Source organism: Dehalogenimonas sp. NIT-SK1 (assembly GCF_055384165.1).
On sequence record NZ_AP042352.1, the window covers coordinates 1,651,814 to 1,708,184 of the forward strand.

Annotated in this window: 59 protein-coding genes, 2 tRNA genes, 1 other RNA gene and 4 pseudogenes (2 of these 66 cut by a window edge); 44 read left to right on the forward strand and 22 right to left on the reverse strand. The window is 49.5% G+C overall.

The annotated features are described in order from the left end of the window. Positions 1–730 carry the 5' portion of a reductive dehalogenase domain-containing protein gene (locus ACZ48S_RS08600; RefSeq protein ID WP_464212650.1) on the reverse strand. Its footprint begins 869 nt before the window's first position, so only the first 730 of its 1,599 coding nucleotides appear in the window; the start codon lies at positions 728–730; its stop codon lies beyond the left edge, outside the window. A gap of 371 nt (positions 731–1,101) precedes the next feature. Between ACZ48S_RS08600 and ACZ48S_RS08605 the strand changes: the two genes are divergently transcribed. Both ACZ48S_RS08605 and ACZ48S_RS08610 read left to right on the forward strand, forming a co-directional pair. Beyond that, a complete protein-coding gene (locus tag ACZ48S_RS08605; RefSeq protein WP_464212652.1) occupies positions 1,102–1,962 on the forward strand; it encodes a hypothetical protein in 861 nt (286 codons plus the stop codon). A gap of 238 nt (positions 1,963–2,200) precedes the next feature. Further along, complete coding sequence (locus tag ACZ48S_RS08610; protein ID WP_464212654.1) at positions 2,201–4,399, forward strand: PAS domain S-box protein; 2,199 nt, start codon at positions 2,201–2,203, stop codon at positions 4,397–4,399. 171 nt (positions 4,400–4,570) lie between these two features. On the opposite strand, the gene ACZ48S_RS08615 is transcribed toward ACZ48S_RS08610, so the two are convergent. The 4 genes from ACZ48S_RS08615 to ACZ48S_RS08630 form a co-directional block, all read right to left on the reverse strand. Continuing rightward, positions 4,571–6,355: a BCCT family transporter gene (locus ACZ48S_RS08615; RefSeq protein ID WP_464212656.1), complete on the reverse strand. Its 1,785-nt coding sequence runs from the start codon at positions 6,353–6,355 to the stop codon at positions 4,571–4,573. A gap of 103 nt (positions 6,356–6,458) precedes the next feature. Further along, complete coding sequence (locus ACZ48S_RS08620) at positions 6,459–7,235, reverse strand: ABC transporter permease (RefSeq protein WP_464212658.1); 777 nt, start codon at positions 7,233–7,235, stop codon at positions 6,459–6,461. After that, positions 7,232–7,873: an ABC transporter ATP-binding protein gene (locus ACZ48S_RS08625; RefSeq protein ID WP_464212660.1), complete on the reverse strand. Its 642-nt coding sequence runs from the start codon at positions 7,871–7,873 to the stop codon at positions 7,232–7,234. Before ACZ48S_RS08625 ends, ACZ48S_RS08620 begins: the two co-directional genes overlap by 4 nt. Before the next feature lie 44 nt (positions 7,874–7,917). After that, complete coding sequence (locus tag ACZ48S_RS08630) at positions 7,918–8,448, reverse strand: ribonuclease H-like domain-containing protein (RefSeq protein WP_464212662.1); 531 nt, start codon at positions 8,446–8,448, stop codon at positions 7,918–7,920. 187 nt (positions 8,449–8,635) lie between these two features. On the opposite strand from ACZ48S_RS08630, the gene ACZ48S_RS08635 reads away from it, so the two are divergent. Then, entirely contained in the window at positions 8,636–10,609 is a 1,974-nt protein-coding gene (locus tag ACZ48S_RS08635; protein WP_464212664.1) for an ABC-F family ATP-binding cassette domain-containing protein, read from the forward strand. Positions 10,610–10,815: 206 nt separating this feature from the next. Continuing rightward, positions 10,816–12,378: a hydroxylamine reductase gene (gene hcp / locus ACZ48S_RS08640; protein WP_464212666.1), complete on the forward strand. Its 1,563-nt coding sequence runs from the start codon at positions 10,816–10,818 to the stop codon at positions 12,376–12,378. Between the two features lie 62 nt (positions 12,379–12,440). Here hcp and ACZ48S_RS08645 read toward each other — a convergent pair whose 3' ends face one another. Continuing rightward, positions 12,441–13,430, reverse strand: coding sequence for a universal stress protein (locus tag ACZ48S_RS08645; protein ID WP_464212668.1), 990 nt, complete (start codon positions 13,428–13,430; stop codon positions 12,441–12,443). 165 nt (positions 13,431–13,595) lie between these two features. Here ACZ48S_RS08645 and ACZ48S_RS08650 point away from each other — a divergent pair, with 165 nt between their 5' ends. From ACZ48S_RS08650 to ssrA, 3 genes are all read left to right on the forward strand, one after another. Continuing rightward, positions 13,596–14,174, forward strand: coding sequence for a DsbA family oxidoreductase (locus ACZ48S_RS08650; RefSeq protein ID WP_464214596.1), 579 nt, complete (start codon positions 13,596–13,598; stop codon positions 14,172–14,174). An 86-nt stretch (positions 14,175–14,260) separates the two neighbouring features. Continuing rightward, on the forward strand, positions 14,261–14,719 hold the full coding sequence (gene smpB / locus ACZ48S_RS08655) for an SsrA-binding protein SmpB (protein WP_464212670.1): 459 nt from the start codon (positions 14,261–14,263) through the stop codon (positions 14,717–14,719). A gap of 6 nt (positions 14,720–14,725) precedes the next feature. After that, positions 14,726–15,080, forward strand: a transfer-messenger RNA (tmRNA) gene (ssrA, locus tag ACZ48S_RS08660). Between the two features lie 505 nt (positions 15,081–15,585). Here ssrA and ACZ48S_RS08665 read toward each other — a convergent pair. Then, a pseudogene (locus tag ACZ48S_RS08665) lies at positions 15,586–16,137 on the reverse strand (recombinase family protein); the annotation flags it as partial. On the opposite strand from ACZ48S_RS08665, the gene ACZ48S_RS08670 reads away from it, so the two are divergent. Then, positions 16,114–16,257, forward strand: coding sequence for a hypothetical protein (locus tag ACZ48S_RS08670; RefSeq protein ID WP_464212672.1), 144 nt, complete (start codon positions 16,114–16,116; stop codon positions 16,255–16,257). The pseudogene ACZ48S_RS08665 and the gene ACZ48S_RS08670 sit on opposite strands and share 24 nt — an antisense overlap. On the opposite strand, the pseudogene ACZ48S_RS08675 reads toward ACZ48S_RS08670, so the two are convergent. The 11 genes and pseudogenes from ACZ48S_RS08675 to ACZ48S_RS08725 form a co-directional block, all read right to left on the reverse strand. Further along, a pseudogene (locus ACZ48S_RS08675) lies at positions 16,258–16,668 on the reverse strand (recombinase family protein); the annotation flags it as partial. It lies immediately after the preceding gene. Then, positions 16,661–16,840, reverse strand: a complete 180-nt coding sequence (locus tag ACZ48S_RS08680) for a hypothetical protein (RefSeq protein ID WP_464212674.1) — start codon at positions 16,838–16,840, stop codon at positions 16,661–16,663. The pseudogene ACZ48S_RS08675 and the gene ACZ48S_RS08680, both read right to left, overlap by 8 nt. Then, the gene (locus ACZ48S_RS08685) at positions 16,840–17,463 is read right to left on the reverse strand and encodes a recombinase family protein (protein ID WP_464212676.1); all 624 of its coding nucleotides are present in this window, start codon (positions 17,461–17,463) and stop codon (positions 16,840–16,842) included. The genes ACZ48S_RS08680 and ACZ48S_RS08685 overlap by 1 nt, the downstream gene beginning before the upstream one ends. Continuing rightward, complete coding sequence (locus ACZ48S_RS08690; RefSeq protein WP_464212678.1) at positions 17,460–17,924, reverse strand: hypothetical protein; 465 nt, start codon at positions 17,922–17,924, stop codon at positions 17,460–17,462. Before ACZ48S_RS08690 ends, ACZ48S_RS08685 begins: the two co-directional genes overlap by 4 nt. After that, positions 17,921–18,169, reverse strand: a complete 249-nt coding sequence (locus ACZ48S_RS08695) for a hypothetical protein (RefSeq protein ID WP_464212680.1) — start codon at positions 18,167–18,169, stop codon at positions 17,921–17,923. The genes ACZ48S_RS08690 and ACZ48S_RS08695 overlap by 4 nt, the downstream gene beginning before the upstream one ends. Further along, positions 18,166–18,798, reverse strand: a complete 633-nt coding sequence (locus ACZ48S_RS08700) for a ParB N-terminal domain-containing protein (protein ID WP_464212682.1) — start codon at positions 18,796–18,798, stop codon at positions 18,166–18,168. Before ACZ48S_RS08700 ends, ACZ48S_RS08695 begins: the two co-directional genes overlap by 4 nt. Then, positions 18,785–19,447: a Mom family adenine methylcarbamoylation protein gene (locus ACZ48S_RS08705; RefSeq protein ID WP_464214598.1), complete on the reverse strand. Its 663-nt coding sequence runs from the start codon at positions 19,445–19,447 to the stop codon at positions 18,785–18,787. Before ACZ48S_RS08705 ends, ACZ48S_RS08700 begins: the two co-directional genes overlap by 14 nt. Next, positions 19,410–19,485: transfer RNA gene (locus tag ACZ48S_RS08710), tRNA-Gly, on the reverse strand. The genes ACZ48S_RS08705 and ACZ48S_RS08710 overlap by 38 nt, the downstream gene beginning before the upstream one ends. 33 nt (positions 19,486–19,518) lie before the next feature. Then, positions 19,519–20,145, reverse strand: coding sequence for a replication protein (locus tag ACZ48S_RS08715; RefSeq protein WP_464212684.1), 627 nt, complete (start codon positions 20,143–20,145; stop codon positions 19,519–19,521). 263 nt (positions 20,146–20,408) lie between these two features. Further along, a complete protein-coding gene (locus ACZ48S_RS08720) occupies positions 20,409–21,194 on the reverse strand; it encodes a hypothetical protein (protein WP_464212686.1) in 786 nt (261 codons plus the stop codon). A 97-nt stretch (positions 21,195–21,291) separates the two neighbouring features. Continuing rightward, positions 21,292–21,978, reverse strand: a complete 687-nt coding sequence (locus tag ACZ48S_RS08725) for a hypothetical protein (RefSeq protein ID WP_464212688.1) — start codon at positions 21,976–21,978, stop codon at positions 21,292–21,294. Between the two features lie 187 nt (positions 21,979–22,165). Between ACZ48S_RS08725 and ACZ48S_RS08730 the strand changes: the two genes are divergently transcribed. From ACZ48S_RS08730 to ACZ48S_RS08740, 3 genes are all read left to right on the forward strand, one after another. Next, positions 22,166–24,343 (forward strand): PAS domain S-box protein, encoded by a 2,178-nt coding sequence (locus ACZ48S_RS08730; protein ID WP_464212690.1) that lies wholly within the window; start codon positions 22,166–22,168, stop codon positions 24,341–24,343. After that, positions 24,343–25,017, forward strand: a complete 675-nt coding sequence (locus tag ACZ48S_RS08735; RefSeq protein ID WP_464212692.1) for a response regulator — start codon at positions 24,343–24,345, stop codon at positions 25,015–25,017. Before ACZ48S_RS08730 ends, ACZ48S_RS08735 begins: the two co-directional genes overlap by 1 nt. Positions 25,018–25,321: 304 nt before the next feature. Further along, positions 25,322–26,797 carry a reductive dehalogenase gene (locus ACZ48S_RS08740; RefSeq protein WP_464212694.1) on the forward strand — a complete coding sequence of 492 codons (1,476 nt, stop codon included), beginning with the start codon at positions 25,322–25,324 and terminating at the stop codon, positions 26,795–26,797. A gap of 635 nt (positions 26,798–27,432) precedes the next feature. Here ACZ48S_RS08740 and ACZ48S_RS08745 read toward each other — a convergent pair. After that, positions 27,433–27,714, reverse strand: a complete 282-nt coding sequence (locus ACZ48S_RS08745; RefSeq protein WP_464212696.1) for a YtxH domain-containing protein — start codon at positions 27,712–27,714, stop codon at positions 27,433–27,435. Positions 27,715–28,178: 464 nt separating this feature from the next. Between ACZ48S_RS08745 and ACZ48S_RS08750 the strand changes: the two genes are divergently transcribed. The 5 genes from ACZ48S_RS08750 (at position 28,179) to ACZ48S_RS08770 (ending at position 30,766) form a co-directional block, all read left to right on the forward strand. Continuing rightward, positions 28,179–28,484 (forward strand): hypothetical protein, encoded by a 306-nt coding sequence (locus ACZ48S_RS08750; RefSeq protein WP_464212698.1) that lies wholly within the window; start codon positions 28,179–28,181, stop codon positions 28,482–28,484. A 26-nt stretch (positions 28,485–28,510) separates the two neighbouring features. After that, complete coding sequence (locus ACZ48S_RS08755; RefSeq protein WP_464212700.1) at positions 28,511–28,681, forward strand: hypothetical protein; 171 nt, start codon at positions 28,511–28,513, stop codon at positions 28,679–28,681. Positions 28,682–28,791: 110 nt separating this feature from the next. Next, complete coding sequence (locus tag ACZ48S_RS08760; protein WP_464212702.1) at positions 28,792–29,565, forward strand: Nmad3 family putative nucleotide modification protein; 774 nt, start codon at positions 28,792–28,794, stop codon at positions 29,563–29,565. Positions 29,566–29,665: 100 nt separating this feature from the next. Further along, entirely contained in the window at positions 29,666–29,854 is a 189-nt protein-coding gene (locus ACZ48S_RS08765; protein ID WP_464212704.1) for a hypothetical protein, read from the forward strand. 54 nt (positions 29,855–29,908) lie between these two features. Then, positions 29,909–30,766 carry a DNA-3-methyladenine glycosylase I gene (locus ACZ48S_RS08770; RefSeq protein ID WP_464212707.1) on the forward strand — a complete coding sequence of 286 codons (858 nt, stop codon included), beginning with the start codon at positions 29,909–29,911 and terminating at the stop codon, positions 30,764–30,766. A gap of 191 nt (positions 30,767–30,957) precedes the next feature. On the opposite strand, the gene ACZ48S_RS08775 is transcribed toward ACZ48S_RS08770, so the two are convergent. After that, complete coding sequence (locus ACZ48S_RS08775) at positions 30,958–31,305, reverse strand: helix-turn-helix domain-containing protein (RefSeq protein WP_464212709.1); 348 nt, start codon at positions 31,303–31,305, stop codon at positions 30,958–30,960. A 45-nt stretch (positions 31,306–31,350) separates the two neighbouring features. On the opposite strand from ACZ48S_RS08775, the gene ACZ48S_RS08780 reads away from it, so the two are divergent. From ACZ48S_RS08780 to ACZ48S_RS08880, 21 genes and pseudogenes are all read left to right on the forward strand, one after another. Next, positions 31,351–31,812 carry a RusA family crossover junction endodeoxyribonuclease gene (locus tag ACZ48S_RS08780; RefSeq protein WP_464212711.1) on the forward strand — a complete coding sequence of 154 codons (462 nt, stop codon included), beginning with the start codon at positions 31,351–31,353 and terminating at the stop codon, positions 31,810–31,812. 55 nt (positions 31,813–31,867) lie between these two features. Further along, positions 31,868–32,164, forward strand: coding sequence for a hypothetical protein (locus ACZ48S_RS08785; RefSeq protein ID WP_464212713.1), 297 nt, complete (start codon positions 31,868–31,870; stop codon positions 32,162–32,164). A gap of 256 nt (positions 32,165–32,420) precedes the next feature. Further along, positions 32,421–33,344 (forward strand): hypothetical protein, encoded by a 924-nt coding sequence (locus ACZ48S_RS08790; protein WP_464212715.1) that lies wholly within the window; start codon positions 32,421–32,423, stop codon positions 33,342–33,344. Between the two features lie 287 nt (positions 33,345–33,631). Continuing rightward, on the forward strand, positions 33,632–33,988 hold the full coding sequence (locus ACZ48S_RS08795) for a DUF1801 domain-containing protein (protein ID WP_464212717.1): 357 nt from the start codon (positions 33,632–33,634) through the stop codon (positions 33,986–33,988). 143 nt (positions 33,989–34,131) lie between these two features. Continuing rightward, a pseudogene (locus ACZ48S_RS08800) lies at positions 34,132–34,296 on the forward strand (transposase); the annotation flags it as partial. Positions 34,297–34,422: 126 nt separating this feature from the next. Further along, positions 34,423–34,719, forward strand: a complete 297-nt coding sequence (locus tag ACZ48S_RS08805) for a type II toxin-antitoxin system RelE/ParE family toxin (RefSeq protein ID WP_464212719.1) — start codon at positions 34,423–34,425, stop codon at positions 34,717–34,719. After that, on the forward strand, positions 34,709–34,993 hold the full coding sequence (locus tag ACZ48S_RS08810; protein WP_464212721.1) for a HigA family addiction module antitoxin: 285 nt from the start codon (positions 34,709–34,711) through the stop codon (positions 34,991–34,993). Before ACZ48S_RS08805 ends, ACZ48S_RS08810 begins: the two co-directional genes overlap by 11 nt. Before the next feature lie 301 nt (positions 34,994–35,294). Next, positions 35,295–35,867: pseudogene (locus tag ACZ48S_RS08815) on the forward strand (peptide-methionine (S)-S-oxide reductase MsrA); the annotation flags it as partial. Between the two features lie 67 nt (positions 35,868–35,934). Further along, a complete protein-coding gene (locus ACZ48S_RS08820) occupies positions 35,935–36,813 on the forward strand; it encodes an alpha/beta hydrolase (protein ID WP_464212723.1) in 879 nt (292 codons plus the stop codon). Between the two features lie 23 nt (positions 36,814–36,836). Further along, positions 36,837–37,316, forward strand: coding sequence for a carboxymuconolactone decarboxylase family protein (locus ACZ48S_RS08825; RefSeq protein WP_464212725.1), 480 nt, complete (start codon positions 36,837–36,839; stop codon positions 37,314–37,316). A 167-nt stretch (positions 37,317–37,483) separates the two neighbouring features. Then, a complete protein-coding gene (gene heR / locus ACZ48S_RS08830; RefSeq protein WP_464212727.1) occupies positions 37,484–38,263 on the forward strand; it encodes a heliorhodopsin HeR in 780 nt (259 codons plus the stop codon). Positions 38,264–38,461: 198 nt separating this feature from the next. Beyond that, the gene (locus ACZ48S_RS08835; RefSeq protein ID WP_464212729.1) at positions 38,462–38,728 is read left to right on the forward strand and encodes a DUF5320 domain-containing protein; all 267 of its coding nucleotides are present in this window, start codon (positions 38,462–38,464) and stop codon (positions 38,726–38,728) included. A gap of 32 nt (positions 38,729–38,760) precedes the next feature. Beyond that, positions 38,761–39,159 carry a NifB/NifX family molybdenum-iron cluster-binding protein gene (locus tag ACZ48S_RS08840; protein ID WP_464212731.1) on the forward strand — a complete coding sequence of 133 codons (399 nt, stop codon included), beginning with the start codon at positions 38,761–38,763 and terminating at the stop codon, positions 39,157–39,159. A 16-nt stretch (positions 39,160–39,175) separates the two neighbouring features. Beyond that, positions 39,176–39,373 (forward strand): hypothetical protein, encoded by a 198-nt coding sequence (locus ACZ48S_RS08845; protein ID WP_464212733.1) that lies wholly within the window; start codon positions 39,176–39,178, stop codon positions 39,371–39,373. Between the two features lie 31 nt (positions 39,374–39,404). Then, a complete protein-coding gene (locus ACZ48S_RS08850; protein ID WP_464212735.1) occupies positions 39,405–40,247 on the forward strand; it encodes an ATP-binding protein in 843 nt (280 codons plus the stop codon). Continuing rightward, a complete protein-coding gene (locus ACZ48S_RS08855; protein WP_464212737.1) occupies positions 40,244–41,119 on the forward strand; it encodes an ATP-binding protein in 876 nt (291 codons plus the stop codon). Before ACZ48S_RS08850 ends, ACZ48S_RS08855 begins: the two co-directional genes overlap by 4 nt. Before the next feature lie 87 nt (positions 41,120–41,206). Then, positions 41,207–41,941: a ZIP family metal transporter gene (locus tag ACZ48S_RS08860; protein ID WP_464212739.1), complete on the forward strand. Its 735-nt coding sequence runs from the start codon at positions 41,207–41,209 to the stop codon at positions 41,939–41,941. A 53-nt stretch (positions 41,942–41,994) separates the two neighbouring features. After that, a complete protein-coding gene (locus ACZ48S_RS08865; RefSeq protein WP_464212741.1) occupies positions 41,995–43,005 on the forward strand; it encodes an Mrp/NBP35 family ATP-binding protein in 1,011 nt (336 codons plus the stop codon). A 5-nt stretch (positions 43,006–43,010) separates the two neighbouring features. Continuing rightward, positions 43,011–43,841 carry an MBL fold metallo-hydrolase gene (locus ACZ48S_RS08870; protein WP_464212743.1) on the forward strand — a complete coding sequence of 277 codons (831 nt, stop codon included), beginning with the start codon at positions 43,011–43,013 and terminating at the stop codon, positions 43,839–43,841. Positions 43,842–43,979: 138 nt separating this feature from the next. Further along, entirely contained in the window at positions 43,980–44,447 is a 468-nt protein-coding gene (locus ACZ48S_RS08875; protein WP_464212745.1) for a CBS domain-containing protein, read from the forward strand. 74 nt (positions 44,448–44,521) lie between these two features. Continuing rightward, positions 44,522–45,301, forward strand: coding sequence for a class I SAM-dependent methyltransferase (locus ACZ48S_RS08880; protein WP_464212747.1), 780 nt, complete (start codon positions 44,522–44,524; stop codon positions 45,299–45,301). 58 nt (positions 45,302–45,359) lie between these two features. Here the strand turns inward: ACZ48S_RS08880 and ACZ48S_RS08885 are convergent, their stop codons facing one another. Continuing rightward, positions 45,360–46,313 (reverse strand): helix-turn-helix transcriptional regulator, encoded by a 954-nt coding sequence (locus ACZ48S_RS08885; protein WP_464212749.1) that lies wholly within the window; start codon positions 46,311–46,313, stop codon positions 45,360–45,362. A 303-nt stretch (positions 46,314–46,616) separates the two neighbouring features. Here ACZ48S_RS08885 and ACZ48S_RS08890 point away from each other — a divergent pair, with 303 nt between their 5' ends. Both ACZ48S_RS08890 and ACZ48S_RS08895 read left to right on the forward strand, forming a co-directional pair. Beyond that, complete coding sequence (locus ACZ48S_RS08890; RefSeq protein WP_464212751.1) at positions 46,617–48,119, forward strand: glutamine synthetase family protein; 1,503 nt, start codon at positions 46,617–46,619, stop codon at positions 48,117–48,119. A 171-nt stretch (positions 48,120–48,290) separates the two neighbouring features. Continuing rightward, positions 48,291–48,461 carry a hypothetical protein gene (locus ACZ48S_RS08895; protein WP_464212753.1) on the forward strand — a complete coding sequence of 57 codons (171 nt, stop codon included), beginning with the start codon at positions 48,291–48,293 and terminating at the stop codon, positions 48,459–48,461. A gap of 72 nt (positions 48,462–48,533) precedes the next feature. Here ACZ48S_RS08895 and pheA read toward each other — a convergent pair whose 3' ends face one another. After that, a complete protein-coding gene (gene pheA / locus ACZ48S_RS08900; RefSeq protein ID WP_464212755.1) occupies positions 48,534–49,373 on the reverse strand; it encodes a prephenate dehydratase in 840 nt (279 codons plus the stop codon). Positions 49,374–49,548: 175 nt separating this feature from the next. Between pheA and ACZ48S_RS08905 the strand changes: the two genes are divergently transcribed. From ACZ48S_RS08905 to ACZ48S_RS08925, 5 genes are all read left to right on the forward strand, one after another. Then, positions 49,549–49,643: transfer RNA gene (locus ACZ48S_RS08905), tRNA-Sec, on the forward strand. A gap of 35 nt (positions 49,644–49,678) precedes the next feature. Further along, on the forward strand, positions 49,679–50,725 hold the full coding sequence (selD, locus tag ACZ48S_RS08910) for a selenide, water dikinase SelD (protein ID WP_464212757.1): 1,047 nt from the start codon (positions 49,679–49,681) through the stop codon (positions 50,723–50,725). Between the two features lie 9 nt (positions 50,726–50,734). Next, positions 50,735–52,114: an L-seryl-tRNA(Sec) selenium transferase gene (gene selA, locus ACZ48S_RS08915; protein ID WP_464212759.1), complete on the forward strand. Its 1,380-nt coding sequence runs from the start codon at positions 50,735–50,737 to the stop codon at positions 52,112–52,114. 2 nt (positions 52,115–52,116) lie between these two features. Further along, positions 52,117–54,000, forward strand: coding sequence for a selenocysteine-specific translation elongation factor (selB, locus tag ACZ48S_RS08920; RefSeq protein ID WP_464212761.1), 1,884 nt, complete (start codon positions 52,117–52,119; stop codon positions 53,998–54,000). 93 nt (positions 54,001–54,093) lie between these two features. Beyond that, a protein-coding gene (locus tag ACZ48S_RS08925; protein ID WP_464212763.1) for a DNA polymerase III subunit alpha crosses the window boundary here: on the forward strand, positions 54,094–56,371 show its 5' portion. The gene runs 1,382 nt beyond the window's last position; 2,278 of the gene's 3,660 nt are visible here — the first part of the coding sequence; the start codon lies at positions 54,094–54,096; its stop codon lies off the right edge, out of view.

Genomic DNA, 56,371 nt, shown 5'->3' on the forward strand with positions numbered 1-56,371 from the left:
TAGCGCTGTTGGCCAAAACCCGTTTGCCAGCCCGGGGTCCTTTGCTGGGTTTCATTTCACCGGTTTCATAACCCACGGGCACATCTTCCCAGACATAAGGCTTGCCATCATGGAAGTCATGGGTGAAGACGAAATTGCGGGTTTTATCATCAAGTTCCAGGAAGGTGACATCACAAGCGCCGAAAACTTCAAGACCAGCCTTGATCATCCTGGCATTTTCTTCAGGGGTTCCTTGCCATTTAGGTATGTTTTGTTCTTCAGGGGTTTTAACTTTAGGCGGCATAAAGCCATAAGGGCTATCTTCTGCAGAGTTTTTGTTGATTATCGCTCTATAAGCGTTTGTGCGTACGCCTGCCCAACCCCGGGGTTGTTTCAGACCCTCCGCTGCATAAGCCTTTTTTTCCTCAGCTTGCTTAGCTGCAGAACCAGGGCCATCACGGTCATCTATCCAGGCCGCGATTTCTTTAGAACCCTGCCAGGAGCACTGATTGGTATGACGCTGGTCATGGCGAGTAACTTGACTCCAATCATGAGGACTAGTGAAATCATAGGCATCACGGCTTTTGACAAACCAAGGCATATTCCGATAGCTGCCAGCTTTAGATGAGATTAACTCATCCAGGTCATTAAATTGCGGGGCTATTGCCGAAGCCGCTCCCAGTCCGGCGCCGGCCAGACCAAGGCCCTTCATGAACTCTCTTCGGGATACTGTAGTATGAAATTTGTGCATTCTATTTTCCTTTTTTATTTTTTTGCTGTCTTCCCCGCTGCCACCCGGTCTTTCCCGGGAGCCATAATTCATAGAAGGCACCCTCCTATTTCTAATCCTTAGCTTGATGCGTAAATATTCTACGCCGTCAAGTCTTTTTTGGCATCGTACTAAAGTACATTTTTACTAAGTATTTAGACACTTTTTAGAGTATCAAATTATACTTTATACCAAGACTTTTATATTATTTTACTGTCTGTCAAACCAGTGCGCCTTCCGACCTTTACCAGATAGTTCCCTGGTATTGCTCCAACAGGGGTTTCTGCTATAATGCCTGCTTAAAATGAGCGCAACCTGTCATGGGGCGCGCAAGAAGTAACGAGGGGTCTGTGATGTCAAAACTGCCCACGAGTTTCCGTTTTCTATTCATCTCCGCGGCTTTAATCCTGGTAGCCGGTACGGCGGGCTGCGGGCCTTCCGCTGAAGAAAATACGGACCCGACCACTCCTTCACCAACCACTTCCCAACCGGCACCGAGCACGACTCCGGCACCCACAACCCAGGGACCTTACAGCAACTATCACGGCTACCTACTGGAAGGCTACCCGGAAGATACCTGGCCGCTGTATGAGAGTGCCGCGATAGAAAGCTGCACCCTGGATGTGCAGTATCCGGCTTACAACAACGGCTACAACAGCTACCGAAATATTTACTATGTGCTCTATAAGTCAGAGGCGAGCAAAGAGGACATCGCAGAATATTACGGCTCTCTCCTGACCCATCAGGATGAAAGCAGCTACTATGATGCCATGGGAATTATCGACGGTTATGAAGTAACCGTCCGTGTGGATGACAGTATTTCCCCGTCCACGGTATATATCTCGGTAACCCTGCCCACAAACCATCCCATGAACAGCAATCCGCTACTGGAAGACTTTCCAACAGACAAATTCCCGCTATATGAATTGAACGAAATATGGGCCGAAACCTTTAATGTAAACTCCAACCAGCCAAGCGGGGAACAGTTTTCCGACATTTATTTTTCCCACTCCGGGAGCCGGGATGAAGCTCTTGAATTCTACCGGGATTTGTTTGAAGACGCCGAAGGTTATAAAGAAGAAACGGTGGATTCTCTTTATGGAAAACAGACAACGCTGAGCGGCAATATGTATGATTATGAGTTTTCCATTGTGATAGGCGTCTGGGGCTATGATTATATGCTTGAAATCAGGCTTGGACAGCCGCTGGAGTAACGATAAAGAAGTAAACGGCGGTTTTCGCAAAGTGACGAAATTAGCAACAGAGACAGAGATTTCTGTCCTGAACCATTCGACACAATTGCCGCCGGATATAAAATGATACCGGGAATTCGTTAATACACCTGCCGTAAGCTGCCCCCGTCAGTTTCACCCCATTGTTGATAAATACTATTGCTTCAGTCATTTTTCTGTGCTAATAATGGAGCCAGCTTTATCAATAAGGTGGACCAGTATGAGGAAATATTCTTCCCGGCTGTCCCTCCCCCAGAACCGCAGCCCCCTGGTTATCTCCGCGATATACCTGGCGCTTTCCATCCTATGGATCATATTCTCCGACCGGATACTCTCAGCCATGGTCAGCGACCCGGACCAGGTTGCGGAACTGCAGACAGTCAAAGGGCTGCTCTTTGTTGCCGCCACCACCCTGCTGCTGTTCCTGCTCATCCGCCGCCCGATGAAAAGGCTGTACCAGAGCAACCGGCAATTACAAAGGGACGAAAGCAAAATCAACCACCTCAACCAGGTGCTGGGGCTGATACGGGATATCAACCAGCTGATTGTCAATGAAGAAAATGAAGCGGCGCTGCTGGACAAGGCCTGCCGGCGCACCACCCAAAACCCGAATTATGACCTGACATGGATTGCCCTGACCGACGAAACAGGCACTCTAAAGCCGGCAGCCTACGCCGGCGAGGAAGTGGATTTTGAGCTGTGCCTGAAAACGCTGGGGCGAGAACTGACGGAAGAAGTGCATCCAGTAGTCAAGGAAGAATGTGCCAACGGCCGCTTCGCCGCCGCCATATCTTTACCGCTGCGCTCGCATGACCAGACCATCGGCAGCTTCACTATCTGCTCCCACAACCCGAAGGCTTTTACCGATGAGGAAGAATACGGGCTGGTATTGGAACTGTCCCAGGACCTATCGCTGGGAATAGAAAAAATCCGCAAGCGCGCTGAGACCACCCGAATAATGAAAGAACTGACCCGGCGCAATGAATTCATTGAAACAGTTACCGATAACCTGCCGCTGGGCCTGGCGGTCAACGCTCCAGGTCAGCCGTTTGAATACATGAACCAGAAATTCGAGGAAATCTACGGCTGGCCGCAGAAAATAATTTCTGACGTGGACAAATTCTTTGAACACGTCTATCCTGACCCGGAGTTCCGCCGCGGCATCCGGGAGCGGGTGATGAACGACGTTGAGTCCGGTGATCCCGGGCGAATGACCTGGGAAAACGTACCGGTTACCCACCAGGACGGGACAAAGCATTTCGTCAGCGCCATCAATATTCCGCTGACTGAACAGAACCTGGTTATTTCCACGGTGTGGGACGTAACCGGCAAGCACCAGGCAGAACAGGAACTTAAGCTACGGGCCAGGCTGCTGGACGCTTCTATTGACGGTATTTACGTCATAGATGCCGCTTCCCGTGAATTTACCTATTTCAATGAGCAGGCTTATGCCGCCCTGGGCTACAGTCGAGAAGAATTCAGCGTCCTTAAGCTGGATGACATCCTGATTGAAAACACAAAGGACCGATTGCAGGGAATAATGACCACCGTCAGCAGCAAAGGCCAGGCGGTCTTTGAAACAACTCACCGTGGCAGGGACGGCGCTGAAATACCGGTGGAAGTGCACGCCCAGCTTATCCGGCTCAACGAACGGGATTATATGATGGGAATCGCCCGGGATATCACTGAACGCAAGGAAATGGAGCAGAAGCTGATAATAACCGACCGGCTGGCTTCAGTGGGCGAAATGGCCGCCGGAATCGCCCATGAGATAAACAACCCCTTGACCGGGGTTATCGGTTTTGCCGAACTGCTCAAGGATAAAGACCTGCCCTCCGTCATCCGCGAAGAAATTGACATCATTCACAGCGAGGCTCAAAGGACGGTCAAGGTAGTGCGCAATATGCTGACCTTTGCCCGGCGCCACGACCCTTCCAGCAGCCGGGTGCATCTTAACGACATAATCAGCGAAACGCTGAAACTGAGGGAATACGAATTGAGAACCGGAAATATACAGGTGCTGACGGAACTTGACCCGGGACTGCGGGAAGTCGATGCCGACCCGGCTCAGATGCAGCAGGTGTTTCTCAATATCATCATCAACGCCGAATATGTAATGAAGGAACAGCATAAGAGCGGCAAGCTGCTCATTACCACAAAAAATACCGATTCAGGAGTGCGCCTGGGCTTTACTAATGACGGCCCGCCGATACCGCCGGAAAACCTGAACCGGCTGTTCAACCCCTTCTTCACCACCAAACCCGAAGGCAAGGGCACCGGGCTGGGATTGTCCATCTGCTACGGCATAATCAGCAACCACAATGGAAAGATCTGGGCGGAAAGCGACGAAAAGGGCACCAGCTTTATTATTGAGTTGCCGGAGGCGGAGGCAGGAGAAAAAAGCCGGGACAGCGCCTAACATCGGGGTTTTTCAGCTCAGCATATTCAAGGCATGCCGGGCCACAGCGCCGGCGATTTCAGGATGCCGGAAACAGGCTGAGGAACTTTTTTGGCTTGGATTTTGACCTCTATCATGTGGACCTAAGGGGTGAAGCTGAATTTAACCTCAAGACGCGCTATACCGGCTTAACTAATTATCGGCTGCTTTTTGTTTGTCTTTGTTTGCTTCGGCAATAGCCTCATCCAGGAAGTGCTTTTCCTCGACTTCCTCCAGCTTCTTCCTGACGCTTTCCTCAATTCCGTACTCGTGTCGCAAACCGATATACAGGGAATACACCATTATCAGCAGTATAAAGGCGAACGGCAGCGCGGTGGTAATAGCCGCGGTTCTCAGGGCCACCAGCCCGCCGCCAACCAGCAGGGTAATGGCTACCAGTCCTTCCAGCAGCGCCCAGAAAACCCTTTGCCGGGCAGGGGCTTTCAGTGTGCCGGCTGAAGTAAGATGGTTGACCACCAGGGAACCGGAATCTGAAGAAGTAACAAAGAAAACCACCACCAGCACGATACCAATCACAAACATGACGCTGGAAAGCGGCAGGTTTTCCAGCATGGCAAAAAGCGCCAGCGATTCGTCGGTCTGTATCCGGGAGATAATATCAGCCATGCCGTTGGTTTCAAAAAACAGCCCGCTACCACCGAATACGGCCATCCACAGGAAGGAAACTATGGTGGGAAATAAGAGTACACCGAATACAAACTCCCGAATGGTCCGTCCCTTGGAAATACGGGCTATGAACATGCCGACAAAAGGAGACCAGGAAATCCACCATGCCCAGTAGAAAACGGTCCAGGCTCCCTGCCAGTCAGAGCCGCTGAAGACCTCCGCCCATAAACTCATCTCAAGAAGCTGCCCCAAGTAGGCTCCGATACCCTGGGTAAAGCCGCTGAGTATATATACGGTTGGTCCCAGCACCAGAACCGCGACCAGGAAAACACCGGCGATAATCATATTGAGCTGGCTCAGCCGTTTAATCCCCCGGTCAAGGCCCAGCACAATAGAGCCGGTGGCGATGCCGGTGATGGCCAGGATTAAAACTACCTGCATGCCGGTACTCAACTCTATGCCGAATAAATAGTTCAAACCGGCATTCACCTGCGTCACTCCCAGGCCAAGCGAGGTAGCCAGACCCATCATGGTAGCCATCACCGACAGGACATCAATGACATGGCCCCATAAACCGTATATCCTGTCCCCTATCAGGGGATAGAAAATGGACCGGATGGTCAGTGGCAAACCCTTGTTGAATGCGAAGAAAGCCAGGCCCAGACCCACCAGGGCATAGATAGCCCAGGGATGCAGGCCCCAGTGGAAAAAGGTGGTAACCAACGCTGATTGGGCGGCCTCCGCAGAACCCGGATCCAGGCTGCCGAATATGGGCGGCGGCGTATGAAGATGGGTGACCGGCTCAGCCACACTCCAGAACATCAACCCGATACCCATACCGGCGCTGAGCAGCATGGCGTACCAACCCCAGTTTGAGAATTCCGGCAGGGCATTCTTTCCGCCCAGCCTGATATTGCCGAATCTGCTTACGGCAAAATACAAAACCGCGACGACAAAGACGGTTGAGACAAGTATTAAAAACCAGCCGATGTTGGAGGTGATGAATCCCAAAGCGCCGTCAAATACCGATTCCGCCTGTTCCGGCAAGGAAAGAGTCAGCCCGATGAAGACAGCCAGCAGGGCCACAAAAACCAGGGTTACAAACGGCTGAAAATTGAAGCCGTATCTTTTCCAGTTGCCCGCATCGGCTTCCGGAACCCAGGTATCATCACAGGAAATGAAGCTGGGCATAAACTCCAAGCCTTTGCACAGCCGGGCTTGCTGAATGGCCTTTTGCCTGGCTTCAGCCTCGGCCTCTTCCAATTTGCGAGCCAGTTCTTTCCTGGAGGCTAGCTGGGTTTGTTCATCCATCAGCCGGTTTCATCATCCTGAGTTGCATGGTTTCTTTTACGTTGCTTAAAGCACACAAAGTATAATGGTATAAGCTAAATGGTCCCGCGTCAATCTGACGGGTTCAGATGAGCTGGGCGTCTTTATTAAAAAAGGAACGGTAGCCCAGCTGCAGCATCAGGATAACCGACAGAGCCACCGCGCCCAGGATGCCGAACATGATGGCGATCTGATAGGCGATGGCGGTGGTGGGCGAAACTCCGGCCAGTATCTGCCCCGTCATCAGGCCGGGGAGGAAGACGATGCCCATGCCAAGCATGGAATTGATGGTGGGCATAATGGCTGAATCAAAGGTGCTGTTGATGATGCCGCTGGTGGCTGACCTGGGTGAAGCGCCCAGGATGAGGGCTTCTTCCACCAGGTGTTTCTGGGTAACCATGCCTTCAGTAAGGGATTTCACACCCAGTGAAAGAGCGGTCATGGAATTGCCGATAAACATCCCGGCGATGGGAATGAAGTACTGCGGGTTATACCATGGGGTAACACCCACCACCACCAGCAGAAAGAAAAGCAGGCATATGGAAGTGCCGATTGCCATGGAAAAAACGACGGCTTTTTTCAAACCGGGAGAAAGTTCCCCCCGAAACTTCCTGATGACAGTGTAGACAGCAAATACTTCCATTAACACGATGATGCCGGCAGTGATAAAGGGGTTGGGATTGTCAAAGACAAAGACCAGGACGTAGCCGACCAGCACCAGCTGCAGCGTCATGCGCAGGGTAGCCAGCACAATTTCCCGCTCCCGGCTGATACCCCGCTTGCGTACGATGAACAGGACAATAACCACAAAAATATAAGCGGCTACCACCTGCCAGACAGCCAGGTCAAGTATGCCGTTCATGTTTTGTCGATGCCTCCGATAAAACCTCCGGGCGCAATGCGAACAATTACATCTGAATAACTCTCAGCTATTGACCGGGAATGGGTTACAAAAACCATGGTCTTGTTTTCCGCCCGGGAACGGCGAACCAGCATGTCATGGACCAGGACAGCTGTTTCATCATCCAGGGATGAAGAAGGTTCATCCAGAAGATAGACCCGCGGGTCAAGAAGCAGCACCCGGGCTAAAGCCAGCCGCTGCTTCTCACCGCCGGACAAGTTGCCGGCCGGGGCCTCAAGCGGTTTATCCAGCTTTACCTGCTCCAGCAGGTGTTTCAGCTTAGCGTCATCCCGCGGCGGCTGCTGCCGGAAAACCAGCCCGGCATTAAGATTGTCCCGCACACTGCCGGCAAAGACTACCGGGTCCTGGGAGAGCATGACCACTTCCCGGCGGTGTTCAATGGAATCAATCAGCGACAGGTCCCGTCCGTTAAACAAAACTTGGCCGGAGGTGGGAGATATCAGCTTGTTCAACAGCTTCAATATAGTAGTTTTACCGCTGCCGCTGGGACCGAAGAGGGTGGTAATCTGACCGCCCTCAATCTGAAGTTCCGGTATATTCAGGTAATCCGCGTATTTTACGTCTGTCAGTCTGAACACCAGCGCCTCTTTTGCCGAGTTGAATAAACCAAGACACCAACACTCTAAACGGTGCGCTGCGGAACCACCGGCGCAATTCCGTCAGCCCGGCGCTCAGCCAGCTTCTGCCGGAGAGTTTTCAGGTTTATCACGTCTTCTTTGTTGTACTCCAGCAACGTGGCCAGGGCGGCGGCGTTATCGGAGTACCGGTACTGCCGCCACAGCATCACCGCATCGGCGCCGTTGATACCGCACAGGTTGCGACCGATACCCAGGCGCTGCTCCACAGCTTTAAAACCGCCTCTCAGATTACAGCGCCAGCATTCATACATCAAATCATGATGATCAGCCATGGCGCTTAAATCCAACCCAAGGGCTCGCCGGATAAAAGGCAAATCAAACCGGCTGCCGTTGAAGGTGTAGACGGTGCGGACCTTTTCAAAAATCCGCGACAAATTATCCCGGGTGGCATCATCACCAACCAGCTGCACCAGTTCAGTGCCAACACCATCATCCAGATAAACACCGATTACGGTTATGGCTGAATACTGGAAAGACAGGCCGGTGGTTTCAATATCCAGATAGGCATCACACACGCGCTAAATTACTCCTGAAATTCCCTTTAAAAAGGTTATTTTAGCACGTAACGGGGTTTGGTATATAGTGCGAGATAGGCAGCTTTAAACCTCGGATGCTGGGCTATCATATGGAGATGAGGGATTTTGGAATAATTTCCCGGTATTTCACAAAAGCTTCTTGTCGTCGTTATAATACCAGTCTGTCATGCTAAGTTTAAACGACATATCCAAGTCATTCGGTGCCCGAGAACTATTCTCCGGGGTGAGTTTTCACATCGGGGCACGGGATCGCACGGCACTTTTGGGCCCCAACGGCGCCGGGAAGACCACGCTGTTTGAGATAATCGTCGGGCAGATTCCGGCCGACAACGGCACCATCAGCCGACCCCGGGGCATTACCATCGGCTATCTGCGGCAAGAGGCGGACGCCCAGTCAACACTGCCGCTGCTTGAGCAGACGGTAGCCGGCGCCGGGCATATAGCAGGCCTGGAGCACCGCATCAAGGTACTGCGGCAGGAACTGGCCGAAAACGGGCTGCGGCAAGAAGAAAAAAACAGCCTGCTGCGGGAACTGGGCGAACTGCAGCACCGCTTTGAAGCCGGAGGCGGCTACAACCTGGAGCAGGAAGCCAGGGTAATCCTGACCGGCCTGGGTTTCAAGGAAAATGACTTCAGCAAACCACTATCCACCTTCAGCGGCGGCTGGATTATGCGGGCGGAGCTGGGCCGGATACTGCTGCAGAATCCCGACCTGCTGCTATTGGACGAACCAACCAATCACCTGGACCTGGAAACCCAGTTGTGGTTTGAAAACTACCTGGCGCAATACCAGGGGGCGGTGTTGTTGACTTCGCATGACCGGGCGTTTCTGAACCGGATAATCACCCGGGTGATAGCCCTGGAAAACGGCAAAGCTGATGTTTATCCCGGCAATCACAACGATTATGTAAAAGCCAGGCAGGCAGAATTGGAAGCACTGGAAACAGCCGCCGCCCGGCAGGCGGTAAAACTGGAAAAGGAAACACGGTTTATTGAACGTTTCCGGGCAAAAGCTACCAAGGCGCGGCAGGTGCAGTCCCGCATCAAGGCGCTGGATAAAGTCAAACGCATTGAAGTACCCCGGCTGAGCAAGAGAATAAAGTTCAGCTTCCCCCAGCCGCCGCGAGGCGGCGAAGAGGTCATCAAACTGAACCGGATAACCAAGAAATATGGAAACAAGACCGTTTATCAGGATTTAAACCTGCTGCTGCGCCGCGGTGATAAAGCGGCCATTATCGGGCCCAACGGCGCCGGCAAAAGCACCCTGCTGAAAATACTGGCCGGAGTACTGGATTTCGACCAGGGTGAACGACGGTTGGGCCACAACATCATCACGGCATACTACGCCCAGCACCAGCTGGAACTGCTCAAGCCGGGCAATACCATGCTGGAAGAGCTACGGCAAGCGGCGCCGGATGAAACGGAACAGCGTCTCCGGTCAATACTGGGCGGATTTCTTTTTACCGGAGACGACGTACAGAAGAAAATTGAAATGCTATCCGGCGGTGAGCGGGCGCGGCTGGCCCTGGCCAAGATGCTGACGCAGCCAGCCAATCTGCTGCTGCTGGACGAACCAACCAATCACCTGGACATCGCCTCACGGGAAATTCTGTCCGACGCGCTGACGGATTACGACGGTACGCTGTGCTTTATCACCCACGACCGTACGCTGATTCGGCAGGCGGCCAACCGGATAATCGAGGTCAGCCAGGGACAGGCAGCCGTCTTCCCCGGTGACTATGACGAGTTTTTGTATCACCGGCAGCAGCAGTCCGACGAAAACTCCGCCGAGAGCGGCGGGACGGACCGGATTGAAGCTCAAGCTTCTGAGCCGCGCCAGCGGCGGGCAGCGGCCGGGGCAGTGCGCAACCAGTACAACCAACAACTGAAACCGGTCCGAAAGCGGTTGGCTGAAGTTGAAAAAAAACTGGATTCAGCGGAAACAGAGCTGAAGAAGGTGGAAACGGAAATGGCCGACCCGGCGGCTTACTCGGATTCCGAGGAGGTTGTCAGCCGCATTGACAGGCACCGCCAACTGCAGGAAAGCGTGAGCAATCTGACCGGGGAGTGGGAACGGCTGACCATGGAAGAGGAGCGGCTGAAAACAGATATGGCGGCGGAACTGGAAAGCATGGGATAGGACGATAATCCCCAAATTCCAAGTCACTTTTAACAAGCCTTGTGCCAACCAGTATCCGATATCAAAACAGAGGTCTGAGATTGCTTCGGTAATTTTCCCGGCAACTTGAGCCATATCATATTCATCAATTAGATTTCCCAATATACTGATTTTACAGCTTCCCGGTTATCCGGAGAGGCTGAATATTTTACAGAGGAGACAATTACTTGAGCGAAATGTTTTGTTTTCAGTGTGAACAGACTGTCGGCGGCAAAGGCTGCACCAAAGTCGGGGCCTGCGGCAAGTCAGCGGTGACCGCGGGCAAGCAGGACGAACTAACCGCGGCCATGATAGACCTGGCGCGGTCCGCCGAAGGAAAGGAAACAAACGCGTCCGTTGACGGACTGATTATGCGGGGTTTATTCGCCACTATTACCAACGTCAACTTTGATGACCGCCGGGTTGATGAACTGGTGGCAAAGGCGCGCGCTGAAACGGTTAAACTGGGCGGCAGCCAAAATTATGAGGCGGCAGACCTGTGGCAGGGAGACGCCGACGCGGTTTCACTGCGCTCAACGCTACTGTTCGGCCTGCGGGGCATGGCCGCCTACGCCTGGCACGCGCTGGTGCTGGGCAAGACCGACCCTGAAGTGACCGGCTGGCTGTACAAAGGCCTGCGGGAAGTGGGGGCAGAACATACGGTGGAAGAATGGCTGGGGCTGCTGATGGAGTTCGGCCAGGTCAACCTGAAGTGCATGGAGCTGCTGGACGCGGCCAACACCGGAACGTTCGGTCATCCGGAACCAACCAGGGTCAGCACCGTTATTGAACCCGGTCCGTTCATCGTAATAAGCGGCCATGACCTGCTGGACCTGAAAGAACTGCTGGAGCAGACCGAGGGGAAAGGGATAAATGTTTATACTCACGGCGAAATGCTGCCGGCCCACGGCTACCCCGGTCTAAAAAAATACGCTCACCTGAAAGGCAACTTCGGTACCGCCTGGCAGAACCAGCAGAAAGAGTTCGACGCTATACCCGGGCCGGTGGTCTTTAATACCAACTGCCTGATGCCGCCCAAGCCGTCCTACATAGACCGGGTATTCACCTCGGCGGTGGTGGCCTATCCCGGCCTGAAGCACCTGGCGGAAAAAGAGGGACGGATAGATTATTCTCCGGTCATCTCCAAAGCGCTGGAACTGGGCGGCTACGGGGAACGCCGGAAAAACAGCGGCATCAACGGCGGCCGGGAACTTACCACCGGATTCGGACGTAACGCAGTATTGGGCGCGGCGGAACAAATTATCGGGGCGGTTAAGAGCGGCGCGGTCAAGCATTTCCTGCTGGTCGGCGGCTGTGACGGCGCCCGGCCCGGCCGCAATTACTATACTGAACTGGTAGAAAGTTCACCCGCCGATACGGTGGTGCTGACACTGGCATGCGGCAAGTACCGCTTCAACGACCTGGACCTGGGCACCATCGGCGGACTGCCGCGGCTGCTGGACATTGGCCAGTGCAACGACGCCTACTCCGCTATCCGTATCGCTACAGCGCTGGCTGAAGCTTTTGAGTGCGGGGTCAACGACCTGCCGCTTTCACTGGTGCTTTCCTGGTATGAACAGAAAGCCGTGTGCATCCTGCTGACCCTGCTGGCCCTGGGCATTAAAAATATTCGGCTGGGGCCTTCACTGCCGGCTTTTATTTCACCGAATGTACTCCAGGTGCTGGTGGAGAAGTTCGGCCTGACGCCGATCTCTACACCGGAAGAGGATCTGAAAGCCATTTTGTCCTGACCGGCCAGATATCAGAAAGCACCCGCCTGTGGCCCAGGCGGGTGCTTTCTTTTTATTGAAAACTATTCCACACCGGGCGGCTGCGGCTTATGCGGCCGCAACAGCAGTACCGAGGCATCTACCAGCCGCATGACCCGGTCAGCGGTACTGCCCATGATATAGCGCCCAATCCCGGACCGGGCGTGGCAGGCCATGACCACCATGGTAGCCCCGGATTCAGCGGCCAGTCCGGCGATCTCTTCTTCCGGCTTGCCCGACCGCACCGCGCAAGCGACGGCAACACCCAGGGCTTCCAGTCTTACAGCCGCCTGTTTCAGGTATCTTTCCGCTTGCTGAACATAAGATTCGGCTTTCTGACCGCTTCCGGCCCGTTCCGGGTTTTCCACATTTTCCAAGAATGACGCGCTCAGTTCATCAGAAGCGGCTGAACGCCGCTCGACGGATACATGAACCAGGCTGACCCGCATGCCCTGGCCGCACATCTTTTGGGCCATGTCTTCAACAACCGCCAGAGAACTTTCGGCCATGGCCGAACCGTCCAGGGGGACTACGATGTTGCGGCAAATTTCTCCCCGGCCCGGGCCGGAGCAGGAGCCCGGGCGCACCAGCAGAACCGGTAAACCGGACCCACGGACGATAGCATCGGCTACACTGCTGAGGGCCAACCGGCGGAAACCCGAGTATCCCTGGGTAGCCATCAGGATGATACTGGCACCCTGTTCCGCGGCAGCATGTATAATATCAGCAGCCGGGTGGCCCATGTCCCTTCCAGGAGGTTCTTCGGAAACCAGGTCTTCTTCCTGAAACTCTTTTAGCAGCAACGGTGTTACCACAGCATCAGGGCCACCGTTTTCCAGCACCTTTTCCTTAAGCTTTTCAGCCCGGCTTTCCAGGTAACAGCGGTAGAGATTCTCATAACGCGCGCCGCCGCTTTCCAGCACTCCAAGCAGAATGACCTTAGATCCCATGCGGCCGGCCATCTCTTCGGCGCAGGACAGAGCCAGCTCGGCGGGCTCAGAACCATCCAGAGGAACCAATATTTTTCGAAACATAAGGCACCTCCTCAGCTTAATAATCCGCCCCATATAATAATACCACCGGCGTAAACAGCCGGATAGGGCTATCCTCTGTTTTGGCAGCTGGGAGATGTCCTCTATAATAAAGGTATGACCATAAAATTAACCATCTATTCCGACTATATCTGACCGTTCTGCTATATCGGCAAGGGACTTGTCGACAACCTGCGAGATGAATATGATATCGAGGATACCTGGCTGGGGTTTGAGATACACCCGGAAACACCCCCGGAAGGGGCTGACCTGAGCGGAAACTACCATCCCGAGGACCTTAACCGGATGAAGGCCATGCTGCGGAACCGCGCCGAAGAACTGGGGCTGCCTTATCAGCCGGCGGGTCTGCTGGCCAATTCGGCACCGGCACTGGCGGGAGCCGAATATGCCCGGGACCAGGGCAGGTTTGAAGAGTTTCACCGGGAAATGCTGGAGGCGGTGTTCGCCCGGGGGCAGAACATCGGTCTGAAAGAGGTCATCGCTGAAACCGCCGAACGAGCCGGCCTGGACGCCGCTGAAATACAGCGAGCCATTGACGAAGGGCGTTACCAGGAACGCCTGCGGCAATCACAGGAACAGGGACGACAACTGGGGATTACCGGGGTTCCGACTTTTATCGTTAATGACCGTTATGCCATCGTCGGCGCCCAGCCGCTGGAAAAGTTCCGCGAAATCTTCGACAGCCTGGGACTGGAAACACCGCCGGAGACAGACACCGGCAGCTGAAGCATCTACACCCTGCTCTGGAGTACGACAGCAAACCGCGACCTGATTTTACTGGACATAATATTTTTATGATATAATAAGGGCATATGGTTGAGAAGAAAGTCGTCGCCACCAACCACAAAGCGTACCACAATTACTATATCAGCAATCCGATTGAAGCGGGGCTGGTGCTGACCGGGACGGAGATAAAATCCATCCGCGGCGGCCGGATAAGCCTGGGGGACGCCTATGTGCGGCCGGACAAAGGCGAAATGTGGCTCTTAAACGCCCACATTGCCCGTTATGACCCTGGTTCATATATGAGCCACGAGCCGACGAGGCGACGCAAACTGCTCCTCCATAAAAAGGAAATGCGCCAGATGCTGGCCCGCATCAAGGAGCAGGGGCTGACGCTGGTGCCGACCAAGCTTTACATCAAGGGCAACTTGGCCAAGGTGGAAGTGGCGGTCGGCAAAGGTAAGAAGCTCTATGACAAGCGGGAGGTCATCAAAAAGCGTGATTCCGACCGTGAGCTCGGCCGGGTGCTAAAGAGCCGGCTCAAATAACAACCTGGGGACGCGTGGTTTCGACAGTGGAGGTTAGTTACGGAATTGCAGGCTGAGCTTGTCGCTAAGCTCATTAATCCTGGCGGCAAAAAAACAATTGGCGAACGTGAACTCGTTCTCGCTGGCTAAAAACAGCTAGCGCATCCGCCACACCCCACCCCGACGGGTGCGGACCGGGTGCCGACAGTCGGGGTGCCGCAAACCAGACGCCGATAAGGGATGCGAAAGAAAAATCGGCTGGCCCGGTGAGATTCCGCCGGTTGAAGCTCAGCGGGCAAGAAACAAAGATCCGGCTAAGCCTGTAGTAGATTTCGGACAGTCTTCTCTGGACGGGGAGTTCGACTCTCCCCCGTCTCCACCAGAAACACAGCCGAGCCATTGGGTGAAGAATTCAGTGGCTCGTTTATTATTTTTATCTTGGATCCAGCCTTGGATGAAGCTACCCTGAATATAGGCCTGAAGGGTGGTTTCGGTCTGATAGCTATTATGCTTTTAGTCTGCTTAGCATCAATATAAACGGCATCAAGCATGGTCAGTAAGATCTTCCTCTGCTCAGTCAAAGAAGCCTTAGTCCATAATTTCGGTAAATCCATAATCAGTTTTCCGGCTGCCTCTGCAGCGTTATAATCCGGTACTACCAGCGATTCTAAACTCATTTCAAGTGATTGTTTCTGTCTATCATATTCCGGCTCAGGGATGTAGCCTTCGGCATAGACCTTAGCTATTCTGTACAGTTTGTTTTTGACAGCTTCCCGTTCTTTATTGATACGGTCTACATCATCTTTAAGACTGATTATCGAGAGTACTTCTTCCAGCCATTTCGGCCCAAGTTCGATTGCTGAAACAAGGCTTCTAACTTGTTCATCTACGATACTAGCAAGTATCGAGCTACCGTGATTAAGGCAGATATCGATACTCCGGCTGCCTTTATGCTCCCGGTAGAATGCCTTGCCGCTATGATAGGTCTGCGCCCACATCGGCATACCGCACCGGGCGCACCTGACCAAGCCTTTAAGCAGATATTCTCTCTTCGGTTGTGCAGCCAGCGTTTCTGATCGGCTGCAATTTTTCTTCATCGTGGCTTGGACTTTCTCAAATAGTTCCTGAGTAATAATAGCTTCATGAGCTCCCGGTAGTATTTGGCCGCTGTATTTGATCTGTCCGGTATAGAAGGGATTATGCAGGATAGTCTTAACCGAAGCCGAAGTAAAAAATCTCGGCCCAGTGACTGGATTACCGTTAGCATCAGGCAAGGTTTTAGTGTTCCGGGTACGAAAGCCCTGATCATTAAGCCATGAAGCCAGTTGAGCCTGTGTCGTTGTGCCGGATGAGTAGCGCCGGAATAGCTCAGCTACCGCCTCACCTTCAGTCGGATGGATATGAACACCACCGGGATGTTCAGGTTCGCAACGCTTTATCTTTTCACCGTTATCGGCCTTTTTAAAGCAGGATTCATAGCCGAATGGTATCCCTCCGGTATGTTTACCTTCGCTGGCTCGCTGCTGCTGGCCTTTCTTAACGTGCTTGGCGAGCGATGAACTGAAAAACTCATTAAACGCCCCCAGCATGTGCATCGAAAGCAAACCTTCAGGTGTAGAATAGTCGGTACTTTCAGTAATAGAGACAAAGCCGACATGGTGCTTACTGAGTTCAGCGAGTGATTCTATCATTACCCTTAGATTCCTTGCCCAGCGGTCTAGGGTATGAACGACCACTACATCAAATTGATTCTTTCCGGCATCTTCCAATAACTGCTTAAACATCGGTCGCTTATTGATGGCATCGACATGGGCGCTTTTGCCTTCTTCCCGGTAGACTCCAACCGGATCCCAACCACGGGTCTTGCAGAGTTCCTTAAACAGCCTTTCCTGTGCAGTTAGGGAATGGCCTTGCACCTGCGACTGGTCTGATACCCTGATGTAAGTTACGGCTCGCTTTGATTCATTCATGGCTCTCTTCCTCGCTGGATCTGCGGGAAGCGACTGATAAGGCTACTTCGGCTAGGCTGTTTAGAAAGTCCTTTATCATTATGTCGTCTAGTTCGCCCCCCTCAGAGTTGGCGGACAATGTATAGCCATAGGGTATACCTGTCAACGACTTTTCTTCGGGGGATCTGTCCATCAGGAAATCTCTTGCTCCTGACTATCAGCGTCATATAACCTTTTGAAAGTGGCATAACCGATGCGCAGTTGTTTAGCAGCTTGGCGTCTTGATAATTCTCCAGCTTTGACGCGCTCCAAAACTGCTCCATAAGTCTGGTTAAAGCCTCGCCGGTCGGTTACCCTTGGCCGGCCTATGTGGTGTCCCTGTTTCCTCGCCCTGTCCATCCCGGCCTTTACTCTTTCACGGAGTATTGACCGCTCCAGCTGGGCATAAGCGATGGTGATGTAATAAAGGACTTCCCCAAAAGGTGAAGTGGTGTCCAGCCAGGGCTCAGAATATGACCTGATACCAACACCCCATGTCTTCAGCCTTTCAAGGGTGGTGGCGGCATCAAGCACCGAGCGGAAAGCCCGGTCCATCCGCCAGACCAGTAAAAGGTCGAATCTTCGCTTACTGGCATCGGCCAGGAGTTCACGCCAGCTGGTGCGGTGGACGATATCGGCGGCGGATACCTTATCAGAATATTCATCGAAGATGACCCACTGCTGGGCTTTGATAAATTCCCTGAGCGGCAACAGCTGAGTGTTGATGTCCTGATCCTTATCAGCCGTTGATACCCGGGCATAGATGGCGACTTTCACCGGGACTCTCCCTGCTTAAGATTCCTGAGCCTCTGGTGCAGCTCGTATTCTTCCGCCTGAAGCTTGATGGCTTCCTTAAGCTGCTCGATGAGTGTGTCTACCCTTGCTTTAAGGTCTCCAAACTGAGCGATGCTATCATTAAGCTGCTTTTCCAGTTCCTCGGCATATTCGATGGCTTTGCTTCTCATATGGGCTATTTCATCAATGCTTAAGATGAAACGGGTCTTGCCATGGCTGGTGGCGGTGGGCACATTTAAGCCGGACAGGATCACTCCTACATTAGAAGGTGAAACATCAAGCGCGTGGTCTGAAGTTACCTTCTGAGATAACTCGGTAGCAGTGGCTCGGTTTGTGCCTTCAAGAGATAGTTCATAAGCTGCCTGAAGCACCGCTATATAACTTTTCAGATTGATAAGTGTCTTACCACTAGCGACCATTTCCCTGATATCGACTTCAGTCATAGCGCTTTTTCTCCTTTGGTTGTTGTACTAGTATGTATTTCACCGTCGGGAAGCGTGGGACTACCCTCAGTACCCTTACCTTTTTCGGTTATTCTCTTGATATAGTCCTGATCCGAGATGAAAGCTCGGAAATGACGCCCATCTTGAGGGCATTTGAGCATAATAAAAGGCTTATTCGATTCCCTTCCCTTGGCCATGGTGATAGACAGCGTTTTCCCGCAGATTAAGCACGTTATATTCTTCATTCCGGCTGATACCTTTCTAAGTAGAATTTGCAGAGTAAATACATCGCTGTGCCGCGCATATTGGGGTTATCCTTCTTGGAGTCTTTTGCGACGGGCAATATCCTTGCTAGAGCCTCCTGCACCGTTTCCAGCTGGGGCTTAGTAAACTGAAGCTGCATGTGGGACAGTTTAGCTGCCTGTGCCTGTTCCCATGCTTCGAGATGCTCGGCTAGACTGCCTTCATTAATCTGGGCAAGGCTGGTTAGGCTGTTTTCGGTTTCGGGTAGAAGCGACAGCACTTCATCGGCTGATATGCTTTCCAGTAGCTGTTTCAATAGAGCGCCTTTAAGTGCTAAATCGTCCTGTCCTTTGATGCCGTTAAGCGCCTGGGTGAGCAGCATAGCTTCAGTATCATCGAGATCCACCACTACGCAGGGGGCAGCTTTCTCTTCGCTGTCCTTCAACACCTTCAGGCGTTGGTTTCCCGAAAGCACCTCGTACCCGTCCCCGTTTGGTCTGACCACCAGTGGCTCAACTAGCCCGTAGCGATTGAGGCTATTCTTGAGTAGCGACTGGATCCGCTCGTCCATTTGATTAGGGTTCCAAGGGGCTTCGTATAGGCTTTGTATTGGCACGTCAATTACTTTCATCTTTTTCACCTTTCTTGGGATAGGGCAGAATCGGGATCTTCATGTTGCTTTTAATACTTGGATCCAGCAGGTAGATATATCTATGCTTTCGGGACTGCGGCACTACCCGTACCTTTACCCCTTTATCAGCAAAGTGCTTTTTCGAATGGCTGCCGAATGAGTGGCTCAGGCTTCGAGAGTGGCGAGGCACGCCGTCACCCAAGTCAAACAGCGGCATGGCTTCACTCATTCCGGTATATAGCCAACCAGTTGCCTGATAGATAATGCCGATATGACCTTGGTTTGGATCTGCATAGCTGAGGACGAATTTAGTCTTGGTGTATTTCTTGATTGCTCTTAAGGCAATACCGATGAAACGTGATTCGGTGTTTTTGGGTAGTTCATCGGACAGCCAGAGCCGAGATAAGGTCAGACATTCATCAATAGAGACGCCACTGACCATCTTATAGGCATTGGCTGGGCCGGATCCAAAGGTGATAGCACCCATCAATCGATTACTAAGAAAAGCGCCGAAAGCGAGGCGGGTAGCACCCGGCATGGAGTGAAGGTAGTGGTATTTAACGACCAATGCTCTCGCCGCCACAAAGGGAATCGGTTTAACGATAATAGACTGGAGCGCCGCCGTCGGAATCGAACCGCGTCCTGCAATCTGGCTGACTGCCGTGCTCACCGTTACACCTGCGGCGCATTTTTCATCAAAACTATTAAACATCATCCTCATCAACATCCATCCATCCCGAATTTGGCTTTTATTCTTTTCTCAATGGCAAGCCTGTCTTCATTTGTTAAGTTTTTTCCGCCTTTACGGGCTTCTCTGAAAGCAATTCCTAATTCGTTTTTAAAGGCGACTTCTTTCTTTTCATACTCTTCTCTATTAGATATTTCTTTATTATTTCTATTACTACTCTCTATAGGTGAAGCTGAGTTGTTCGTGTAAGACTTTACGTTTCGTAAACTTTTTGTTTGCTGTGGCGTAAAGTCTGACTTGCTCTGAGGGTAATTCTTAGATTTCAGGTTTTGATGAATCAGTAACCGAAGTTTGCTCTCAGAGCAATTATTCTTTTGGGGTATTTCCCATTCTGAAACGTCCATATTCAGACAATAGTTGCTACCATCCCGATTTATGACCTCAGCAGCCATAAGTCTATCGATTACCGCCTTTACCTTGCTGGGATGGACACCAATCGAATTAAAATCACTTTGATACTTGATATTGGCTACTTCCTTGCAGCAGCCAAGGGATAAGCGAAGGACCAGGTCAATAACGGAACGTTCCAAGGGTGTGAAGTTAGAAAGCATAAGCTTATCCATGACATCGCAGGGTAACTGTAAGAAGTAGTTAGTCATGGAGATACTCCATATCCAACAATTCAGAAATCCGTGAAAATGCCCATTGAGGGATATATAAACCCCTTTCAGCTTTGGAAACGTAGCATTGCGGCACTTTTGCTGATTCAGCTACATCTATCTGCCGCCATTGGCGCCGGATTCTCTCAAGCCTAAGAAAGCTTCCTTGAGATTCTGGTGCACAAATAAAAATGGGTGTGTTCATCACACACCCATTATCTCAAGTTAGAATATTCTAATTAGTAATCCAAAATACTCTTTTTTTATCCATTATTTGTCGTAATTACGCTTTTACAGCGATTTCTTTTATTGCGTTTAGCCCCTCTCGGAAAACCTCTTGGTATCTTTATACCAAGCATACCAGCGACTTTCCTATAAGCCCTTTGGATTGTGATATCACCGGTATTATCATCTGTTGCTATTTCACTTGATGATAAATACGGAGGTGTTATTCTGAGAAACAACCAATTCACAGCCTTTTCAAGATCCTTGTCAATACTTGTCGTATAACCAATATCTGCCCAGGATTGGTTTTCCTTCGCGTGTATTCCGAGGGCTCTTTTCTTAAAAGAATATATACGATTTTTGAGTTGGCTTTCAGTTTCCATCCTATCTATTTTGAAAGTAATTACAGGGTCATGACCCGGTACAGTATGCAATGAGGTACCAAGTTCTGGGCTAATCCACAAACCAGCCTTTTGGTCTTGTATATATCGAAGTACCAAACCTGGTCCCCAATTACATCGCAACCCCCAAGTTTCAGCAAGACCAACTACCGAATCCTTTTGCTTACAAGATAATAGGTTACTTTTTTCTTCCCAGAGCCGTATCCAATTATTTGTATTTCTTATAAATCCATTTTGTTCATTAGGGTCTAATAATTCTTTGAGCACCTCGTGTGTTAGGCCTTCAGATAGTCCAGTACTGTATATGGACGGTAAGTCATTAGAAATACTTTGTACAGCCTGCTTAAAGCCTTCCGACTCGCTATATCGCTCAATTAAAATCGACAAAGCTATTTCATTGGAAAACCCTAAAGGCATCATCATAATCAATTTTGCACTTTAGGCTTGTTACTATGCAAGCGAAGGATGACATGAATACTTCGTAGAAATGCAAACAAGCCATATATAGAATTCAACAATCTTAGGCTGTTTTTGATTTTAACAATTTGGCGGCAGATTCAATGTTCTCTTTAGCCTCATTTACCCATTGCTCAACCTCATTCGGCTTGGCAAATTTTAGCACCAACTCTAAATACCTGACCATTTCCAAGGACGAGCGAATGATCTCAATCATGCAAAGGTCGAAAAGTTTATCATCATAAATAGAGGCAATGTTTATGTTATTGTTATGCCCTGAAAGGAAATAACGTTTGGTAAATTTTTGACTGTGTGCAGATTGACACTGGAAATCATAAGCAGCATATATTTCTCGTTCATATTGGCGCATTTCGGACGGTTTGGGTGTTTTACCTTGCTCATATATTATGGCGTTTACTATCTGATTTGAAAGTGGTGTCTCACAACATTTGCATAGTAATAAATCTTCTGTAACCGACCGAGTAACCACCATGGCTTGATTATAAAATCCGTCAATAGTCATCCTAGAAACAGCCGTCATCGAAGTAAAACAACGTGCTAGGAGCAATATCCAGACTAATATTTTGTCGTTACCATCTGTATCAAATTTACCCATGCGATTAAAAGCCATCGTAAAAGCATTCAATAGGTTAGTAAATATTGCGATTTCATCTTTCTTTTCCTTTGAAGTAATTCTTCTGACTTCTTCAACGGCGGTGAAAACACTCGATGGAGTTTCTTTTTTGTTCATAACAGCCAGATTATACCAAATCTATATTTGAAGAAATTCAACCGATCCAAAAGGGTAATGTCTTGCGCCATATCTACTACCCCCTTATAATGGCCTGAGCCAAAAGGACTAGTTAAAATTACCACCTGTGCAATCTTCAAAACTAGTGTATAATTGATTTGCACTAATTCATTCTAGGAATGAGAATATGATTACCAACACTGAAACTGGGCAACATGCTTTATATCAAATCCAATCCAACCATGGTTTTTCAGCCACGCCCCCCCCCACATTATCAAATCCTCTTAGTATCAGTCATCGGTTTCTGGAAATCGCTAACCAGTTTTCAACTATGGATCCGCTCTTGGAGGCTTTCGTCGCTGAAATAAAAGCGCTCATTGGCTGTGACGCAGTTGGAATCAGAGTGCTCGATCAAGAGGGCAATATACCATATAGAGCATATACTGGTTTTTGCCGCGAATTTTATGAAATAGAAACGAAAATTTCCGTTCAATTAGATAAATGTGTGTGCATAGATGTCATCACTGGAAACAGAAATCCATCGATTTCGGAATATTTTTCTAAATATGGCTCTTTCTCCATTGGAAGCATAAAGCGTCATAGAGCAACACATCCACCTATTATCCAATCTGGCGAGAAGAAAATGCGCGGTAACTGTCCAGCATTCGGCTACGATTCACTGACGATGATCCCGATCTTCTATGGGGGTTATGTTCTGGGATTGATTCACATCGCAGATCCGCGGCCAGATGTGGTGTCTTCCGAGAAATTGGGAATCCTCGAAAGAATTGCGATGCAACTCGGCGTCGCGCTTTCAAGAGTGTTAATTGCCCAAGAGATCTTGAACTATAAAGTTACTCTAGAAAACAGGGTAAATGAAAAAACCAAGGAATTACAGCAACTAAACAACAAGTTGAGCAGTGAACTCGTGATTAAGCGGCGTATCACCAATTCATTGATAGCCAGTGAAGAAAAATTTCGCTCACTTTTTCAAAAAGCCTCAGACGCTATTTTTTTACAGCAACCCACGAAAGATTGCCCCGGGAAATTCATTGAGATAAACGAAGCCGCCTGTGAAATGCTTGGGTATACCGAAGCTGAGCTAAAAAATCTAACACCCTCAGATATCGTAGAAATCCAGCCCGATAAACAAAACAATCCAGTCGATGTCTTAAAAAAATTAAAGAAGACACGCTCACTGATAATCAACACCGTGTTTAAAAATAAGGCTGGCTATGGTATACCCATTGAATTACATCTTGGCTATTTTGAACTAAATGGGGAGCCTAGGGTACTAGCAGTTGCCAGAGACCTAACAGAGCGCAATAAGATGCTTGAGTATATAAAATACCAAGCCGCCCTAGTAGACAATGCTAACGAAGCTATTATCTCCTCTGATCCAAATTACATCATAAAAACCTGGAACAAAGCCGCAGAACAACTTTATGGTTGGCTTTCCGATGAGGTCATCGGAAAGCCAGCGCGAGACGTCTTACCAGTGATAAAAATATCTCAGAGTGGCAACCTTAACGAAGAGGCTGACGAATTCGTACAAAATAGGAAATGGCGAGGAGAAATCACCTATCAACGTAAGGATGGATCGCCCATAACTGTGCTAGTATCCAGTATCGCCCTTATGGACGAGGATGGGACAATCACCGGAGCATTAGCTATTCATAACGACATTTCCGAGATCAAGGAGCATGAAGCCACAATACTTAAACATGAAGCAAGGGCCCAAGAGCTTATTAAGGCATATATAGGGGCCCAAGATGAAGAACGCGAATGGCTCTCTTTGGAAATCCACGACCGGGTAACCCAGCCACTGTCAGCGATTTATCATCAATTACAGAGTATTACACCTAAGGCTCAGCGCAATTCCTTAATCACCAAAGGACTCAACCGAGCTATCGAGCTTGCCGATAGGACGATTGATGAAACCCGTAACATGATGAAAGAGCTGTACCCTTATAACTTACAGCGTTACGGTTTATTGAAGCTAATTGAGGAAGAGTTGAATTGGTTCAATCAGGACATCAACTGTGAGTTTCAACATAATATAAATTTGAAGGTTAAATTCGCGTATACCACTAAGAACACACTTTATAGAGTGCTCAATGAGGCGTTATTAAATATAAAAAAACATTCACAGGCAACCCATGTTTTAGTCGACCTGCGAGACGCCGACCAATTTATCACATTAAAAGTGACCGACAACGGCGTCGGGTTTGATATGCATACTATATCAAAAGATCCGGGCGGATTCGTATCGATGCGCCGCCGGACCGAGCTACTAGGCGGCACCTTCAAAGTATACAGCCAACCCGGAAAGGGCACCACAATTATGTCGAGTTTGCCGCACTAATGCCGAAGTCCACAGGCCTCGGCCAAAATACCATTCGGGTTGTTATTGTCGACGACCACGACGTCGTCAGAGAAGGTCTCCGCGCTATCCTTCAGAATGAGCCAGATATTGAAATTATCGGTGAAGCTGGTACAGGCAAGCAGGCGATCGAAAGTGCTAACTCGTTGAAACCAGATGTTATACTCTTGGATGTTAAATTACCCGACATTGACGGTTTTGCGGTTGCCAAGGCTATCTTTGAGGAGGCTCAAACTCAAATTAAAATAATCATGCTTACCGCTTATGGGAGTAACCTTCAGGTAGAAGAAGCCTCGGAATTGGGAGCGCACGGTTTTTTAAGTAAAAACACTAACCGCCATATCCTCATTAACAGTATTAGGGTTGTGAGATATGGCGGAGAGGTACTTCATTACAATAAAAAACCAGAAAAAGCCCATTCGTTTACTGACCAAGAGAATGCAGCTTTGGCTTTGTATTTAGAACACTCTCTGAAGCATCGTGAAAGAGAGATCCTAAATCTAATTGTTAAGGGTTTTACTAACAAAGAAATCTCCCGAAAGCTAGGCTTGTCTGAGGTTACAGTGAAGAAGGCAATCATCGTTATCCTACGAAAGTTGAGTGTTGCCAATCGCACCCAAGCCGCTGTGTTAGCCAATCAACTTGGCTTAGCCTGATACTTACAAGTAGCTTATCAACTCTTACTGAATAAACCCAGCATTACTTATTGTCCTATACCCATTATATATGTCCCGTATCCTTTTGGTCCTTTCTGTATATCATATTATCCCAAAATGAGCTACCCGAAATGCTTAGAAACTCTAGTACTTTAGGACGATGGCAAATTCAACATTTTTCTATACAATCAGTATTATCACGCTGAGTTTGGTGTTGTTCGTTAGGAGGCTCATTATGCAGTCTGACTTCCGGGAGAGACCGGATACCCAATAGAAAACTGAGTAGTAAAAAGGAGAATTATTAATGTCAAAGTTTCACTCTACACTTAGTCGCAGGGCTTTCATGAAAGGGTTAGGACTGGCAGGCGCAGGTATCGGCGCTGCTTCCGTCGCCTCTCCGGTTTTTCAAGACCTAGATGATTTGATGTCTTCTCAGACCTCTCCTAAAAAGGCATGGTGGGTTAAAACAGTGGATAAGCCAACGGTCGAAGTCGATTGGGACGTTACCAAGCGCTACGATAGGCGGAATGTTTTTTTTAATCCTGATGTCACGGCTAAATACTTCCCTAAACAGACGGCAGATGCAAAAGCAGCGGGTGCAGAGTTCAAGAAAAATCAAATGGCAGCCAATGCGCCGGGTTACACTCGGAAAACAAGAGCTTTTTCTGAAGCTTATACCAAGATGATGGGCACCATGACCTCTGCTAATTCGGCTACTTATACTTTTGCTGGAATCACTGGCCCCGGTATAACCAACACTCCCGAAGAGCTGGGCGTGCCTAAGTGGGAAGGAACCCCGGAAGAGAACTCACATCTACTTGCAGCCGCCTCCAGGATTTATGGTGCCATCTTTTCGGGTTTTGCCGAGCTGGACAACGTTTGGAGAAACAAGATCGTCATTTCTCATTCGGCCTTTAAAAACGGACGTATTGTCTACGAGGACGTTGACCTTGGCTACTCAATCAAGGATCCGACGGGGGAGGCGGCTGAGAAGTGGGTTATACCTAACAAGCCTATGTGGGCTGTCGGTTTTGGTGCCGCAGAGTCCCTTTTTGCCCAAAAAGTTGGTCCGTCGGTGACCCCCGGCGCTCATAGTTTCGGGAGAACAGCCGGGAGGAGTACATATGTTGGTTTATTCAATTTGCTGCGGGGGTTGGGTTATCAGTTTTTAGGGACGCCTTCTATGGTACACAATCTCTTTTCCTCAAGCGCCTTGCATATAATGACCGGTAATGCCGAGGCTGCTCGCCAGAACAACTACTCCCTCACCCCGATAGGTGGTCCTCGTTTCCAGTCTGGAGAAAATGGAGTTACCGACCTGCCATTAGCGCCTACCAAGCCAATAGATGCCGGTATGTTCCGCTTCTGCCATTCTTGTGGGAAGTGTGCCGAAGCCTGCCCTACTGAGGCGATATCCTTTGATAAAGAGCCTTCCTGGGAGATACCACTTCTTGGTGGTATGACTGATATCACTCATAATCCTGGCGTGAGAAATTTCTGGCTAGATTGGGCGTTGTGCACTATAGGGCGAAATCAATTAGCAGGTAGATGCGAACTATGCTGGGCTGCGTGTCCTTTCAACGAAGGTAGAGAGGCTGGGGTACACGATATTATTAAGATAATCACAGCTAACACTAGCATCTTCGGTGGCTTCTTTACCGACATGAGCAAGATGTTCGGCTACGGAGTGCGCGAAGGCGAAGCTAAAGAAGATTGGTGGAATGAACCGCAACCAGTCTTCGGAGTTGAGTCCGAGATTTTCGCAAAATACGAGAGGTAAACTAGGCGTTTTTGAATCTTGGTATATTAGGCTAGACTGGGGCGGTGCAATAGCCGCCCCAGTCTAGCCTTCGGGGAAGAGATTACCCTTAAAATTAATATAGAAGCGAACCCACGGACACCCCATTCAGGCTTTAAAAAGGGACATGTTTTCTTTGTCTATCTATATGTCGATGGATGCTGCGTGTCTGGCGCAGACGCAGATGGTCTGTCCCCCGAGACGGGAAGTGATTACTGGAAAAACCGGCTTCGGCTACGATTCATTAATCCGGCGCTCTCAAATTCTGAAAAAGACAGCTTAAACCACGAAGAATGACGTAGCTCTTCTCAGCTGACTTGCCATCAAATCAACTAGGAACTGCGTTTCAGACCGAGTCCGACTCTCCCCCGTCTCCACCAGCTCAAAAGGGTACCCTTTTGGAGCGCATCCCACTGACTGATGTTCTCCGATTCACATTTGATTTAGTCCTCTTGTAGTATATCGGAGATACAATCCATCAACCTCTGTGACGGTATTGTTTTATTTCATCTCTGATCAAAAATCCTCATTTTTATACAATAGGGATAAATTGAACTAGAAAAAAGAAAAGGAGCCCATATCAAAAATCTGGCTCCTTTTTACTTACTTTGCCGTATCTAAATACCAAGATTATTCTGAGATAAACCTTCGTCTATTGCGGTATCGATTACTTGGGTTATATGTTTTTGTGCTTTTTCTGCCATTTCGTCAATTTGTTCCTGAGTTTCCTCAATCTTGTCTATACCATTATCCCAAGCTTGGTCTATTTTTGTTCTTATCAGTCTTCTCGTCCTACTACCGGGGTATGGTGCATAGAGGAGAGCCAGCCCAGAGCCCACGCCAGCACCGACCAGTAACCCCACAACAAAACCACGCACCCTGCTACCTTGGTCGCTCATGATAAACCTCCTTCCGGTAAGATTGATAATTGAATATTATCACTCTAAATAGCATTTGCAGCTAGAAGCTTTTTTGTATAAAGCTAATTATAAACCATGGGTCAAGTAATCTTCGGATAATTATTTATCAATTTACGAATTTCAGCGTCATGTGTTTTCGTAACAATTAGACTCTCTCCCATCGCAGGCAAATAAATATTAATTCTTCTCTCTCAAGATATTAGCATCTATCACAAATGTGAGCATTTAATAGCAGACATCGCGATGATTGTTAAACGGGATAAAGAAGGTATGTAAAAAAATCCTACCAGTTCATAACGTGCCCCTCTTGTCCAATATCAACTACTACAGTGTTAGTGTTTCTAATAGAGCTTGAATCTTCGAAACTTTAATTATGAAGCTTTACCCCTGGGATATAATTAAAATATAGATAAAGCTTTTGAAGGGGGGGGGGTAATGCTAAGATGTATTTTACTGCACGAACAATGCTTGGAAAATGGACAATACGTTTAGTCTTAATTTCAATCGGATTCTTAGCTTTGTTTTTCATCCTCGTTGCAACTGGTCAAAGAGGAGGAGAAACCTTCTTCAGCAATCCCATACTAACAATTCCAATGCTTGTGGTGGGGTTAACTGGTATTGTTGCCTTTTTCACTGGTATTACAAGCTTTTTGACAAAACAAGAACGTTCAATAGGTGTTTTTATTTCAACTCTCTGGGGATTGATAGTTCTTCTTTGGACGGGAGGGGAAATTCTGTTTCCTCATTAGAGGGTAGTAAAAGGGGGAGTAATAATATGGTAAGCATAATTTTAGAAGTAGATATTCCAGAAGATGTTTCTAGCAAATTCGAATCTAAAGATAGAGTTAAGAATTTACTTCAAGACTTTGTTGAGGCAGATGGAGTAACATATTTGAAAGATCTCTTAGAAGAACTTTCTGAAGAGACAAAAAGCGAAGATCTATAGATATAGCAACTCTTTCTTTGTTTAAACAACGTTAACCCCTACAATTCTAATAATTAGCGCACTTCCAGTAGAGTTCGACTCTAAGATTATGTTCTGAAAAGGATCAACCGATGACTACCAAAATATCAAAAACAGCCGATTTATACCTATTAAGAGTTGGCGCAGACACTACGGAACTAGGGGGTGGCTTTTGGAGTCCGATATTTCAAGATAGAAGTTACCTTTTTATACCTATACTAGAAAAAGAAGGAATGCCTACAGATCCGCTAAGTTACCATACTTATAAATGGAATGGCCATTCTGTTGAAGCATATTTACCCGAGCGCGCTAGAATGAAAAAACAGAATTCGTTAGTGCATGACGATCCGGAATTTAGTACATTTACTTATGGTTCTCCACGATATATTAATCACAAGGATGGCAGACGCCAGCAAGAGAAGAATTTCCGTACTCTAAGTAATCTAAAACAAGGCGATATTCTTGCTTTTTATGCGGCTTTTAGGGGATATCCAAATATTTCTGAAATGGACGGATATTACTTCTTTTCCTATTTTGTTGTTCATAGCACCGTTTCATACAGCTCAAGATCAACTGTCATAGCTGAAGACAAGGCAGTAATAGAGAATAACCATCACTATCGACAAATGGATTGGGGTGATCAAATTATTTTAATAGGAAACCCTTTTGAAAGTAAGGTATTAAAGAAAGCGGTATTACTTAGTTCAAAGAATGAAAATAGAGAAAGATCCCAATACTATCCATCAAAAGTATTTAGGAATGAACTAGCTGGATATGATAAAGCACTTAACCTATCATCTATTAGAACTATAGTGAGGGGCAAGGCTGAATCGTTCAAATATTATCTGGATACACAAGGCTTCTAGTATTTTGGATAAAGACCAAAACCCGTTCAAATTGGCTTTATTGGAGAGTAATCATTCGAAGGAATTAAGTATACCTTACAACGGATTTTGGGGGTAAATAATGATAGTTGCACTTACCAAAAGGATCAAAAAGCGAGTCAATGATTACAAAGATGAAATAACAGTATTTGATAAAAAAGGCTCTGCAATCGTTGTAACAAGAGAAGACATTCCGGATTTAATAGAGGCTTTAGTTCAAGTGCATGGTTACCCTGGTCCGAACGGAGTCGAGTGGGATGAAACGAGCTGATAGTTTTTGGGCTATATTTGCATATTCAATTAGTTCGATCGAACAAGAATAACAATGGGTATTGATGTTTATTCGCTAGATGATTGCCAAACCTTGGTGGCGAGAATTCGGCAAACACTATCTAGCACAGGATTTGTGAACAGGATTCAGGATATTCCTAATCAATTCCCATCAAACGATCAAACAATTTTTGAAAATCTCAGCAAGGCTATTTTGTCCAGGCAAGCCAACTGGGCTTCTGTACAAAAAGTACTGCCATCTTTACAAGTTAGTCTGTGCGAATATAACATAGAATCTGTAGCGGCGCTGACAGATATCGATATTGAAACAATTTTTGCTCAATACAAGAGGCAAGTTCAAGCGAGATTCCTTAAAACAGAGCTCTTGGCAATCCGTAATAATGCGAAGACATTTCAAAATATAATGTCTGAACATGGGTCTGTACTAGAGGCAATTAAGAATTATCTATCAGAGAAAGATTTTGATTCTAAATACGGTTGTTATATTCGACCTGATAGTAGTACTTTAATGAGTCGATTTATCAATCCCATTAGCGATTGGAAGCTTGAGTGCGTTGGCTTAGCCATTTGTTCTGAATTCTTTAACAATATAGGCATCGATGATTTCAAGCCAGATGTTCATACAACCAGATTCCTGAATAGAATTAGTCTTGATACCAATAACGTCCGTGTTTCCAAAAAGCCTAGAGATGTTAGGGCGCTAGGATTTACAATTGCGAATACTCTTCATTTATCACGGAAGTATATAGATAATTTGATTTGGCATTTTTGTGCTGATGGAGAAGGCAAGATATGCACAGAGAGACCGCGCTGCAACGTTTGTTTGCTCTTTATTAATGATCCTCGACTTTGTTGTGGCATGACTACTCGAATTAGAAATACCGTTTATTGATAAATTTTCCTTTTTTTACATCTTTGTAGCTAACCTGCCCCCACAATAACTAGTCCAATTTCAGGGTAGGCTGGAAAGCAGAACATCTAACGGCAATCAAGGGGCTGGATAAGCTCCTCTTCCATCTCCCTAACCACCCACTCCATAATCCCCCGGCGTTTCTGGTAGAGTTCGACTCTCCAGATTTCTAGCTATTTCCCCATCATCTCCTCGAGCTTAATTCTCGGCACCAATATCCTTCTTCCAAACCTGAGGCTGGGGATCTTCTTAGTATTAATTAATTCATAGGCTGCACCTTTACTGATTCCTAAACGCTCCGCAACCTCAGAAACCGAAAGAGTCAGTTTATCCTGGTTAAAGACCTGAGCACCTGTTGAAGTGGTGCAAACGAAGTCCATCTTTTGTGAAACGAATCTTTGCTCGTTCACGATTGCTCTAGCAATCATCCTCGCTAGGATTCTCAAACCTTCTCCAAGGTGTTTTGCTGCTTCTTGAGCCTCATCCGAGTTATTGATCGGTAAACCACTAACTCGATACATATCTTCCCCCTTATCTTCATTTCTTTGTCACGTTATAATATGACAATGAGAAACAAAAAACTCGGCAAGTCAGGCTCACCACCATTCCTTCAACTTGAAAGTGCAAAAGGCTTGGTTGGATCTCTCAGACAGATACGGACCGGGAGTAGATCAAGAAAACAGTCTATCTTTGAAATCAAGACGGAACTCAGTCAGTGGATGAAAAACAAAAACTTTGATCCCTTTAGAAGACAGGGAATTGACCTTGCTATTGTCGTGAAAGTGAGTCCTGCAAGATTTAAAAGACAAGATACGGACAATATTGCAAAGGTAATATGTGATGCTCTGAAGCAAAAAGAAGGTGATGACCGCTTCCTTATCGCAGATGACAGCAATATTATCCGATTGTTGGTATGGAAGATTAAGCGACAAGAAGATAAACTTTGGGATACAGATTGCTATGAAATCTCTTTTAGAAAGCATGATGCGAACAAATCCATGGAGTTAATCGAATTAGATACTATTTAAAGATATTAGTTCAAAATAGTAGCTGATTAAAGGTCGTATTAGATTGGAGTTTAAGATGGCGAATAATTATATTGAGGTAATCTTGACCATTGTTTTTGGGTATATAGGAATATTTTCGCTCCTTTTTGCGATTTATATTTTTTATAGAACTCAAATAGAATCAAGCAGAACTCTTTCTTTATTAACTCACCTAATCATCAATGCATCGGCAGATCCAAAGGTCATGCGAAGGCTGATTGATGATTATAATAAGTCTGGTGAGTGGCGTGCGAAGGTTGATCGTAACTCTGAAGGGAAATACCATTTGGATTTCAAACCTGGGTATGACCAAAGGGATCAAATACAAAAATAAAATAGCAACACTTGATTTCCTGATTCATATTTAGGTTTTTTCACTAAGATATTAAACGAACTCATAATGAAGTAACCAGTGGCTTTTTCAGCCCCTCGGTTGTTTCTTTAATCACCAACTCCATAATCCCCCGCGTTTCTGTTAGAGTTCGATTCAACACTCTATATATCCTCACGTTACGAGGGTATAATACTTCCATAACTGCGGCCTTTCCAACAACGGCTGGAATTATTTGGTTTAGTACTGAAGGTGAACCATGAACGAAAATAATGCCAAAGAACAAAGATCTGAACATTGGAATACCAAAAAACTCGTAGAACGAAAACTTACCCATATGCAAGCCTTTCTAGGCAGTCCCTTTCTTAAAGACCAAATTTGGCTAAGCACACAGTGGTTGACGATTATTTTGAGAGCAATCGAAGCTTCTTCTGAGATATTCAATAGAAATATATCTAGAGACATTTTTAAGACTTTCGCTCTCCTAGCAACTAGATGGGTATCTCATAAAGAAGCCATTTTCGACCTCACGACGAATGGGTGGTATGGGGAAACAGCAGCACTTCAAAGAATGATCCTTGAGGTAACTGATAGGATTACTTTTTTCAGTCTATATCCTGAGGAAATTGCCTATTGGTATGAATGGTCATCGGAAGACCCGAAAGGACGGCCCAAAGATTATCATCAAAAAAAACAACGATTCTCCCCAGCCACCATTACGAGAAGAATTCAAGAAAAGGGGTGTGAATCTTTGTGTACCGATTATTCTAGGCTCAGCACTGCAATCCATCCAGATGTGTGGGGCACCAATTACTATTCTCATAGATCAAGTGACTTCAGATCTTCACATATAAATATCGGACCTTTATTTGATGTTAGGAAAGCATTCCAGATTGGCTCCAATTCAAATAGATTGTTGCCTTATCCTGTTAAAGCATTTTTAAGAATTTGTGAAACTGAACGTGCCCCCAAATCAGTTTGGCGTTGGGTTGAAACCAAATACAAAGATTATTATGAGTATTGGGAGCAGGAGATGAAGCTTGATGATATTTCTGATACCTTCTTTGACGAGATAGAAGAGAGGATTGCTAAAGGCGAGTCGCCCGAAATGATTGATAAGGATTTGAAAACACGATATGGAATTCAAAAACCAAACAATATCCAGACTGATTCTGGCTCCTAGGGCAGGAAACTAACAAGAACCAAAGGACGGCTGCGATCGCTCTTCTATTTCCTCAAACACCCAATCCATAATCCCCCGCACTTCCGGTAGAGTTCGATTCTCCAACCGATGAACCGATCAAGAGCTAGGCTGAAATCCAGCCCGAATCTTGTGTTTTATTTATCTGAAGCTATAATACCCTTAAAAAAAGTATAATAATCACAAGAACTACTTAACAACTTATATCACGGGTAGGGACAAGTCAGGTTAGTACCACCTTAAGATATCGCACTGGAGAGGTATTAAAGATGGAAGATGAAGTAGAAAAATATATTGAAAAACAACAGTCACCGCAAAAAGAGATACTGAAAAAGGTTAGAAATCTTATTCTAGAAACCATTCCCGATTGTAACGAAAAAGTTGCTTGGGGTGTTGTGGCATATGCTGGTGGTAAATTTTATATAGCTGCCATGAATAATAGGGTACATGTTGGATTTGCTATAAGTGGATTAAGCGAAGAAGAGATAAATCAGTTTGAAGGTAGTGGGAAAACGATGAGGCACATAAAAATACACTCGTTATCAGACATAGATGATAATAAATTGGTCAAACTAATGAAGATGGTAGACATAAAAGCCTCATGTCCTCCTGACTGGAAAAACTGAATTAATTGGTTGATTCAGTTTTTTGGTGTATCGTGCTTTTTCGTGAAGAACTGGCAGTATATGCTTAGGTGAAACAATTGATCTGCCCCCCAAAACCGAGTCCATTTGATGATAGACTGGGAAAAATGAAAAGGGGGAATCAGATGCCCAAGAAATCGTTCACACCGAAGCAGATTATCAACAAGCTCCAAGAGGCTGAAATCCTCATCAGTCAGGGAGCCTCTCTTGCCACTGTGTGTAAGAAAATTGGAGTTAGCGACTGTACCTATTACCGCCGGCGCCAGGAATACGGCGGTATGCGAGTAGACTAAGCCAAGCAACTGAAGGTGTTGGAGCAAGAAAAAGCTCGCCTTAAGAAGTTGGCGACACCTGAGAAAATCGTAGCAACTTGACATAGAAATGGAATAGAATTAGAATACCCTTAAGGTGTATGGGTGGATATAGAGTTTTCATCGAATCGACTGGCAAATGCTGCGCTGAGTCTGTCGGAAGCTGGCCGTCTTTTTGGTATCCCAATTGGTCGAAAGTATATCCAAAGGTTAGCGGTGTTAAGAGCCACCGATAAATTCAACCAGCTCTTTGGTCTCCAGGCGCTTAAACTGCATCCATTGAAGGGAAACCGTGCTGGACAATATTCTATAACCCTCACCGGAAACTATCGGTTAATTTTTGAAAAACTTAAAGAAGATCAAGTGATCATTGTGGACGTGGAGGATTATCATGGCGATTAACACTACAACATATCCCGATATAGCGATTCCCCCCGGTGAGTATTTACTGGAGGAGATCCAGACTCGTGGTATCTCACAAAAAGAACTCGCTGGGCGCATGCACAGGCCACTAAATGCCATCAATGAGATCATTAACGGCAAGAAGGCCATCACTGCTGAGACCGCTCTGCAGTTAGAGGCTGTCATGCCAGAAATACCGGCACGCTTCTGGTTGAGCCTGGAAACAGACTATCAGCTCACAAAAGTGTTAATCAGCAAACACTCAAAAGCCTAGGCTCCTTGATTGGCCTTGCCCACCCCTCGCTCATCTCTTTAGCAAGCCATTCCAGGATATCTGTTGTTTCAGAGAGAGTTCGACTCTCCCCCGTCTCCACCAGAAACACAGCCGAGCCATTGGGTGAAGAATTCAGTGGAAAGGCTTTACAAGTCTTTACCCGAAAATAAGGCGGGAAAGAAAATAAATGGCTAATTCGAATAATCTAAACCAAATTAACTCCAAAATACCGGCACTTGATGAATTGGTACCCTGTAGAACAGAAACAGCCACTCTGGCGCTGGGCTGATTCTGGGGACCTGACTCCCGGTTCGGGAGTTTAGACGGAGTGCTGCGGACAAGCGTCGGCTATGCCGGCGGGGACAGCGTAAATCCCACCTACCACAACCTGGGAAAGCATACCGAGTCTATACAAGTTGTTTTTGACCCGAGTATAGTTTCCTACGGGCAACTGCTGGAGGTTTTCTGGGCCAGCCACGACCCTACTACTCCGCCCTGGTCCAGGCAGTACATGTCAATCATCTTTTATCACGACCAGGAGCAGAAAAAAGCGGCCCTGGATTCCAAACGGCAAAGGGAAACCAACCTAAGCCGAAAGGTATACACGGAAATAATGCCGTTGACCTCCTTTTATCCGGCTGAAGATTACCACCAGAAATACTACCTGCAGAATGAACCCGATATATTCCGTGAATACAACAGGATATATCCCGATATCAGACAGCTGACCGCGTCAACAGCCGCGGCAAGGGTCAACGGATATGTCAGCGGGTACGGCCAGCTGGAAAAACTTAAACAGCAACTGCCCCGGCTGGGCCTGTCAGCTTCAGGACAAGAGAAACTGGAACGAATCGTCACTAAATTATCAAGCTGAATAGGCTGAGAAAGCGGTTTTTGCAGCAACTATTCATCTACCCAGCCCAAAAGAGTACAATACCAGGGTGACAATACTTGTAATTTTGCTGGTATTAGCCGGACTGACGGTTTTCTATTTCCTGGTGTCAGCCCTGATCGCCAACGGCATGGCCGCTTCCAAGAGAGTGCCGCACCCGGACCTGGGATATCAGGAGGTTCACTTCGGCAACCCTTTTGACCGCACCACGGTCAGCGGCTGGTTAATCCCGGCTGAAACTCAAACTTCAAAGGGAACACTGATAGTCATGCACGGCGGCAAGCAGAACCGGGCTGATGAAACCATCGGTCTTTTACATATGTGCCGGGATGTGGCCGAGTTGGGCTTCAACGTCCTGGCGCTGGACCGTCGGGGCTGCGGTGATTCCGATACCGCCCGGCTGAACGAAAGAACCAAGTCCGACCGGGATTTTCACGGGGCAATTGACTGGGTTCTGCGGCGGAACCCGAGTGAAAAAGTATTCCTGTTCGGGACTTCTTTTGCCGGTGTAGCCGCCCTGATTCATGCCGGCAAAGACCATCGAGTCAGTGGTGTTATTGCCGACAGCAGCTTCAAAAGCAGCCTGGCTATGGCCAAGCGATGCCTGCATGAAACATTCCCGCCATTCAAAATCTTCGCCCATGGCGCGGTGTGGACGGCAGGACCTTTATGCGGGGTCGGTGATGATGACGCCATCGACGCGGTTAAAAGTATAAGATGTCCGGTTCTATTCAGCGGCGGGGAGCTGGATAAAGTTGTTCCTCCGTCCGATGCCAGGGATTTATTGGAAGCTTCCGCCAACCCCCAGGATGAACTGCTGATCGTTGACGGAGCCGGCCATAGTTGCGCTTATCTAGCCGACCGGGAAAATTATATCGCCTGCCTGGATAAGTTCCTGGAGAAGTGCCTCAAGCGGAGTGAAACCTGAAAGGAAATATCAAATAAGACAACATGGGATTCAATAAGAGAACATATAAAAATATCGGTGATTTTTGGGCTGACCTGCTTTTCCCGATTAAAAACCGGCATAAACTGCGTGAGATACGGCAAAAGCGTCTGGTATCAAGCGCTTTCCGCGAAAGGCTCATGCTGGCGGTCACCGCGGTTAACCAGTGCCGATACTGTTCCTACTTTCATGCCCGGCAAGCTTTGAAAAGCGGCGTTCCGCAACAGGATATCAGCAATCTGCTGGCGGGTGAGATTGACGCCTGTCCCCCGGAAGAAGCCCCGGCCCTGGCCTACGCCCAGCATTGGGCGGAAAGCGACAGCAAACCGGACCCGGAAGCAGCGGACAGACTGAGGGCAATATACGGCGAAGATAAGGCAGTGGCTATCAATCTGCTGCTGCGCATGATTCGGCTGGGAAACCTGACAGGCAATTTTTTCGACTACCTGCTTTACAAGGTTTCTTTCAGCAGGCGCGGCTATTAGCCTGAACTATGGCGCGCCGACTTTTTAATTTCGGTATTTAATGAACCCGTAACAGTAAACAAACGAAATAATCATTTCCCAAAGGTTCAGATAATTCCCTAAAAGTTCTTTGAGTTCCGCATAATTTGTGCTATTTTTATACTATTAACGATATTCGGAGGAATTTGATGGCCGATGTCTTCCAGAAACTGAAAGGATTCAACATGATTATGGGCGGAATTCACCTGGCGCAGAGCGTGATAATGCTGCTGCTGGCGACAACGGTCATCCAAACAATAAATGAATTCAAACCGGTCATAACCCAGTTCTATCTCACCTACAATACAACCACTAATTCACTGGAAACCGCCAGCCGGGAACTTTTCCAGCTGCCGTTCGGCGTGCTGGTGGCCTGTTTCCTGTTAATATCAGCTGTTGCGCACGGCCTGATTGTACTGAACAGCAAGAAATATTTCAGCGACCTGCAAAAGGGCATCAATAAGTTCCGATGGTTTGAGTACGCTCTCAGCTCATCGATCATGATCGTGTTGATTGCCACTTTATTCGGAATATATGACATCGGCTCGCTGGTTTTGATCTTCGCCGTCAACGCGGCGATGAACCTTTTCGGACTTACCATGGAACAGCTCAATTCCGGCGCTGATAAGACCCGGGTCAACTGGGGACCGTTCATCTGGGGCTCTATAGCCGGGCTGGCTCCCTGGATAGTCATTCTCATTTACATGTTCGGCACCGGCAACTTTGACATGGTGCCGTGGTTTGTCTGGGCCATAGTGGGTACCTATTTTGTGGCTTTCAATGCCTTCCCGGTGAATATGATTCTGCAGTACAAGCGGATCGGAAAATGGAAGGACTATTTATACGGTGAACGAACCTATATTGTCCTTAGCCTGGTAGCCAAGTCCATCCTGGCCTGGCTGGTGCTTTTCGGCGCTATGCAGCCATAGGACCCCACACAATCCAAGGTTTTTAAACCCCTAACGCCGGCTCAAAAGCCGGCGTTTCTGTTTCGCCTCAAAATCTTCATATTTTGGGTATTGACAAGGACTAATTCAAGGTATATTATGAACTTATGCTCATTATACAAGACTATAGAAGCTTCCCGGCTACTCGCCGGAACTTAAAGGAACAAGGAGGTGAATGAAATGTTTGGACGCAATTTTATCAGAGCGGGCCAGCAAAGAGGCGCCGGATTCGGTTTCAGGGGCACCTCCCCGCCATGGCCTTACGTCGGCCGGGGCAGAGGCGGATTGCCCAGATGCGCTTATTACGGTGGAGATCCAAGTACTGCGTCACCGCAAACCTTCTCCCGTGATGAAGAATTAAACACGCTGAAAACCCAGACCGAAGTCCTTAAAAAGGAACTGGCCAACATGGAAGCCAGGATGCAGGAACTGCAGAAAGATAACTAAACAGGGTTGGTACAACCCGGAAAGACAATAAAATGAAAATAGCGATTACCGCCCAAAACCCGGACCTGAATTCAGATGTTGACCCCCGTTTTGGCCGCTGCGGATACCTGATACTGCTTGACCCGGAAACAATGGACTACGAGGCGATTGAAAACACCAGCGCCGATGCATCCGGCGGCGCCGGTGTCGCCGCTGCTCAGCTGGTTGCCGGCAAAGGAGCCCAGGCGCTGCTGACTGGCAACTGCGGCCCCAAAGCCTACCGGGCGCTGTCTGCCGCCGGAATCAAGGTAATGACCGGAGTAGGCGGCAAGATTAAGGATGCCATAGAGAGCTACAACAAAGGGGAACTGACCGAAAGCACACAGGCCAACGTGGCCGAACATTTCGGTAACGGCGGCGGCGGATTTCACCGCGGAGCTGTAACAAAATAAAAAAGGAGGTTTTATTATGCCTAGAGGAGATGGAACAGGTCCTCCAAGAGGATCAGTCGGCAGAGGCGGCAGGATGGCGGGTTCCCGGGCCGGTGCCGGTCCCGGCGGCAATTGTGTCTGCCCAAAATGCGGCGCCAAATCACCCCATACCCAGGCCAATCCCTGTTACAACCTGATCTGTCCGAAATGCGGTACCAAGATGGTGAGGGAATGATAATTGTTGTACTGAACAAGAGGAAAAAGTATTGATTATCTCCGTCGCCAGCGGTAAAGGCGGCACCGGAAAAACAATGGTAGCCACCAGTTTGGCTATCGCACTGGCGGAAACCTGTCCGATACAGCTCCTTGACTGTGACGTTGAAGAGCCTAACAGCCATATCTTTATTAAACCACGTTTTACCAAAACCCAGGCCGTCAATATACCGGTACCAAAAATAGATGAAACCAAGTGCCGTATCTGCGGTAAATGCGCTGAGGTCTGTGCCTACCACGCGCTGGCCGCTTTCCCGGGGCAGGTCCTGGTTTTCCCGGAATTGTGCCACGGCTGCGGCGCCTGCAGCTATTTGTGTCCTGAAAAAGCCATTACGGAAGAAAACCGGCAAATCGGCAGTATTGAATCAGGCATGGCAGGCAGTATCAGTTTTGTCCAGGGAAAGCTGAACATTGGCGAAGCCATGCCCTCACCGGTGATACGGGCGGTGAGGGCAGCTGCTGTGCCGGCCAACGGCACCGTTATCATTGATTCGCCTCCCGGCACTTCTTGTCCGATGGTAGAGTCAGTCCAGGGAAGCGATTTCTGCCTGCTGGTAACCGAACCGACACCCTTTGGACTAAACGACTTGAAACTGGCCGCGGCCACGGTTAGGCAGCTGGGCATACCCTGCGGCATTGTTCTCAACCGTGCCGGTATCGGCGACGGTCAAACCGAAGAGTACTGCCGCCGCGAGCGCATACCCATAATGCTGACCATACCGCTGGACGCCGAGATAGCCGGTCTATATTCGCGCGGAAAACCGCTGGTAACGGCTATAAACGGTTATAAAACCAAATTTATTGAACTATTTGACCGCATTGGAGAAAAACTGTGAAAGAAGTGGTTATCCTCAGCGGTAAAGGCGGAACCGGCAAAACCAGCATCGTCGGCTCCTTCGCCGCCATCGCCCACGATAAAGTGATGGCCGACTGCGATGTGGACGCTGCCGATTTGCACCTGCTGCTTAAACCCGAGACTACAGAAAGACATGAGTTCCGCAGCGGACAAGTTGCCGTGATTGATAAAAATATATGCACCGAATGCGGTTTGTGCCGGGATTTATGCCGTTTTGAAGCCATTAGCGCCAACACGGTGGATCCCGTTGCCTGTGAGGGCTGCGGTTTTTGTTTTCACCTTTGCCAGATTGGGGCTATCAGTATGCGGGAATGCCAGGCGGGAGAATGGTTTGTTTCCGATACCAGACACGGACCAATGGTTCACGCCAGACTGGGCATAACCCAGGAGAATTCCGGTAAATTAGTAGCGCTGGTAAGGCGACAGGCCAAAAACCTGGCCCATGAAAAAAGTCTGGAGTACATAATTATCGACGGACCGCCCGGCATAGGCTGTCCGGTTATTTCTTCATTATCCGGGGTAAACCTGGCCCTGATCATTACTGAACCAACCCTGTCCGGCATTCATGACATGGAGAGGATAATTGGGGTCTGTGAGCATTTTGAGGTGCCGGCCATGGTCTGCGTTAATAAATATGACATTAATGAGGAAAACACCCGGACTATTTTGGAATACTGCAAGGCTCGCGGGGTAACCGCCGAAACCTTGATTCCTTTTGATAATGTTTTCACCGAGGCTATGATCAGCGGTAAATCCGTGGTGGAATATAGTGATTGCCGGGTTGCCGTTGAGATTAATAATCTTTGGCAAAAAGTATTAAGCAAACTTGATGAAACGCCGGCTGCCGTCTGAAAATGCCGGGTTGATTAAAAGAACAATGAGGCGAAAAATGAACCAAAGCCCCGATGCATTTCGCCCATTCAGCGGATCACATCATAAATGACTTTAATTTATATTTTAACAGCCACCATAGCGGTAAGCCTTATCGCCCTGGCAGGTGTTTTCGCTCTTTTGTTGAAGAAAGACCTGGAAAACAAAACCCTGCTGGTAATGGTAGCCCTTTCCAGCGGCGCCCTTATTGGCGGGGCTTTTCTGCACCTGCTGCCGGACGCCATTGCGGAAAAGGGAGAGGACATTGCGGTGTTTCTGTTTCTGCTGCTGGGCTTCTCCATCTTTTTCATGCTGGAACAATTCCTCCAGTGGCGTCACGAACATAACACGGCTCCAACAATCAGGCCCTTTTCTTACCTGATTTTAACCGCGGACGCGCTTCATAATTTCATTGACGGCCTGATTATCGCCGCCAGTTTTATCATCAGCCCGCCGCTCGGAATCGCCACCACACTGGCAGTAGCCCTGCATGAAATACCCCAGGAGATAGGTGATTTCGCCGCCCTGGTGTACGGCGGATTCAGACCCAGGAAAGCCCTGCTGTTTAACCTGCTTTCCGGATTGACCGCTGTGCTGGGCGGGGTCGCCGGCTACCTAGCCTATTCCATAATGGAAACTTCCATGATTTACCTGCTGCCATTTGCCGCCGGGAACTTCATTTACATAGCGGCTGCTGACCTTATACCGGAAATCAAACACCAGAAGAGCCTGAAAAGAGCGGCTCTGCATTTCATTGTTTTTCTGGCCGGCATCGGTATGATGTTGGCGGTCAGGTATCTATAAACCAATAATACAGTCAACAAAAATAGCAATAACACTAATCAAGGGAGAAGGCCATGGTTTCAAAAAATAATATACTAGCTACACTGGAAGGACTTGATATTCCGGAAACACCCTATAAACTGAAAGAACTGAGATTGATCAGGGATGTGACAGAGGAAAATGACACGGTTAGTGTTTCCCTGTCCAGCGGCGCGTTGCCGCTGGAAATATTTAAACGTCTGGAGGCATCGGTCAGGCGGGAGCTTGAGGGCCAGTCCGGGCTTAACCGGATAGAAATAAACCGCACAGAGAATAAACCGAGTGAACTGAATCGGATCAAAAATGTAGTGGCGGTGATGAGCGGCAAGGGCGGCGTAGGCAAGTCAACCATCAGCAGTCTGCTGGCTGTTTCCCTGCAGCGCCTGGGATATAGCGTGGGGATACTGGATGCCGATATTACCGGGCCGAGTATTCCCAAACTTTTTGGAATTTCCGGCAAACCGATGGGCAGTGAAAAGGGAATAATACCGGTATCTTCAGCTACTAAAATCCGTATTATGTCAATCAACCTTGTGTTGAACACTGATTCCGATTCCGTGATATGGCGGGGACCCTTGATCAGCAAGGCCATCGGTCAATTCTGGGAAGATGTACTGTGGGGTGAACTGGATTACCTGGTCGTTGACCTGCCGCCGGGCACATCAGACGCGGCCTTGACAGCCATGCAGCAGATACCGTTAACTGCGGTATTAATGGTGACCACGCCACAGGCATTGGCCGGTCTGATAGTACGCAAGGCGATGGATATGACTCAAAAAATGGAAATCCCGGTGCTGGGGCTGGCGGAAAACATGGCTTTCTTTCCCGACCCGACCACCGGCGAAGCGATTGAGATTTTTGGCCGCAGCCAGGCCGGGGAAATACTGGAATCATTCAAACTGCCTTTAATCACCCGTTTGCCCATTGACCCGAAACTGGCGGAACTTTGTGATGCCGGAAAAATCGAGCATTACTCATCCGACGCTGTCAATAATTTAGGCACCGTCGTTGTTGAAAGACTGGCCGTTTTGAAAGCGAGTGGATAAGACTAATGATAAAAATTACCAAACTTATTGATGATGAAGCGGCCGAGCCATTTAAAATGGAATGGGGCCTGAGCCTGTTTATTGAAGCCTACGGTAAACGACTCATCTTTGATACAGGCGGCAGTGACCGGGCGGCAACCAATGCCCGGCTGCTGGACATCGACCTCACTAAAATTGACGGAATAATCCTGAGCCATGGACACGGGGACCATACCGGAGGATTGAAGCCAATCCTCCAGGCCACCGCCGGAGAGACAACGATTTACGCCCACCCGAATTTATGGCAGGAGAGGTACAGCATTCCCGAGGGTGTTGGACAAGCCCAGAAAGCAGGCATCCCCTATACCAGGCAGGAGATTGAATCCGGCGGCGGGCGACTGAAAGACGTTTCCCGGCCACTATTCATCAACAGCAATATATTGGCATTTGGCGAAATACCGATGAAAACCGAAATGGAGAAACTTGAACCCGGCCTGGCGGTACGGCAGGGCAACAGCTTCGAAACGGACAGCTTTCCGGATGAAATCGCGCTGGGCATATACTCCAAACAAGGACTGGTAATCATTTCCGGCTGCGCTCACCGGGGTATCATCAATACGCTGCGCCGAGCCCGCGATATCAGCGGGATTGCCGGCATATACGCGGTTATAGGCGGCGCTCACCTGTACCAGGCATCAGAAGAAAGAATCAGCTTCACCGCGCAAAAACTCAAAAATTTCGGGCTGCGAAAGCTGGGATTGTGCCACTGTACCGGGCAACAAGCGACCGGGCTTATTCAAAAACAATCCGGGGCTGAAACAATACTCACCGGGGTGGGTCAGACAGCCGTCCTTTAGTAATCCAGACTGTTATAGACCCGGTTAACCAATTGATTGCAGTAATTTGCCGTAATTCATACCTATCTGAGCTATCGAGGTGTTATAATCACCAGGTGCCGACAGAGTTAAACTGATTCAGATTGGAATGAGGAGCAGATGAATAACTTTTTATTCGTAAAAGATGTTTATTTAATGCATGGCAAGGCCGGTACCACTGCTGATGAAAACAGCCCGCTCAAGGACATTATCAAGCTTTATGCCGCCCAGCCGGGAACTGGAGGCGTGTTCCTGACGGATGAATACCGCCGGTTCTCCGGAATGGTTTCACGGTTGGCCATCCAGAAATGGGCGGAATATCAATTATTCGGAAAATGGCAGGGGGATGATTCATGCCGCGCAATCCACGAGATGATTGACTCGGTCAAAGCCAAGGACGTATCCCACGGCGACTGGTCTTCACTGGCTTTGAAAACCGATGACCCGCTGGAAACCGCTTTCAAGCGTATGATAGACCTGGGTGAAGACATCCTGCCGGTGGTGGATGATAAAGGGCGGATAATCGGTGACCTGAGCCTTTCGGAAGTACTGGAAAAGGCTATCGAGACCGGCGGCTGCGCCTATTAGTCTGAAAAAAGACCTTCCCATTTATCCGACTATCAGCCATAATAGAACAGATTAACTTACAGGAACTAGATTCATTGGACATAGCCAGTTACAACAGCGCCGCCTGGGATAAACAGGTTCAAACCGGCAATAAATGGACTGTTCCGGCGAGCCGGGAACTCATTGGCAGAGCCAGGCAGGGAGATTGGCAGATAGTGCTGACTCCAACCTTACCGGTACCTGCCGGATGGTTTCCACCTATGAAAGACTGCAATGTTCTTTGCCTGGCCTGCGGCGGCGGGCAACAGGGCCCGATACTGGCTGCCGCCGGTGCCAGGGTAATTGTCTTTGATAATTCCGCGCTGCAACTGCGGCAGGACCGGCAGGTGGCCGAAAGGGATTCTTTATCCATCAAGACAGTACAGGGTGATATGAGAGACCTCTCCCAGTTCAAGGACGCCAGTTTTGACCTTATATTCCATCCTGTTTCCAACGTATTTGTACCAGCCGTAAAGCCGGTCTGGCTGGAAGCGTTCCGGGTGCTGCGCCCAGGCGGGGTCCTGCTGGCCGGGTTTATGAACCCGGCTGTATATCTCTTCGACTGGCAACTGGCCGAGAGCAGCGGAGAACTCCGGGTGAAATACAAACTGCCCTACGCCGACACGACCAATTTGGAGGACGCGGAAAAACAGCGAAAGCTGGACCAAGGTGAACCGTTTGATTTTAGCCACACCCTGGATGACCAGATAGGCGGGCAGATAGACGCCGGCTTTGTTATTACCGGTTTTTACGAGGACCGCAACCCGCCTGAAGACAACGACCCACTGGCACCCTACATGGCTACCTGCCTTGCCACCCGCGCCATCAAACCCTGAAAATCAATGGGGGGCGGTTCTTGATTAAGGGCTTTACTCCGTAAAGAATATGGGAGCTTTATGACTCGATGCTGTTGTGCTGCAGGAAGGTGGCCAGGTTCACCGCCTGATTGGCAATGCCCAGTTTCCGCCTGATTTTCTCCCGGTGATGATTTATGGTAGCGACGGAGACACCGCGCATATCGGCAATCTGCTTGCTGGTCATACCGTTCTTAATCATGTTGCTGATAATCATCTCCATGGGTGAGAGGGCATGAAAGTCCGCAGACAATCCACCGAGGAACGGCCGAGTAATTTCGGTCAGATTGGTTTTCAACAGTTCAATGTATTTCTTCTTGGATGCCGGCAAATGGAATGCCAGGGAATCAATGATCGGCATCAGGATTTTATCTACGTTATGTCTAACATCCCGGTGTATTTCCTGTTTTTCATTCTCATTACGACCCAGTACTACCTTCAGGGCAATGTTGGTTTCCTGCAGAGCCTGACGCTCCAGCTTGAGCTGCCGGTTCATCTCCTGCAACTCAAGTTCAGCAAAAAAACCGGCGGCAACCTTACCGACCTGTTCAGCCACAGCATCCAGAAGCGCTCTTTCTTCTTTAAGGAAAGGACCTTCATCAGCCGACGGGAATTCTGATTTATAATAGACGCGGCATTCACCCGCAAGTTCCTTTCCCAGGTAAATTGCAGCTGACTGATGCCAAACAGACTCAATAAAACCGGTACTGTAATAGACGCTGCCTCTGAATGTTATCCCGGCACAGGTTTGGTCAGCGTACTGCCAGGAATGCGGCAGAAAATCAACCAGCTCACCCAAAAAACTCTCCAGCGAAGCGCGATTCTTCTCCGCCAGTTTGGAGATCCCGTAAAGGCAATTGAGTTCTTTTATTCTTTCCCGCAGCGCTGTTTCCAGCTGACCGGAAGCGGCCGGCGGCAGCGGAATACTCCATAACCACGCCGGAGTGCGGGAGCGGGAAGATGCCGGTTTTTGCGGACGTTCAGATTTATTCAATGATGATGCCTATCTTTTATAGGTATTTTATAGGTATATTTCCCGTATTATCAAATCGTATAATATCAGATACCATTATCGGTATTCAATCCGCGGCCAAGCCGCTGAAGCCGGTTTTCTTACTTAGACGATCGGGCGGATTTGATCGGATATTTCAACTCCCAGCTAATAGGGAGATTTTGTGGTGTCCGGCCGGTCCGGCAATAACTGTTCGCCGCACAAGTCTGGACGCGGTACCAATACGAAAATCGGCTGAAGCCCAAGCTGCGAATGTCAAAATAAATACAGGGAGAATACTTATTCATGCCTCAGACATCATCAAGCCTTAATGCCAACAGACTGGCAGCCTACCTGGACAAGTCCCCGGAGGATTTTACCAAGCGTGATATCATCAAGTACATTGAAGAAAACAACATCGCCGCCATCAATTTTCGCCACCTTGGCGGCGACGGCCGGCTGAAAAATCTCAACTTCATCATCAACAGCCGGGAGCAACTGGACCAGATCCTCTCAGCCGGCGAACGGGTGGATGGCTCCAGCCTCTTTTCCTACATTGACTCCGCCTCCAGTGACCTTTACGTGGTTCCCCGCTACAAGACGGCCTTCGTCAATCCTTTCTCCAGTATCCCGGCCCTCGATATGCTCGGCACCTATTTCACCAAAGAAGGCGAACGGCTGGCCAGCTCCCCGGAAAATATCCTGAAAAAAGCCCAGGACAACCTGAGCGAAAAAACGGGTATGCGCTTCGAAGCCATGGGGGAACTGGAATACTACGTGGTAGCTCCACGGCAGCATCTATATCCTACTGTGGCCCAGCGGGGCTACCAGGAGTCAGCCCCGTTCTGCAAGTGGGAAGCCCTGAGATATGAAGCCATGAACCTCATTGCCCAGGCCGGAGGCAAGATTAAATACGGCCATTCCGAGGTGGGGCATATCTCCAGTGATGAACACGAGATGGAGCAGAATGAGATCGAGTTTTCACCGGTGAACGTTGAGGACGCCGCTGACCAGCTGGTAATCGCCAAATGGATACTGCGCATGCTGGGTCGCCAGAACAACGTTACCGTCACTTTCGCTCCCAAGATCCTGGTAGGTCACGCCGGAAGCGGCATGCATGTTCACACCCGGGTCATGAAGGGCGATGAAAACATGATGGTTGAAAACGGAAAACTGAATGACTTTGCCCGCAAAGTCATTGCCGGTTACCTGAAACTGGCACCTTCGCTGACCGCATTCGGCAACACCATCCCCCTGTCATTCCTAAGACTGGTGCCGCACCAGGAAGCGCCGACCAACGTCTGCTGGGGTGACCGCAACCGTTCCGGCCTGGTCAGGGTACCGCTGGGATGGCTCCATGAAAAAGACATGGCTGCCGACGCCAATCCTAATGAGCAGGAAGCGGCCCGGAATTTCAGCAACAACCAGACGGTCGAGTTCCGCTCTCCGGACGGGTCAGCCAATATCCACCTGCTGATGGCCGGATTGGTAGTGGCTGTCCAGCACGGCATGGAGATGGAAAACGCGCTGGAACTGGCCCAAAAACTATACGTTGACGTAAATATCTTTGCCTCCAGCAATAAGGATATCCAGAGCAATCTGCCGCAGCTGCCGACTTCCTGCTGGGACGCCGCCGATTGCCTGCTCCAGGATCGGGCCATTTACGAGAAGGACGGTATTTTCCCGCCCTCAGTCATCGACGGTCTGGCAAAAATCCTGAAGCACTATGAGGACAAGGACCTCAGCGAGCGCTTTTACGGCAAGGGCGACGAGATTCAAAAGATGGTGGACGACTACATCCACATCTAGTAGCTAAACACCTTACTTAGTTTGATTTAAACAGGGCGGTCGATTCGACCGCCCTGTTATTTGGTTCACCTTATAAAGACATCTGATTACTTAACTGGAAATATAAAGTCTTGAAGTTGTCTATTGAGAATAATATACTAATAGCATCTTTAATTTTGGGAGGGCATCAGTATGCTAAGCGCTATTCTCCTGATCATCTGCGGACTCGTCCTCATCGGCACCGCCGGCAACAGCGTACCCATCATCGGCAAATACCTGGTTAAGGCCGGCAGCTGGTTGTCGTCCTTTGCCCTGATAATCGGCATCATAGCCATTATCGTCGGCATCATTGAACTGTTCTAGCCTCGCCATTTTGCGAAATCAGAAACGCCGCCTCCCGGGCGGCGTTTCCAGTTGCATGACAATCGCTGCTTATTATTCCTCGTCCACCTTGTCATCTCTCTGGTAAGTACCCAGCACCCGAATCATGCTGGCGGCTTTTTCCAGTTCCTTCATCGCCCGCTGGGTGGCCGGAGCATTGAGTCCTTTCTCAAAATCCAAGTAAAAATAGTAATCCCAGGCACGGCTGTGGATTATAGGCCGGCTTTCTATTTTCGACAGGTTAATATTTTCATCATTAAAACACTTCAGGACATGATATAAGGCGCCGGGAATGTTTTTTGCCCGGATAACCAGCGAGGTTTTGTCAGCGTCCAGGTCGTAAGGCGTGTCCGGCCGGGCGATAATCAGAAAACGGGTGTAGTTCTTTTTTTCTGTTTCAATATCCTTGGCCAGTACTTTCATCCCGTAGATTTCCGCTGCCAGGTGTGAACCGATAGCCGCGGCGGTATGCATATCATCTTCCTTTATCAGGCGAACGGCGGCGGCGGTATCTTCAGTTTCAATGCGGCGCATCCTGGGATGCTTTTCCAGCCATTCCTCGGCCTGGTTCATGGCCATGGGATGGGTATACACCTCAGATATATTTTCAATCTTGGTGTTGGGCAGGGCTATCAGGTTCAATACGATGCGCAAATACTCTTCGCCGACAATCCGGGTGTCATACTTGAGCAGGTAATCATAGTTGTCTAAAAACGACCCGTAGATGGAGTTTTCAATGGCTACTACGCCGTAGTCGGAAACACCCTTGTGAACGTCTTCAAAAACCTGCTTGAAAGTTTCGCTTTCAATAATTTCAGAATCACCGGGGAACTTTTTACGGGCGACGATATCATGGAAAGAACCGCGGGAACCCTGGATGGAAATCTTGATCATGTACGGCCTCCTTGAATCAGCAGACTGCCGAGATTTATATTAATGATAGCCTTAAAAAGACCTTATGGCAATACTTAATGGAAATAATCAAACCTATGACTATATTATGTCATTAGCTATCTCACTTTGGCATCCATCCCAATATCTTATGCTATAATACCCCTCTAGTAGTAATGGAGGCGGATAGGCTCTGGTGGGCCTCGCGGTCTTCAAAACCGTAGGCGGCGGCGCAAACCGCCGCGGGGGGTTCGATTCCCTTCCCCTCCGCCATCTGCCCCGACCGGGTATGAAAGGGGGTGAGCCGCATGGATGAAAAACGCCTGACCGAATACTCCGCGTACTCCGGCTGAGCCGCCAAGATAGGTCCGGGTGACCTAGCCAAGATTCTTTGCGGCCTGCCCGTCAAGTCATATCCGGAAGTTTTGGTCGGCCTGGAAAAGGCCGATGACGCCGGGGTCTACCAATTGACGCCGGAAATCGCCCTGGTACAGACCATTGACGTCATAACGCCGGTAGTGGATGACCCCTTTGCCTTCGGCCAGATTGCGGCTGCCAACTCCCTGTCTGACGTGTACGCCATGGGCGGACGTCCGGTAACGGCCTTGAGTTTTGTGGGTTTTCCGCTGGAAACCACCGATACCGAGGTGCTGCGGCTGATAATGGCCGGAGCCCTATCCAAACTGGAGGAGGCCGGATGCGCCCTCGTCGGCGGCCATAGCGTGAAAGACAGCGAAATCAAATTCGGCCTGTCGGTTACCGGAGTGGTTCACCCGGACCGGCTGCTGACCAAGGGCGGCGCCAGACCCGGCGACAAGCTTATACTGACCAAGCCGCTGGGCACCGGCATTCTCAATACGGCGCTGAAAGCTGAACTACTGGACACGGCAGCGGTGGAGATGGTTATCAATAAAATGACCATTCTCAATAAAGTCCCGGCGGAACTTATGACAAAGTTTGGCGCCAGCGCCGCCACCGACATCACCGGTTTCGGGCTGGTAGGCCATGCCGCCGAAATGGCGGAACTGGGCGGCGTTAGTTTCCGGATATATTTTAACCGGGTGCCGCTGCTGCCGGGAACACAGCAGTGGGCGGAAGCCGGACTGGTGCCTGGCGGGGCTTACACCAACCGGGAATACCGGCTGAATATACTGGAGCTTAATCTGCCGGAAACCGAAGAATGGATGCTGGACGTGCTGTTTGACCCCCAGACCTCCGGCGGTTTACTGATTGCGGTAGCGCAAGAGACAGCCGATGAATTGCTGAACCGTATCCGACAGCGCGGTTCTCCAGCCGCGGCTATCATTGGTGAAGTTACAGATGAATCCAGCGGGCGAATAATAATTAACGAATAGAGGCTAGTCATGGCTGAATATATACAAGATGAACTGCGCAAACTGCCGGCTGTTGAAAAGGTGCTGGCTTCGGCGGAGCTGGCCGGTGATATTGAACGTTATTCCCATCCGGTAGTTACCCTGGCGGTACGGAAGGTTATTGAAGAAACACGCCGCGCGGTTTTAACCGGCTCTGAAACACCGGCTGTTGCCGAGTTAGTAAAAAAAGTTAAAAGCGAACTGGCCGAAAAATGGCCGGGGCTGCTGCAGCCGGTAATCAACGCCACCGGCATCATGCTGCACACCAATCTCGGTCGGGCGCCGCTTTCGGAAGAAACGGTAGCGGCACTGAGCAGCATACTCGGCGGTTATTACGCCCTGGAGCTGGACCTCAACACCGGAGAGCGCGGGCTGCGGGCCCGGGAAATGGAAAAGCTGCTGGAGATGGTTACCGGCGCCGAAAGCGCGCTGGTGGTCAACAACAATGCCGCCGCGGTACTGCTTGTGCTGACCGCATTAGCCAAAAACCGGGAGGTTATCGTCTCCCGCAGTGAACTGGTGCAGATAGGCGGCGGTTTCAGGGTACCAGAGATAATGGCCCAATCCGGAACTGTCATGCGCGAAGTGGGCACTACCAATCAAACATTCCTTCGGGATTTTGAGCAAGCGGTGAACGACAATACCGCGGCGCTGCTGGTGGTACACCGGTCAAATTTCGCCTTGCGCGGTTTCACTCACGACCCTGATCTCCGGGAGCTCAAAGAACTGGCTGATAGCTTCAATCTGCCGCTCATTTATGACCTGGGAAGCGGGGCGCTGACAGCGACAGAGCATTACGGCATGAGCCATGAACCAACGGTATCGGAAGCGCTGGAAGCCGGTGCCGATATAATCTGTATTTCCGGCGATAAGCTGCTGGGCGGGCCGCAGAGCGGTATAATCCTCGGTAAAAAGACAATGGTTGACCTGTTGCGGAAGCACCCGCTGCTGCGGGCTTTGAGAGCGGACAAATATACCGCCGTTGCCCTGACGGTAACCGCGCTGCACTATCTCAAAGGAGAGACCGATAAAATACCGGTATATGCCATGATGACAGCAACACTTGAAAGCCTCGAAGAACGGGCGGAGATTATCGCGGCCGCGCTGAACGAGGCAGGGCTGACGGCGAAAACTATGGACGGAGAAAGCATGGCCGGAGGTGGAACCCTGCCGGATGAAACCCTGCCCACCAAACTGGTGGCCGTTGAGATAAAAAGCCACATTGACGAGTTCAGCCGCCGACTGAGGCTGGGCACGCCGCCGGTATTGGGCCGGGTACATGAAGGCCTGTTCGTCATGGATATAAGAACCGTTTTCCCCAAAGAGGACTCCGCGCTGACCAAGGCTGTCATAAAGGCGGGCAAAGGGTAAACATGATTACCCTGGGTACCGCCGGACATATCGACCACGGCAAATCGAGCGTGATTAAAGCCCTGACCACCATAGACCCGGACCGGCTGCCGGAAGAAAAGTCCCGCGGCATGACCATTGACCTGGGCTTTGCCTGGTTTTCCCTGCCGAACGGCGAAAAGGTCGGACTGGTGGACGTACCGGGACATCAGCATTTCGTACGCAATGTTATCCCCGGCCTGACCGGTATAGATGGAGTGATGCTCATTATTGCCGCTGATGACGGCTGGATGCCGCAGACCGAAGAGCACCTGCAGATAATAGACCTGCTGGACATTTCCCACGGGTTGGTGGTGCTTAACAAAATAGATATGGTCGATGATGAATGGCGGCAGCTGGTCGAAGCAGATATCAGAGAGCACCTGGCCGGCAGCTCCCTGGCGGAAGCCCCGATGGTTGCCGTCAGCGCTAAAAAAGGCCAGGGTATCGACCGGCTTAAGACAGCCATCGAGAAACTGGGAAGCGACATATCTCAAACCGACATCGGCAAGCCGCGGTTGCCGGTTGACCGCGTTTTCACCATTAAAGGCGCCGGCACGGTGGTTACCGGCACCCTGCACCACGGGGAACTGGCGGTCGGCGACGAGCTTACAATCCTGCCCAAAGCACTCAAAGCCCAGGTACGCGGTATTGAAAGTTACAAGGAGCACCTGGAGCGGGTGCGGCCGGGTTCGCGGGTAGCACTGAATCTGTCCGGCATCAAGAAAGAGGATATGGAGCGGGGTGATGTCATCGTCCGCCGCGGCGCGGAAACACCGCTGTCCCGATATTTGGACGCGGAACTGCGGCTATTGCCATCACTGAAACAGCCGATTAGAACCGGCGCTGAACTGACGCTGTTTTTTGAAACGGCGGAGATGCCGGCGCGAGTTATAGCTTTATCCGGCCGGGAAGTCTCAGCCGCTGAAGGACCGGTACTGGTACAGCTTCGCCTGCCGCGTGAGGCCGCCGGCTTCATCGGGGAGAGGTTCATCGTCCGCAGAAGCTCCCCGGTAGAAACCATCGGCGGAGGCACAATACTGGACCCGGCAGCGGAACGCTACCAGCTGAAAACCACTGAAGAGCGGACCGGGCGTCTTAAAGCCCGGGCATCGCTGGCGCCATCCGCCCTGGTATTAACCGAACTGGAAAAAAGTCTTTACCTGCCGCGACGCGGCTTCCTGGAAGCCAGTCCTTACAGTAGCGAGCAGATAAACGCGGCCTTGGAAACGCTGACCAAAACCGGCGAAGTTATAACCAGCGGCGACTGGCTGGTCAATACAAGCTTCTGGCAAAACCGCGGCCAAGCCCTTCTTGACCGCCTGGCGGCGGAGCATAAGGAGCGGCCTCTCAAAAAAGGACTCAGCCAGGCAGAAGCGGCCGCCGGATTAAAAATACCGGCTGAGCTTTTCGCCGCACTGGTGGCCGGTTTGATAGAAGAGGGCAAAATCAACAGGACTGAGGATGAACTGGCCCTGGCTTCACACAAACCGCAGCTGTCCGGCGGCCAATCAGAAATGGAAAAACGAATTACCGAAATTATTGAAAAAAACCCGGCGGCGCCGCCGACGCGCACCGAGCTGCTCAAGACAACCGACGGGGCAGCCGGCGTGCTCCGCTATATGCTGGAACAGGGCAAGGTGATTGAACTGCCGGACGGCATCCTGCTGACGGCGGAGCAGTATAAAACCACCAGGCAGAAGGTTATCGATACCCTCAAAGAAAAAGGACAGCTGGCCATCCAGGACATGAACGCCTTGACCGGATTTTCCCGAAAATACAGCATTCCCTTCCTGACCCGACTGGACCAGGAAGGGATAACCCGCCGGCAGGACAATGTCCGCGTACCGGCCCGCAAGCTGGATTAAGTCATTTTTCCCCGCCGATAACGTATCTGCCCGGCGACGGCGCAGGACTTATGCCGGTCTTGGATGATATAATGGTTAACGGATTTTAACCGCATGTTCACTCATCTTCACGTTCATACCGAATACAGTCTGCTGGACGGCATGTGCCGTATTCCGGCCCTGGTAAGCCGTGCCAAAGAACAGGGCATGACCTCCCTGGCCATAACCGACCACGGCGTAATGTATGGCGCCCTGAAATTTTACCGGGAATGCCAGTCACAGGGAATAAAACCCATCATCGGCTGCGAGGTGTATGTAGCACCCGGGTCACGGCATGATAAAACCGCGGCCGATAAGAACCACCGGCACCTGGTGCTGCTGGCCAAAAACCGTACCGGCTACACCAATCTGCTGCAGCTGGTTTCCCTGGCCAATACCGAGGGTTTCTATTACAAACCGAGGACGGACAAGGAGATACTGGCCAAATACAGAGAAGGGCTGATTGCCCTGTCCGCCTGTCCTTCCGGTGAAGTGCCGCGATTGATATTGGAAAACCGCCTGGATGAAGCCAAACAGGCGGCGGCCTGGTACCGCGATAATTTCGGAGGGCAATTCTATTTTGAAATCCAGCGTCACCCCATGCCGGAACTGGATAAGATTAACAACGCACTCATCAAAATATCAAGGGAACTGGATATTCCGTTGGTGGCCACCGGTGACGTGCACTATATAAGACGGGAAGACGCCAAGACCCATGACCTGCTGCTGTGCATCGGCACCGGTTCCATGGTCCAGGATACCTCGCGGATGAAGATGCAGGCCGACTCCTTCTATCTGAAAAGTGAAACCGAGATGGCTGAACTCTACCGCGACATACCGGAAGCCCTGGAAAACACCGGTAAAATCGCTGACGAGTGTGACCTTAAACTGGAATTCGGGCGGCTGCACCTGCCGCAGATAGAGCGCCCATCCGGCCTCAGCTCAGATGAATACCTGGCGCGGTTGTGTCATGAAGCGCTGCCGCAGTTATACAGCAGCGATAAAATAGAAGCGGCAACGGAACGCATGGAGTCCGAGCTGGAAGTGATCGAGAAAACCCAGTTCGCCGATTACTTCCTGGTGGTCTGGGATATTATCCGTTTCGTCAAAGAACAAGGGATCTACTACGGTGTCCGAGGTTCGGCGGCGGCTTCCATAGTGCTGCGGTGTTTAGGCATAACCGAGGTTGACCCGCTGGAATACAAGCTGGTATTTGAACGCTTCCTTAACATAGAGCGCAAGGAAATGCCGGACATCGACATGGATTTCCAGGACGATCGCCGTGACGAGGTGATTGAATACGTTTCCGCCAAGTACGGGCTGGACCATGTAGCCCAGATAATTACCTTCGGTACGCTGGGCGCCCGCGCCGCAATCCGGGATACCGGCCGGGCGCTGGGGATTAACCTGTCCGATGTTGACCGGGTGGCCCGGCTCATTCCCTTCGGTCCCAATATGACGCTGGACAAAGCCCTAGAAGAAAACAATGAACTGCGGGAGGCGGTAGCCAACGACGGAACAACTCAGCAGATAGTCGACGCGGCCCGCCAGGTTTCAGGCCTGGCCAGACACGCCAGCACCCACGCCGCCGGAGTGGTCATCTCCAAAGAACCGCTGGCGCTGCACGCGCCGCTGCAGAGGCTCAACCGGGAGGCTTCCGGCGGCGGCAAGGCAGACCTGGTAATGACCCAGTTCCCGATGGAAGACATCGGGCTGATCGGGCTGCTGAAGATGGATTTCCTGGGGCTGGCCAATCTTTCCATCCTGTCCCGGGCGCAGGAGATAATCGGTGAGAGGAGCGGACAGGCACTGGATGTCCATTCCTTACCCCTGGATGATCCCAAGACCTTCAACCTGCTGGCGTCCGGAGAAACCATGGGAGTATTCCAGCTGGAAGGCGTCGGCATGCGGCGTTATATCAAGGAACTGAAGCCGACACACTTTACCGATATTGCCGCCATGGTTGCTCTTTACCGCCCCGGTCCAATGGAGCAGATTCCCCGCTTTATCCGCAGTAAACACGGAGAAGAACCCATTACCTATCCGCATCCGGCCCTGGAGGAAATACTGCAGGAAACCTACGGCGTTATCGTGTACCAGGAACAGGTGCTGTTCATCGCCCAAACTTTCTCCGGCTTCTCCCTGGGACAGGCCGACCTCCTGCGCAAGGCCATGGGTAAAAAGAACCCCGAGGTAATGCAGAAACAAAAGCAGAATTTTATCAGCGGCGCTGTCAAAAACGGTTACACCGAGGAACTGGCCGCCGAGATATTCGGTCTTATCGAACCATTTGCCGGTTACGCTTTTAATAAGGCGCACGCGGTAAGCTACGCCCTCATCGCTTACCAGACAG

What these genes read in the sequence shown, in the direction of transcription:
- ACZ48S_RS08825 (WP_464212725.1), top strand. Translation starts at nt 36,837, where the DNA reads ATGGGATTCAATAAGAGAACATATAAAAATATCGGTGATTTTTGGGCT.
- ACZ48S_RS08750 (WP_464212698.1), top strand. Translation starts at nt 28,179, where the DNA reads ATGTATTTTACTGCACGAACAATGCTTGGAAAATGGACAATACGTTTA.
- ACZ48S_RS08785 (WP_464212713.1), top strand. Translation starts at nt 31,868, where the DNA reads ATGGCGAATAATTATATTGAGGTAATCTTGACCATTGTTTTTGGGTAT.
- ACZ48S_RS08890 (WP_464212751.1), top strand. Translation starts at nt 46,617, where the DNA reads ATGCCTCAGACATCATCAAGCCTTAATGCCAACAGACTGGCAGCCTAC.
- ACZ48S_RS08775 (WP_464212709.1), bottom strand. Translation starts at nt 31,305, where the DNA reads ATGTATCGAGTTAGTGGTTTACCGATCAATAACTCGGATGAGGCTCAA.
- ACZ48S_RS08610 (WP_464212654.1), top strand. Translation starts at nt 2,201, where the DNA reads ATGAGGAAATATTCTTCCCGGCTGTCCCTCCCCCAGAACCGCAGCCCC.
- selA (WP_464212759.1), top strand. Translation starts at nt 50,735, where the DNA reads ATGGCTGAATATATACAAGATGAACTGCGCAAACTGCCGGCTGTTGAA.
- ACZ48S_RS08745 (WP_464212696.1), bottom strand. Translation starts at nt 27,714, where the DNA reads ATGAGCGACCAAGGTAGCAGGGTGCGTGGTTTTGTTGTGGGGTTACTG.
- ACZ48S_RS08895 (WP_464212753.1), top strand. Translation starts at nt 48,291, where the DNA reads ATGCTAAGCGCTATTCTCCTGATCATCTGCGGACTCGTCCTCATCGGC.
- ACZ48S_RS08695 (WP_464212680.1), bottom strand. Translation starts at nt 18,169, where the DNA reads ATGAAGAATATAACGTGCTTAATCTGCGGGAAAACGCTGTCTATCACC.
- ACZ48S_RS08795 (WP_464212717.1), top strand. Translation starts at nt 33,632, where the DNA reads ATGGAAGATGAAGTAGAAAAATATATTGAAAAACAACAGTCACCGCAA.
- ACZ48S_RS08635 (WP_464212664.1), top strand. Translation starts at nt 8,636, where the DNA reads ATGCTAAGTTTAAACGACATATCCAAGTCATTCGGTGCCCGAGAACTA.
- ACZ48S_RS08690 (WP_464212678.1), bottom strand. Translation starts at nt 17,924, where the DNA reads ATGACTGAAGTCGATATCAGGGAAATGGTCGCTAGTGGTAAGACACTT.
- selB (WP_464212761.1), top strand. Translation starts at nt 52,117, where the DNA reads ATGATTACCCTGGGTACCGCCGGACATATCGACCACGGCAAATCGAGC.
- ACZ48S_RS08670 (WP_464212672.1), top strand. Translation starts at nt 16,114, where the DNA reads ATGTTCAGGTTCGCAACGCTTTATCTTTTCACCGTTATCGGCCTTTTT.
- ACZ48S_RS08870 (WP_464212743.1), top strand. Translation starts at nt 43,011, where the DNA reads ATGATAAAAATTACCAAACTTATTGATGATGAAGCGGCCGAGCCATTT.
- ACZ48S_RS08680 (WP_464212674.1), bottom strand. Translation starts at nt 16,840, where the DNA reads ATGGACAGATCCCCCGAAGAAAAGTCGTTGACAGGTATACCCTATGGC.
- ACZ48S_RS08760 (WP_464212702.1), top strand. Translation starts at nt 28,792, where the DNA reads ATGACTACCAAAATATCAAAAACAGCCGATTTATACCTATTAAGAGTT.
- ACZ48S_RS08765 (WP_464212704.1), top strand. Translation starts at nt 29,666, where the DNA reads ATGATAGTTGCACTTACCAAAAGGATCAAAAAGCGAGTCAATGATTAC.
- pheA (WP_464212755.1), bottom strand. Translation starts at nt 49,373, where the DNA reads ATGATCAAGATTTCCATCCAGGGTTCCCGCGGTTCTTTCCATGATATC.
- ACZ48S_RS08715 (WP_464212684.1), bottom strand. Translation starts at nt 20,145, where the DNA reads ATGACTAACTACTTCTTACAGTTACCCTGCGATGTCATGGATAAGCTT.
- ACZ48S_RS08700 (WP_464212682.1), bottom strand. Translation starts at nt 18,798, where the DNA reads ATGAAAGTAATTGACGTGCCAATACAAAGCCTATACGAAGCCCCTTGG.
- heR (WP_464212727.1), top strand. Translation starts at nt 37,484, where the DNA reads ATGGCCGATGTCTTCCAGAAACTGAAAGGATTCAACATGATTATGGGC.
- ACZ48S_RS08865 (WP_464212741.1), top strand. Translation starts at nt 41,995, where the DNA reads ATGGTTTCAAAAAATAATATACTAGCTACACTGGAAGGACTTGATATT.
- ACZ48S_RS08840 (WP_464212731.1), top strand. Translation starts at nt 38,761, where the DNA reads ATGAAAATAGCGATTACCGCCCAAAACCCGGACCTGAATTCAGATGTT.
- ACZ48S_RS08770 (WP_464212707.1), top strand. Translation starts at nt 29,909, where the DNA reads ATGGGTATTGATGTTTATTCGCTAGATGATTGCCAAACCTTGGTGGCG.
- ACZ48S_RS08605 (WP_464212652.1), top strand. Translation starts at nt 1,102, where the DNA reads ATGTCAAAACTGCCCACGAGTTTCCGTTTTCTATTCATCTCCGCGGCT.
- ACZ48S_RS08725 (WP_464212688.1), bottom strand. Translation starts at nt 21,978, where the DNA reads ATGAACAAAAAAGAAACTCCATCGAGTGTTTTCACCGCCGTTGAAGAA.
- ACZ48S_RS08720 (WP_464212686.1), bottom strand. Translation starts at nt 21,194, where the DNA reads ATGATGATGCCTTTAGGGTTTTCCAATGAAATAGCTTTGTCGATTTTA.
- ACZ48S_RS08780 (WP_464212711.1), top strand. Translation starts at nt 31,351, where the DNA reads ATGAGAAACAAAAAACTCGGCAAGTCAGGCTCACCACCATTCCTTCAA.
- ACZ48S_RS08755 (WP_464212700.1), top strand. Translation starts at nt 28,511, where the DNA reads ATGGTAAGCATAATTTTAGAAGTAGATATTCCAGAAGATGTTTCTAGC.
- ACZ48S_RS08730 (WP_464212690.1), top strand. Translation starts at nt 22,166, where the DNA reads ATGATTACCAACACTGAAACTGGGCAACATGCTTTATATCAAATCCAA.
- ACZ48S_RS08875 (WP_464212745.1), top strand. Translation starts at nt 43,980, where the DNA reads ATGAATAACTTTTTATTCGTAAAAGATGTTTATTTAATGCATGGCAAG.
- ACZ48S_RS08645 (WP_464212668.1), bottom strand. Translation starts at nt 13,430, where the DNA reads ATGTTTCGAAAAATATTGGTTCCTCTGGATGGTTCTGAGCCCGCCGAG.
- ACZ48S_RS08620 (WP_464212658.1), bottom strand. Translation starts at nt 7,235, where the DNA reads ATGAACGGCATACTTGACCTGGCTGTCTGGCAGGTGGTAGCCGCTTAT.
- ACZ48S_RS08740 (WP_464212694.1), top strand. Translation starts at nt 25,322, where the DNA reads ATGTCAAAGTTTCACTCTACACTTAGTCGCAGGGCTTTCATGAAAGGG.
- ACZ48S_RS08860 (WP_464212739.1), top strand. Translation starts at nt 41,207, where the DNA reads ATGACTTTAATTTATATTTTAACAGCCACCATAGCGGTAAGCCTTATC.
- ACZ48S_RS08835 (WP_464212729.1), top strand. Translation starts at nt 38,462, where the DNA reads ATGTTTGGACGCAATTTTATCAGAGCGGGCCAGCAAAGAGGCGCCGGA.
- ACZ48S_RS08615 (WP_464212656.1), bottom strand. Translation starts at nt 6,355, where the DNA reads ATGGATGAACAAACCCAGCTAGCCTCCAGGAAAGAACTGGCTCGCAAA.
- ACZ48S_RS08790 (WP_464212715.1), top strand. Translation starts at nt 32,421, where the DNA reads ATGAACGAAAATAATGCCAAAGAACAAAGATCTGAACATTGGAATACC.
- smpB (WP_464212670.1), top strand. Translation starts at nt 14,261, where the DNA reads ATGGTTGAGAAGAAAGTCGTCGCCACCAACCACAAAGCGTACCACAAT.
- ACZ48S_RS08735 (WP_464212692.1), top strand. Translation starts at nt 24,343, where the DNA reads ATGCCGAAGTCCACAGGCCTCGGCCAAAATACCATTCGGGTTGTTATT.
- ACZ48S_RS08845 (WP_464212733.1), top strand. Translation starts at nt 39,176, where the DNA reads ATGCCTAGAGGAGATGGAACAGGTCCTCCAAGAGGATCAGTCGGCAGA.
- ACZ48S_RS08810 (WP_464212721.1), top strand. Translation starts at nt 34,709, where the DNA reads ATGGCGATTAACACTACAACATATCCCGATATAGCGATTCCCCCCGGT.